This window comes from Microbacterium sp. W4I4, from assembly GCF_030816235.1.
GTDB lineage: Bacteria > Actinomycetota > Actinomycetes > Actinomycetales > Microbacteriaceae > Microbacterium.
On sequence record NZ_JAUSXT010000001.1, the window covers coordinates 2164763 to 2219022 of the forward strand.

The 54260-nt window shown below is 67.5% G+C and carries 64 protein-coding genes and 1 pseudogene (2 of these 65 running past the window's edge); 29 read left to right on the forward strand and 36 right to left on the reverse strand.

Translation table 11 applies throughout. The annotated features are described in order from the left end of the window. Positions 1–288 carry the 3' end of a HAMP domain-containing sensor histidine kinase gene (locus QF046_RS10145; protein WP_307369321.1) on the forward strand. It extends 852 nt beyond the left edge of the window, so 288 of the gene's 1140 nt are visible here — the last part of the coding sequence; its start codon lies off the left edge, out of view; it ends in the stop codon at positions 286–288. An 87-nt stretch (positions 289–375) separates the two neighbouring features. Here the strand turns inward: QF046_RS10145 and QF046_RS10150 are convergent, their stop codons facing one another. The 5 genes from QF046_RS10150 to QF046_RS10170 are packed head-to-tail and all read right to left on the reverse strand — an operon-like array spanning position 376 to position 5012. Next, a complete protein-coding gene (locus QF046_RS10150) occupies positions 376–1065 on the reverse strand; it encodes an N-acetylmannosamine-6-phosphate 2-epimerase (protein ID WP_307369322.1) in 690 nt (229 codons plus the stop codon). Beyond that, positions 1062–1958 carry an alpha/beta hydrolase gene (locus QF046_RS10155; RefSeq protein WP_307369325.1) on the reverse strand — a complete coding sequence of 299 codons (897 nt, stop codon included), beginning with the start codon at positions 1956–1958 and terminating at the stop codon, positions 1062–1064. Before QF046_RS10155 ends, QF046_RS10150 begins: the two co-directional genes overlap by 4 nt. After that, positions 1955–2779: a carbohydrate ABC transporter permease gene (locus QF046_RS10160; RefSeq protein WP_307369326.1), complete on the reverse strand. Its 825-nt coding sequence runs from the start codon at positions 2777–2779 to the stop codon at positions 1955–1957. The genes QF046_RS10155 and QF046_RS10160 overlap by 4 nt, the downstream gene beginning before the upstream one ends. After that, entirely contained in the window at positions 2776–3714 is a 939-nt protein-coding gene (locus QF046_RS10165) for a carbohydrate ABC transporter permease (protein ID WP_307369328.1), read from the reverse strand. Before QF046_RS10165 ends, QF046_RS10160 begins: the two co-directional genes overlap by 4 nt. Beyond that, positions 3711–5012, reverse strand: a complete 1302-nt coding sequence (locus tag QF046_RS10170) for an extracellular solute-binding protein (protein WP_307369330.1) — start codon at positions 5010–5012, stop codon at positions 3711–3713. The genes QF046_RS10165 and QF046_RS10170 overlap by 4 nt, the downstream gene beginning before the upstream one ends. A 218-nt stretch (positions 5013–5230) precedes the next feature. Here QF046_RS10170 and QF046_RS10175 point away from each other — a divergent pair, with 218 nt between their 5' ends. Next, positions 5231–5935, forward strand: a complete 705-nt coding sequence (locus QF046_RS10175) for a GntR family transcriptional regulator (protein ID WP_307369332.1) — start codon at positions 5231–5233, stop codon at positions 5933–5935. Between the two features lie 339 nt (positions 5936–6274). On the opposite strand, the gene QF046_RS10180 is transcribed toward QF046_RS10175, so the two are convergent. Next, positions 6275–7825, reverse strand: a complete 1551-nt coding sequence (locus QF046_RS10180) for an SDR family NAD(P)-dependent oxidoreductase (RefSeq protein WP_307369335.1) — start codon at positions 7823–7825, stop codon at positions 6275–6277. A 116-nt stretch (positions 7826–7941) separates the two neighbouring features. On the opposite strand from QF046_RS10180, the gene QF046_RS10185 reads away from it, so the two are divergent. The 4 genes from QF046_RS10185 to QF046_RS10200 are packed head-to-tail and all read left to right on the forward strand — an operon-like array spanning position 7942 to position 9962. Beyond that, the gene (locus tag QF046_RS10185; RefSeq protein WP_307369337.1) at positions 7942–9021 is read left to right on the forward strand and encodes a M4 family metallopeptidase; all 1080 of its coding nucleotides are present in this window, start codon (positions 7942–7944) and stop codon (positions 9019–9021) included. Beyond that, positions 8996–9358 (forward strand): protealysin inhibitor emfourin, encoded by a 363-nt coding sequence (locus QF046_RS10190; RefSeq protein WP_307369339.1) that lies wholly within the window; start codon positions 8996–8998, stop codon positions 9356–9358. The genes QF046_RS10185 and QF046_RS10190 overlap by 26 nt, the downstream gene beginning before the upstream one ends. Positions 9359–9406: 48 nt before the next feature. Beyond that, entirely contained in the window at positions 9407–9619 is a 213-nt protein-coding gene (locus QF046_RS10195; RefSeq protein ID WP_307369341.1) for a hypothetical protein, read from the forward strand. Positions 9620–9635: 16 nt separating this feature from the next. Further along, positions 9636–9962, forward strand: coding sequence for a hypothetical protein (locus QF046_RS10200; protein ID WP_307369343.1), 327 nt, complete (start codon positions 9636–9638; stop codon positions 9960–9962). Positions 9963–9992: 30 nt separating this feature from the next. Here the strand turns inward: QF046_RS10200 and QF046_RS10205 are convergent, their stop codons facing one another. After that, positions 9993–10496 carry a hypothetical protein gene (locus QF046_RS10205; protein ID WP_307369344.1) on the reverse strand — a complete coding sequence of 168 codons (504 nt, stop codon included), beginning with the start codon at positions 10494–10496 and terminating at the stop codon, positions 9993–9995. 72 nt (positions 10497–10568) lie between these two features. On the opposite strand from QF046_RS10205, the gene QF046_RS10210 reads away from it, so the two are divergent. The 3 genes from QF046_RS10210 (at position 10569) to QF046_RS10220 (ending at position 12656) form a co-directional block, all read left to right on the forward strand. Then, complete coding sequence (locus QF046_RS10210; protein ID WP_307369346.1) at positions 10569–11330, forward strand: ribonuclease H; 762 nt, start codon at positions 10569–10571, stop codon at positions 11328–11330. Positions 11331–11419: 89 nt separating this feature from the next. Beyond that, entirely contained in the window at positions 11420–12340 is a 921-nt protein-coding gene (locus QF046_RS10215) for an SGNH/GDSL hydrolase family protein (RefSeq protein ID WP_307369348.1), read from the forward strand. 16 nt (positions 12341–12356) lie between these two features. Then, a complete protein-coding gene (locus tag QF046_RS10220; protein ID WP_307369350.1) occupies positions 12357–12656 on the forward strand; it encodes a DUF503 domain-containing protein in 300 nt (99 codons plus the stop codon). Positions 12657–12680: 24 nt separating this feature from the next. Here the strand turns inward: QF046_RS10220 and QF046_RS10225 are convergent, their stop codons facing one another. The 3 genes from QF046_RS10225 to QF046_RS10235 are packed head-to-tail and all read right to left on the reverse strand — an operon-like array spanning position 12681 to position 15108. Continuing rightward, positions 12681–13715, reverse strand: coding sequence for a mechanosensitive ion channel family protein (locus tag QF046_RS10225; RefSeq protein WP_307369352.1), 1035 nt, complete (start codon positions 13713–13715; stop codon positions 12681–12683). 27 nt (positions 13716–13742) lie between these two features. Continuing rightward, entirely contained in the window at positions 13743–14723 is a 981-nt protein-coding gene (locus QF046_RS10230) for an SRPBCC family protein (protein ID WP_307369354.1), read from the reverse strand. A 1-nt stretch (position 14724) separates the two neighbouring features. Beyond that, positions 14725–15108, reverse strand: a complete 384-nt coding sequence (locus QF046_RS10235) for a helix-turn-helix transcriptional regulator (protein ID WP_307369356.1) — start codon at positions 15106–15108, stop codon at positions 14725–14727. Between the two features lie 193 nt (positions 15109–15301). Between QF046_RS10235 and QF046_RS10240 the strand changes: the two genes are divergently transcribed. From QF046_RS10240 to QF046_RS10255, 4 genes are read left to right on the forward strand one after another with little or no spacing between them, the layout of a single operon-like run. After that, complete coding sequence (locus QF046_RS10240; RefSeq protein ID WP_307369358.1) at positions 15302–15727, forward strand: nuclear transport factor 2 family protein; 426 nt, start codon at positions 15302–15304, stop codon at positions 15725–15727. Positions 15728–15737: 10 nt separating this feature from the next. Further along, a complete protein-coding gene (locus tag QF046_RS10245; RefSeq protein ID WP_307369360.1) occupies positions 15738–16559 on the forward strand; it encodes a helix-turn-helix transcriptional regulator in 822 nt (273 codons plus the stop codon). A 5-nt stretch (positions 16560–16564) separates the two neighbouring features. Then, on the forward strand, positions 16565–16924 hold the full coding sequence (locus QF046_RS10250) for a hypothetical protein (RefSeq protein ID WP_307369362.1): 360 nt from the start codon (positions 16565–16567) through the stop codon (positions 16922–16924). Beyond that, entirely contained in the window at positions 16921–17127 is a 207-nt protein-coding gene (locus QF046_RS10255) for a hypothetical protein (protein WP_307369364.1), read from the forward strand. The genes QF046_RS10250 and QF046_RS10255 overlap by 4 nt, the downstream gene beginning before the upstream one ends. A gap of 99 nt (positions 17128–17226) precedes the next feature. Here QF046_RS10255 and QF046_RS10260 read toward each other — a convergent pair whose 3' ends face one another. From QF046_RS10260 to QF046_RS10270, 3 genes are all read right to left on the reverse strand, one after another. Then, a complete protein-coding gene (locus tag QF046_RS10260; RefSeq protein ID WP_307369365.1) occupies positions 17227–18918 on the reverse strand; it encodes an AarF/ABC1/UbiB kinase family protein in 1692 nt (563 codons plus the stop codon). Positions 18919–18938: 20 nt separating this feature from the next. Continuing rightward, positions 18939–19508 carry a PadR family transcriptional regulator gene (locus QF046_RS10265; RefSeq protein WP_307369367.1) on the reverse strand — a complete coding sequence of 190 codons (570 nt, stop codon included), beginning with the start codon at positions 19506–19508 and terminating at the stop codon, positions 18939–18941. A gap of 262 nt (positions 19509–19770) precedes the next feature. Beyond that, positions 19771–20520, reverse strand: a complete 750-nt coding sequence (locus tag QF046_RS10270; RefSeq protein WP_307369369.1) for an IclR family transcriptional regulator — start codon at positions 20518–20520, stop codon at positions 19771–19773. Between the two features lie 84 nt (positions 20521–20604). Here QF046_RS10270 and QF046_RS10275 point away from each other — a divergent pair, with 84 nt between their 5' ends. Then, positions 20605–22806, forward strand: coding sequence for a malate synthase G (locus tag QF046_RS10275; RefSeq protein ID WP_307369371.1), 2202 nt, complete (start codon positions 20605–20607; stop codon positions 22804–22806). 128 nt (positions 22807–22934) lie between these two features. Here the strand turns inward: QF046_RS10275 and QF046_RS10280 are convergent, their stop codons facing one another. Beyond that, positions 22935–24407: an aldehyde dehydrogenase (NADP(+)) gene (locus QF046_RS10280; RefSeq protein ID WP_307369372.1), complete on the reverse strand. Its 1473-nt coding sequence runs from the start codon at positions 24405–24407 to the stop codon at positions 22935–22937. Between the two features lie 86 nt (positions 24408–24493). Between QF046_RS10280 and QF046_RS10285 the strand changes: the two genes are divergently transcribed. From QF046_RS10285 to QF046_RS10305, 5 genes are all read left to right on the forward strand, one after another. Then, a complete protein-coding gene (locus tag QF046_RS10285) occupies positions 24494–25270 on the forward strand; it encodes an IclR family transcriptional regulator (RefSeq protein ID WP_307369374.1) in 777 nt (258 codons plus the stop codon). A 172-nt stretch (positions 25271–25442) separates the two neighbouring features. Then, positions 25443–26528 (forward strand): Zn-dependent alcohol dehydrogenase, encoded by a 1086-nt coding sequence (locus QF046_RS10290; protein WP_307372811.1) that lies wholly within the window; start codon positions 25443–25445, stop codon positions 26526–26528. 76 nt (positions 26529–26604) lie between these two features. Beyond that, positions 26605–26994, forward strand: coding sequence for an MFS transporter (locus tag QF046_RS10295; RefSeq protein WP_307369376.1), 390 nt, complete (start codon positions 26605–26607; stop codon positions 26992–26994). Further along, complete coding sequence (locus QF046_RS10300) at positions 26946–27929, forward strand: MFS transporter (RefSeq protein WP_307369378.1); 984 nt, start codon at positions 26946–26948, stop codon at positions 27927–27929. The genes QF046_RS10295 and QF046_RS10300 overlap by 49 nt, the downstream gene beginning before the upstream one ends. After that, positions 27922–28722 (forward strand): HpcH/HpaI aldolase/citrate lyase family protein, encoded by an 801-nt coding sequence (locus QF046_RS10305; protein WP_307369380.1) that lies wholly within the window; start codon positions 27922–27924, stop codon positions 28720–28722. The genes QF046_RS10300 and QF046_RS10305 overlap by 8 nt, the downstream gene beginning before the upstream one ends. 171 nt (positions 28723–28893) lie before the next feature. Here the strand turns inward: QF046_RS10305 and QF046_RS10310 are convergent, their stop codons facing one another. From QF046_RS10310 to QF046_RS10385, 16 genes and pseudogenes are all read right to left on the reverse strand, one after another. Next, entirely contained in the window at positions 28894–29463 is a 570-nt protein-coding gene (locus QF046_RS10310; protein ID WP_307369382.1) for a sugar O-acetyltransferase, read from the reverse strand. 27 nt (positions 29464–29490) lie between these two features. Next, positions 29491–30357, reverse strand: coding sequence for a 3-methyl-2-oxobutanoate hydroxymethyltransferase (panB, locus tag QF046_RS10315; RefSeq protein WP_307369384.1), 867 nt, complete (start codon positions 30355–30357; stop codon positions 29491–29493). After that, the gene (gene panD / locus QF046_RS10320) at positions 30354–30779 is read right to left on the reverse strand and encodes an aspartate 1-decarboxylase (RefSeq protein WP_307369386.1); all 426 of its coding nucleotides are present in this window, start codon (positions 30777–30779) and stop codon (positions 30354–30356) included. The genes panB and panD overlap by 4 nt, the downstream gene beginning before the upstream one ends. Continuing rightward, a complete protein-coding gene (gene panC, locus QF046_RS10325) occupies positions 30779–31660 on the reverse strand; it encodes a pantoate--beta-alanine ligase (protein WP_307369387.1) in 882 nt (293 codons plus the stop codon). Before panC ends, panD begins: the two co-directional genes overlap by 1 nt. Then, complete coding sequence (locus QF046_RS10330) at positions 31657–32406, reverse strand: DUF2520 domain-containing protein (RefSeq protein ID WP_307372813.1); 750 nt, start codon at positions 32404–32406, stop codon at positions 31657–31659. Before QF046_RS10330 ends, panC begins: the two co-directional genes overlap by 4 nt. A gap of 112 nt (positions 32407–32518) precedes the next feature. After that, entirely contained in the window at positions 32519–33481 is a 963-nt protein-coding gene (locus QF046_RS10335) for a PfkB family carbohydrate kinase (RefSeq protein ID WP_307369389.1), read from the reverse strand. A 73-nt stretch (positions 33482–33554) separates the two neighbouring features. Continuing rightward, a complete protein-coding gene (locus QF046_RS10340) occupies positions 33555–34325 on the reverse strand; it encodes a Fic family protein (RefSeq protein ID WP_307369391.1) in 771 nt (256 codons plus the stop codon). 138 nt (positions 34326–34463) lie between these two features. Further along, positions 34464–35675 carry an MFS transporter gene (locus QF046_RS10345; protein ID WP_307369393.1) on the reverse strand — a complete coding sequence of 404 codons (1212 nt, stop codon included), beginning with the start codon at positions 35673–35675 and terminating at the stop codon, positions 34464–34466. 117 nt (positions 35676–35792) lie between these two features. Continuing rightward, positions 35793–36131 (reverse strand): DUF86 domain-containing protein, encoded by a 339-nt coding sequence (locus QF046_RS10350; protein ID WP_307369395.1) that lies wholly within the window; start codon positions 36129–36131, stop codon positions 35793–35795. After that, positions 36128–36589 (reverse strand): nucleotidyltransferase domain-containing protein, encoded by a 462-nt coding sequence (locus QF046_RS10355; protein ID WP_307369397.1) that lies wholly within the window; start codon positions 36587–36589, stop codon positions 36128–36130. The genes QF046_RS10350 and QF046_RS10355 overlap by 4 nt, the downstream gene beginning before the upstream one ends. Positions 36590–36643: 54 nt before the next feature. Beyond that, a complete protein-coding gene (locus tag QF046_RS10360; RefSeq protein ID WP_307369400.1) occupies positions 36644–37933 on the reverse strand; it encodes a hypothetical protein in 1290 nt (429 codons plus the stop codon). A gap of 111 nt (positions 37934–38044) precedes the next feature. Next, the gene (locus QF046_RS10365) at positions 38045–38764 is read right to left on the reverse strand and encodes an ATP-binding protein (protein ID WP_307372815.1); all 720 of its coding nucleotides are present in this window, start codon (positions 38762–38764) and stop codon (positions 38045–38047) included. A gap of 156 nt (positions 38765–38920) precedes the next feature. After that, positions 38921–39301 (reverse strand): annotated as a pseudogene (locus QF046_RS10370) (AAA family ATPase); the annotation flags it as partial. 150 nt (positions 39302–39451) lie between these two features. Beyond that, positions 39452–40633, reverse strand: coding sequence for an FAD-dependent oxidoreductase (locus tag QF046_RS10375; protein ID WP_307369403.1), 1182 nt, complete (start codon positions 40631–40633; stop codon positions 39452–39454). Positions 40634–40734: 101 nt separating this feature from the next. After that, positions 40735–41817: a type I restriction endonuclease gene (locus tag QF046_RS10380; RefSeq protein WP_307369405.1), complete on the reverse strand. Its 1083-nt coding sequence runs from the start codon at positions 41815–41817 to the stop codon at positions 40735–40737. A gap of 131 nt (positions 41818–41948) precedes the next feature. Further along, the gene (locus QF046_RS10385; RefSeq protein ID WP_307369407.1) at positions 41949–42269 is read right to left on the reverse strand and encodes a hypothetical protein; all 321 of its coding nucleotides are present in this window, start codon (positions 42267–42269) and stop codon (positions 41949–41951) included. A gap of 125 nt (positions 42270–42394) precedes the next feature. Here QF046_RS10385 and QF046_RS10390 point away from each other — a divergent pair, with 125 nt between their 5' ends. Next, complete coding sequence (locus QF046_RS10390) at positions 42395–42799, forward strand: (deoxy)nucleoside triphosphate pyrophosphohydrolase (RefSeq protein WP_307369409.1); 405 nt, start codon at positions 42395–42397, stop codon at positions 42797–42799. On the opposite strand, the gene QF046_RS10395 is transcribed toward QF046_RS10390, so the two are convergent. Further along, positions 42796–43884 (reverse strand): hypothetical protein, encoded by a 1089-nt coding sequence (locus QF046_RS10395; protein WP_307369411.1) that lies wholly within the window; start codon positions 43882–43884, stop codon positions 42796–42798. The two genes, QF046_RS10390 and QF046_RS10395, sit on opposite strands and share 4 nt — an antisense overlap. A 74-nt stretch (positions 43885–43958) precedes the next feature. Between QF046_RS10395 and QF046_RS10400 the strand changes: the two genes are divergently transcribed. Continuing rightward, on the forward strand, positions 43959–44309 hold the full coding sequence (locus QF046_RS10400; RefSeq protein WP_307369414.1) for a nucleotide pyrophosphohydrolase: 351 nt from the start codon (positions 43959–43961) through the stop codon (positions 44307–44309). Then, positions 44306–46030 (forward strand): DNA/RNA helicase domain-containing protein, encoded by a 1725-nt coding sequence (locus tag QF046_RS10405; RefSeq protein ID WP_307369416.1) that lies wholly within the window; start codon positions 44306–44308, stop codon positions 46028–46030. The genes QF046_RS10400 and QF046_RS10405 overlap by 4 nt, the downstream gene beginning before the upstream one ends. Before the next feature lie 54 nt (positions 46031–46084). Here the strand turns inward: QF046_RS10405 and ribA are convergent, their stop codons facing one another. The 4 genes from ribA to QF046_RS10425 all read right to left on the reverse strand — a co-directional run bounded on the left by ribA (position 46085) and on the right by QF046_RS10425 (position 48704). Further along, positions 46085–46690, reverse strand: a complete 606-nt coding sequence (gene ribA / locus QF046_RS10410) for a GTP cyclohydrolase II RibA (protein WP_307369419.1) — start codon at positions 46688–46690, stop codon at positions 46085–46087. 3 nt (positions 46691–46693) lie between these two features. After that, positions 46694–47215 (reverse strand): DUF4231 domain-containing protein, encoded by a 522-nt coding sequence (locus tag QF046_RS10415; protein ID WP_307369420.1) that lies wholly within the window; start codon positions 47213–47215, stop codon positions 46694–46696. Positions 47216–47400: 185 nt separating this feature from the next. Continuing rightward, a complete protein-coding gene (locus QF046_RS10420; RefSeq protein ID WP_307369422.1) occupies positions 47401–48156 on the reverse strand; it encodes a uracil-DNA glycosylase in 756 nt (251 codons plus the stop codon). A 65-nt stretch (positions 48157–48221) separates the two neighbouring features. Continuing rightward, entirely contained in the window at positions 48222–48704 is a 483-nt protein-coding gene (locus tag QF046_RS10425; protein ID WP_307369424.1) for a hypothetical protein, read from the reverse strand. 521 nt (positions 48705–49225) lie between these two features. Between QF046_RS10425 and QF046_RS10430 the strand changes: the two genes are divergently transcribed. From QF046_RS10430 to QF046_RS10460, 7 genes are all read left to right on the forward strand, one after another. Then, positions 49226–49603 (forward strand): hypothetical protein, encoded by a 378-nt coding sequence (locus tag QF046_RS10430; protein WP_307369427.1) that lies wholly within the window; start codon positions 49226–49228, stop codon positions 49601–49603. Between the two features lie 139 nt (positions 49604–49742). Continuing rightward, a complete protein-coding gene (locus QF046_RS10435; protein ID WP_307369430.1) occupies positions 49743–50006 on the forward strand; it encodes a type II toxin-antitoxin system Phd/YefM family antitoxin in 264 nt (87 codons plus the stop codon). After that, on the forward strand, positions 50003–50383 hold the full coding sequence (locus QF046_RS10440; RefSeq protein ID WP_307369432.1) for a type II toxin-antitoxin system VapC family toxin: 381 nt from the start codon (positions 50003–50005) through the stop codon (positions 50381–50383). Before QF046_RS10435 ends, QF046_RS10440 begins: the two co-directional genes overlap by 4 nt. A gap of 148 nt (positions 50384–50531) precedes the next feature. After that, entirely contained in the window at positions 50532–51752 is a 1221-nt protein-coding gene (gene fdhA, locus QF046_RS10445) for a formaldehyde dehydrogenase, glutathione-independent (protein ID WP_307369433.1), read from the forward strand. Positions 51753–51755: 3 nt separating this feature from the next. Continuing rightward, positions 51756–52157: a heme-binding protein gene (locus tag QF046_RS10450; RefSeq protein ID WP_307369435.1), complete on the forward strand. Its 402-nt coding sequence runs from the start codon at positions 51756–51758 to the stop codon at positions 52155–52157. Positions 52158–52185: 28 nt separating this feature from the next. Then, positions 52186–52611, forward strand: coding sequence for a LuxR C-terminal-related transcriptional regulator (locus QF046_RS10455; protein WP_307369437.1), 426 nt, complete (start codon positions 52186–52188; stop codon positions 52609–52611). Between the two features lie 63 nt (positions 52612–52674). Next, on the forward strand, positions 52675–54051 hold the full coding sequence (locus QF046_RS10460) for a plasmid pRiA4b ORF-3 family protein (RefSeq protein WP_307369439.1): 1377 nt from the start codon (positions 52675–52677) through the stop codon (positions 54049–54051). A gap of 84 nt (positions 54052–54135) precedes the next feature. Here the strand turns inward: QF046_RS10460 and QF046_RS10465 are convergent, their stop codons facing one another. Then, positions 54136–54260: the final stretch of a hypothetical protein gene (locus QF046_RS10465; protein WP_307369441.1), read on the reverse strand. Its footprint extends 799 nt past the window's final position; the window shows 125 of its 924 coding nt (coding positions 800–924); the start codon falls outside the window, past its right edge; the stop codon is at positions 54136–54138.

The following is a 54260-nucleotide window of genomic DNA, read 5'->3' on the forward strand; positions in this document are numbered from 1 at the left end:
GTCTCGGCGATGCCGACCGGGGTCGTGCTCGCGATCGCGAACACCGGCCCGGCCGTGGAACCCGAACTGCTCGCGACGCTGACCGAGCCGTTCCAGCGCGGCGCGGGCCGCACCAGGCGCGCGGACACACGCCCCGTGGATGTCACCGGGCCGGTCGAGACCCGCGGGCTCGGACTGGGTCTGGCGATCGTGCAGAGCATCGTGCGCGCTCACGGCGCGACCCTTCAGCTCACGGCGCGGCCCGGCGGCGGGCTGCTCGTGGAGGCGTGGTTCCCGCGGGCGGGCTGAGGTTCGGTGCGAGCCCCGTTCTGAAGGACGTTCGCAGTTCTGAAGGATGCTGTCTTTGCGGCCGTCCTTCAGAACTGCATCCGTCCTTCAGATGCGATGCGACAGTGCGTCGGCGAACCACGATGTGATCGTCGTCGGATGCGTGATCGCGGTGCCGACGCAGACCGCGAACGCGCCGGCTGCTCTGGCCGCGGCAACCACCGACGGGGTGTGGATGCGGCCCTCGGCGATCACGGGCAGCGTGCAGGCGGCCACCATCTGTGCGATCACCTCGATGTCCGCACCCGTCGTCTTCGGCCGCTCCCCGGTGTAGCCGGACAGCGTCGTGCCGAGGATGTCCGCTCCGGCCGCCTCCGCCTGCACGCCGTCCGCAGCGGACCCGCAGTCGGCCATGACGAGCACATCCGGATGCTGCCCCTTCAACTGCGCGATCGTCTCCGCGAGCGTCCTGCCATCCGGACGCGGTCGACGGGTTCCGTCCAGCGCGACGATGTCGGCACCGGCCGCAGCCACCGCGAGGGCATGCTCCAGGGTCGGCGTGATGAACACGTCGGCATCGCCGTCCTTCCACAGGCCGATCACCGGCACGGTCAGGTCGGAGGCCGCCCGGATGTCGGCGATCCCCTGCAGTCGGATCGCGGCGGCGCCGCCCAGGACAGCGGCGCGGGCGATACGCGCCATCGTCTCGGCGTCCCTCATCGGCTCGTCCGGATAGGCCTGGCACGACACCACCAGGCCTCCTTCGATGCTCCTCAGCACTCCGGCAGACTCCGTCACAGCTCCCCCTCACTCCAGCGTCGAAGCCACTCGCGGCGAGCGCGGTGCGACTCTCGCGAGACACGCGCGTCCTCCACAGCGCAGTCGAATCCGTGGAACCCGCCCGACCACACGTGCAGCTCCGCGCTGACGCCGTCGGCCCAGAGCTTCGCGGCGAAATCGACCGTGGAGTCGCGGAAGACCTCGGCGGATCCGACGTCGAGATAGACGGGCGGGACCCCGCCGACGTCCGTCCGATCGCCCGGGACAGGAGTCGCGGTACCTTCGGTCGCCCGCTTCCAGGCGGTGGCGTTCGAGATGGTGCTCCACGACGGATCGTGATCGAACTGCGCTGCGGATGCCGTGCTCCTGGCATCCAGCATCGGGCACACCAGCATGAGCGCGTCCAGCCGCACCCCGCGATCCCTGCACTCGAAGGCCACCGCGGCAGCCAGCCCACCTCCTGCGCTCTGGCCGACGAGCACGATCGGCAGACCACCGTGCGCCGCGAGCTCGACGGCTGCCACGCCCGCAGAGACCATCGTGTCGAATCGAGCCTCCGGAACGAGCGGGTAGTCCACCGTCCAGACCTCGAGATCGAGATCGTCGCTGTGGCGCAGCAGTACGTCGACTCCATCGAAGCGGTTCCCCGCCATCAGACCACCGCCGTGCAGGAAGACCGCCCGCAGCATCGGCTCCCCACCGGACGGCCGGAACGAGGTGATCTCATCGGTCACCGAGGTCGAGTCGAGCTCGAAGACCACGGCGAGCGCCTCTGCCGTGGTCCCACGGTCGGCTGCGACACCACGGTAGCGCTGGATATCGGTATCCGTCTCGACATCCGTGGGCACGGACGCCGCAAGCTGCTGCAGCCCTTCGCGCAGCGGTGCGGCCACTCCGGGTCCGGGCATCATCCCTTCACCGCACCCATCGTCATCCCAGCCACGTAATGACGTTGCATGACCAGGGCGAACACGACGATCGGGATGCAGATGACCAGGCTCAGCGCCGCCATCGACCCGTACTTCACGCCGGCATCGGTGATGAACGACGCGACTCCGGTGCTGAGCACCGGGTTGCTGGAGCGGGTGAGTGATTGGGCGATGAGGAACTCGTTCCAGCTGAGCACCGCGGTCAGCACTGCGGCCGTGGCCATGCTGCTGGTCGCCATCGGCAGTGTCAGGTGGAGGAATCTCCTGGGCATGCTCGCCCCGTCGATCGCTCCGGCCTCATCGATCTCGGCAGGCAGACCGCGGAAGGCGATCAGCATCAGCCAGGTCGCGAACGGGATCGTGATGGAGAGGTGTCCGAGCACGACGGCGAGAGGCGTGTCGAAGAGACCCCAGTCGCGCATCATCACGAAGAACGGGATCACCATGGCGATGCGCGGGTAGAACCGGAAGAACAGCAGCACGAACACGACCCCTCCGATCACCCAGGGGCTCAGTCCCAGACGCGCCAGCGCGTATCCGCTGAGCGTGCCCAGGAGCACCGAGACGATCGTGGTGATCGTGACGACGATCAGCGAGTTGCGCAGCATGATGCCGGTCTTCGGATCGGCGAAGATCTCGTCGAAGTTCGCCAGCGTCGGATGCTCGGGCAGGAAGGACGCCGAGAAGAAGTCCGCGGGGCTCTTGAAGCTCGCCGAGATCAGCTCGAAGAACGGCAGGATCCAGACCAGCACGACCACCATGATGAGCAGGCCCATCAGGGCCGCAGTGATGCGCTTTCTCATGACGTCGCCTCCCGGGATGCCTTGTCCAGCCGGAACATCATCACGATGATGACGGTGACGATGATCATGAACAGCCAGGAGCCGGCGGCGGATGCGCTGATCTCGAAGTTGCGCAGACCCAACGCGTACAGGTAATACGTGAGCGTGTAGCTGGAGTACCCCGGACCACCCTGGGTGAGTGTGTAGACCGTGTCGAGCTGAAGCAGCGAGTCGAGCGCACGGAAGGTCACGACCAGCGCGAACGCACCTGTCAGCATCGGAAGCTCCACCGAGCGGAAGGTGCGCCAGCGGCCGGCACCGTCGACGGAAGCCGCCTCGACCAGTTCCTGCGGGATCGACAGCATGGCCGAGCTGATGACGAGCATCACGAACGGCGTCCACTGCCAGGTGTCCACGATGATGATGGCGACAACCGACCAGAAGGGATCCGCGAGCCATTCCGGACCCGTGATCCCGATGGCGCTGAGCGTCGTGTTGACGGAGCCGCTGCGGGAGTTGAACATGAGGCGCCAGATGTTGGCGGCGGCGACGGGGGCGATCACCATCGGAAGCATCAGGACGGCGCGCGCGGTGCGATGCAGAGCGCGTCCCTTGCGCAGTAGCGCCGCCAGGCCAGTTCCGAGAAGAAGCTGCAGCGCCACGCCACACACCGTGATGACCAGGCTGGTGCGAGCGGCTCCCCAGAACACCGGGTCGGAGAGCACCTGCGCGTAGTTCGCCCAGCCGACGAACCCGCCCGGATCGGTCGACTCGGTCAGCGACCACTCGCGGAACGACAGCACACTCGCGTTCAAGAGGGGATACAGCTGCAGCGCGATCACAGCGAGTAGCGCGGGGGCCAAGCACGCCCAGAGGAAGAACCGGTCCGGTCGCGTGGTCAGCGGGGAGGCCGCGCGGCGACGCGGCCTCCCCGTGACGATCAGCGAAGTGGTCACTTCTCGACGAACCCGTTCGCCTCAGCCGTGCTGATCAGCGCCTCGGGCACCTTCAGGCCGGACCAGCCCTGCTCGATGGCCGCGACCGCGTCGGCAGCCGTGCCGCTGCCGGACACGAACTCGCTCATCGGGCGGTTGAACGGATCGAACGACTTCAGCGTGAGCGGAAGCGGAAGCGCCTTGGCCAGGTTGCCCGCCTGGACGGGCAGGTCGTTGGCGTGCTTCTTCAGCAGCTCTGCATCCGAGTAGGTCGAGGCGAAGGGCGAGCCGATGCCGTAGGTGAACATCCACTCGGTGGAGTGCTCCGGAGTCAAGAACTCATCGATCCACGACCACGCGAGGTCCTGGTTCTTGGAGAGCTTCGAGATCGACAGCGACCAGGTGGACAGCGCCGGGGTACCGGGGCCGGGGAACGGCACCTGCGCCCAGTGATCGCCCAGCGTGGACCGCGATTCGTCGTTCAGGGCACCGCGCACGAAGCTCGGCCACACGATGAGCATCGCGGCCTTGCCGGCGAGGAAGTTCTCGTTGGCCTCGTCGATGCTCAGCGAGGCGGCGTTCGGCGTTCCGAGTGCGGCGATGTCGCCCACGGTCTGCATGGCCTTGGTCGCCGGCTCGTCGTCCAGGCCCCACTGGCCGTCCTTCGTCACGTAGTAGCTGTCGTAGGCGCCCTGGAAGATCGACGGGATCTGATCGGCGGCGCCGAACGCGAAGGAGATCGGCACCACACCGGAAGGCAGCGTGTCCTTCAAGCCTGTCGCGATGGACACCAGATCGTCCCAGTCGGCGAAGGTCGTATCCGCGGGCAGGTAGTCGGTGTTCACGAAGACGCCATAGGCATCGGAGGCGTAGGTCAGGCCGACCTGATCACCGGATGCATAGGGGCTGGGCCCGTCGTTCAGGAGCTCCGGGATGTACTGATCGCGGTTCTTCCACTTGTCGATCTGCGAGGTCAGCGGCTGCAGGTGGTTGTAGATCTCGACGTCCCACGCGCTCGTCGACATCACATCGAAGCCGCCGGTTCCGGTGATGAGGTCGGTGGCGTTCTGTTGGCCCAGAGTCGCGAACGGGAAGGCCTCGACTGCGACCTCGGCATCGTGAGACTTCTCGAAGGCCGGCGCGAACTTCTCGGCGGCGACGTTGTACGTGCCGGAGTCCATGTAGGTCACGACAAGCTTGGAGGCGCCGGCGGCATCCCCGGATCCTGTGGAGCAGGCGGCCAAGGCGAGGGCCGTGGTCCCGGCGGCGAGCACACCGGCGATCCGGCGCACTCGCCGCGAACGGAGTGAGGTCTTCATCGATTCTCCTTAAAACGGTAACCCTAGGGATGCATGGCAAATATAGGTGTAGCGACAAGCTAGCAATGATGGGCGGTCCCGTCAATAGCCCCAGGAACAAGGCAATCTCTGTCGACCCTGTTACGCCGTGCATAGCGACGCGCGCCAGATATCGCTTGCACCAGGAGCGTGGCAACCCTGTACTTGAAGCCACTTCCCTTGTTATTCTCGGAGCGATCATGGTTGCCAAGTATCAGCAGATTCTGCACACTCTCTCGAGCCGCATCGACGCGATGAGTCCCGGCGACGCGCTGCCCAGCGAGGAAGAGCTCTCCAAGGAGTTCCGCGTCTCGCCGATGACGACCAGGCGCGCCCTGACGATCCTGCTGGATGCAAAGCGCATCGTCGGAATCCGAGGGAAGGGCACCTTCGTCGCCCGGCGCCCGATGGCGCGGACGATGACGTTGATGTCCTTCAGCGAGGCGATGCGCTCACACGGACGCGCACCGCATTCGCGGGTGCTCGGCATGTCGATGAGTCCGGCGGATGCCGAGTCCGCTGAGGCGCTGCAGATCGATGTGGGGACGCACGTCTACAGCATCCACCGTCTGCGGTTCGGCGACGACGTCCCCATCGGCGTCGACGTGACGGTGCTGCCTGCGTCGCGGTTCCCCGGGCTGCTCGGCCATGACTTGACCGGCTCGCTGTACGCGGTCCTGCGCGAGCAGTACGACACGGCGATCGAGCGCGCCACCTCCCGCATCAGCGCGGTGATCCCGGACTCGGCGACCGCCGAGCTGCTGGAGGTGGAGGCCGGCACCCCTTGCCTGGCCGTCCAGGCGACGGCCAAGGACGAGAACGGCACGATTGCGGAGTCGACCCACTCGCTGTACCGGGGCGACCTGTACGAACTCACCGTCGAACACCGTCGCGACAGCGCGTAGCGACCACGCGCCTTGCCGCTCGCGCGCCCGCCCTCCCTCGCATGCTCGCACCCTCGGGAGGAGATCGCACGGATGGGAGGACGAGACCCCCAGCATCCTCCTCCCATCCGCGAGAAGTCCTCCCGTGGGGGTGGCCGCCGCAGCCGATCCTCAGCCAGCCCGGTCAGTGGGCGTCTGCGAATCTCAAGGTGTTCGCGCACTGAGCTTCGCCGCGGCATGAGGCTCAGCCCCGGCTCACGTGGCGGCTCAGACGACGGATGTCGGCTCAGAACGCGATTCTGAGCCGACATCCGGTCGTTTCTGCCGACATCTGTCGGCAAGCACACCGACGCGCCGCGCTCACCAGGGGTTCGGCTTGTAGTCCTTCAGGAACACGCCGTACAGGTCGACGCCCTCCTCGCCCTGCACGATCGGGTCGTACACGCGCGCGGCGCCGTCGACCAGGTCGAGCGGGGCGTGGAAGCCCTCCTCGGCCAGGCGCACCTTCGTGTGGTGCGGGCGCTCGTCGGTGATCCAGCCGGTGTCGACGGCGGTCATCAGGATGCCGTCGGTCTCGAGCATCTCTCCGGCGCTGGTGCGCGTGAGCATGTTCAGCGCGGCCTTGGCCATGTTGGTGTGCGGATGCCCCGGGCCCTTGTACCTACGGGAGAACTGTCCCTCCATCGCCGACACGTTGACGATGTACTTGCGGCGGGCGGTCGAGGCGGCCATCGCGGCCCGAAGCCGGCTGATCAGCAGGAACGGCGCCGTGGTGTTCGCCAGCTGCACCTCGAGCATCTCCAGCGGGTCGACCTGATCGACCGACTGCACCCAGCTGTTCACCGTGTTCACATCGGGCACGAGACCGCCGGCGTCGATCGCGGTGCCGTCGGCGTGCTTCTCCAGCGACGACGAGCCAGGCGCCATCGCGAGCCGCGACAGATCGTCGGCGGTCAGCGCCTGCCCGCCGCGCTCGGCGACGGTGCCGGCGACGGCCGCGAGGGAGAGCAGCGGATGCGCGTCCACCGACGCCTGCAGGGCCTGCGGGTGCGGGTCGGCGGTGTGGCCGAAGGTCTCCATCTCGGGCAGCGGACCGTCGGGAAGAGGCTGCAGCTCGGCATCCGCCAGCAGCGAGTACGCACCAGGCGAGCGCCGCACGGTCTGCGCGGCGTTGTTGATGAGGATGTCCAGCGGCCCCTGGGCCGCGACCGAGTCAGCCAGGCCGATCACCTGCGCCGGGTCGCGCAGGTCGATGCCGACGACCCGCAGTCGGTGCAGCCAGTCGGCCGCGTCGGGCAGCGACGAGAAGCGCCGCACCGCGTCGCGCGGGAAGCGCGTGGTGATCGTGAGGTGCGCGCCGTCCCGCAGCAGCCGCAGGGCGATGTGCATGCCGATCTTGGCGCGGCCACCGGTGAGCAGGGCGCGCTTGCCGGTCAGGTCGGCGTGCGCGTTGCGCTTGCCGTGGCTGGAGCGCGCGCAGTCCGGGCAGAGCTGGTGGTAGAACGCGTCGACAAGCGTGTACGGCTGCTTGCAGATATAGCAGTTGCGGGGCTTGAGGAGCTCGCCGGCGATGGGCGCGTCCACGACGCTGGTCGCCAGGTCGTTGCCGCGGGTCTCGTCGTCGATGCGGTCGGGCGCGCCGGTCGCGGTGCGCGCGACGACGGCCTTGTCGGCGTCGGCGATGGCATCGCGGATCTCCTTGCGACGTGCCCGCTTGACCGCCTTGAACATGTTGGAGGTGCCGCGGCGGACGGCGAGGTAGTCCGGATGCTCCTGATCGACCTGGTCGAGTTCGGCGAGCACCTTCAGGGTGATGGCGAGCTCGGTGGGATCGATGCCGGAGGGGGCGCCGGCTCCTTCAGGGGTCCCTGAGCCGGTCGAAGGGGCGGCCGGGGCGGAAGGGTCGGTCATTGGGCCGATTCTACGCGGCGAAGCTGGGCAGGGCCCGGCGCCCGGGACGGCGGTAGCGGGCGGAACCGGGCGGAACCGCCGGTGACGTTGTCCGACGCCCGGCGTAGGGTCGGGACATGAGCACCACAGCTGTTGCAGAGACGTTCACCCATCAGGGAATCGTGCCGGGCTATCTGCTGGCGCGGCTGGCCGGTTCGAGCCAGTTCACCCGGGCCGCCGAGGCCGCCAGGCAGACGCTGATCAAGGGCCGCCCGGAATTCCGTGCCGCGCTCGAGCTCTCGGTGGATAAGAACGGCGACCTCATCGCCGATGTGCAGGCCGCGCCCACGCGCACCATCTACGACGCGCACAACACCGAGCAGCTGCCAGGCACCGAGGTGCGCGGCGAAGACGATCCCGCCGTCGCGGATGCCGCGGTGAACCAGGCCTACGACGGTCTCGGCGACACATTCCGGATGCTGCTGGAGGCGTTCGAGCGCGATTCGCTCGACGGCAAGGGTGCGCCGTTGACCGCGACCGTGCACTATGGCGAGAAGTACGACAACGCGTTCTGGAACGGCTCGCAGATGGTGTTCGGCGACGGCGACGGCGAGGTGTTCACGGGCTTCACCAGCTCGGTCACCGTCATCGGCCACGAACTCGGACACGGGGTGATCCAGACCACCGCCGCGCTGGAGTATCAGGGGCAGTCCGGGGCGCTGAACGAGTCGCTCGCCGACGTGTTCGGATCCCTGACCGAGCAGTTCGCGCTGGGACAGACCGCGGATCAGGCGAGCTGGCTGATCGGCGCAGGCATCTTCACCCCGGCCGTGCAGGGCAGGGCGCTGCGCGACATGCTGAACCCGGGCACCGCCTACGACGATGACGAGCTGGGTAAGGATCCGCAGCCCGCCGACATGGCGCACTACGTGGACACGACTGAGGACAACGGCGGTGTGCACATCAACTCCGGCATCCCCAACCGCGCCTTCGCCCTGGCGGCGACGACCATCGGCGGTCACGCCTGGGAGGGGGCAGGGCTGGCCTGGTACCGCGCCCTCACCGGCGGGCTGTCGTCAACCGCCGGATTCACAGAGTTCGCCGAGCAGACCATCACCGCGGCCACCGAGATCGGGGCTACCGTGGAGATGGCGGTCCGCGATGCCTGGATCGCCGTCGGAGTGATCAAGGATGCTTCAGTACGAACCCCCCGGTGACGGATCGGATGCCGTCTCCGACAGCACAGACGATGCGGATCACGGTCGCATCGTCGTAGCGGTGGTGCGCACCGGCGGCTTCGCCGGTCTGCGTCGGCGCTGGCGGGTGGAGCCCGATCCCGAACAGGCGCCGCAGTGGGTCGCGCTGGTCGAGCGCTGCCCGTGGGACGAGCAGTCGGATGCCGGGACGGATGTCGGCGCGGATCGCTACGTGTGGAGCATCCATGCCGTGCTGCGCGAACAGCAGCACGAACGCGTCGTACCCGACCACGAACTGCAGGGCGCGTGGCGCGAACTGGTGGATGCCGTCCGCGACGCCGACCGCAGCGAGAGCTGACAGGATCTTCCCGGCCCACGACGGCGCCGGGCGCGCGACAATGGAGTCATGGGACTGTTCTCGCAGAAGCAGCAGGAGCCGAGCACCTGGGCGGCGTTGCCCGGTGAGCCACTCGACGAGGCCAAGAACGCGCGCCTCGAAGACGTGCCGACCGCCGACCTGCTCGACATCGGCCTGGGCGCGAAGTACTCGACGATGGTGTTCCCCGTCGCACCGCCTGCGCCCGAGGCCGTGGACACCTCCGAGAACGACGGCGAGTAGCAAGTACACTCTCGGCATGCCGACTCCCGCTGAGGCCACTCGCCTGCTCCAGCTCGCCCGTGACTCCCGGACACGCGGCGACCTGCTGCTGCACCTGCAGTTCGACGTCGCCCAGCTGTCCGGCGAGGCGTCGTCGTGGGGATCCGCCGAGAACCGCATGCAGCGCGACGATTTCGTCGGCTACTTCCTCAGCCAGGTCGAGAATCTCGGCTGGCGGCTCGAGCACACCGGATACGCGTTCGTCGAGAGCGGTGCGACGACATCCGCCCGCTTCTTCGGCACGGGCGAGGGCGTCGTCAACCACGGCGGCATCGAGGCGTTCTTCACCTTCCGCGCCGTCTGACTCGGCCCTCGTCACCGGCGGCCGCGGGCGTCAGGATGCGGCGCTGCGCGCCGCGGCGACCAGGGGTGCGACGCCGTAGCGACCCACGTCCACGCTGAGCTTCACGCCGTCGGTCGACTGCACGATCACCCGTGATCGCCCGGCGACCGACACCATGCGACCGGAGGCGATGTCGCGGTACGCGATGCGCTTCTCCTGACCGAGCACGGTGCGGAAGTGCACGGCATCCGCCCCCACTTCCAGGTACCAGTTGCGATAGGCGATCAGGATGGCGAGGCCGACGACGAAGAGCACCGCCGAGGCGATCCGGGCCGGCAGCAGCTGTGCGGTGTACGGCGAGGCGAACGCCGCGAGGCCCAGGATGAACCCCGCCGTGAGCAGCACCGCGCCGACGAGGACGACCAGCAGCGGCATCCGCTGTCGACGCTGCACGGCCTTGACCGGCGTGACGCGTCGGAAGAACCGCGCGATGAACACGAGGATCACCGCGATCACGATGAGGAAGATCACGACCTTCACGACGAACCCGGACACCCCTTGAAGGTACCAACTGTCGGGCGGTGTCGGCTGCGCGGCGGTGTCGTGCCGACGCCGTACGGTTGGAGGATGACGATCATCGCCGCCGCAGACGGCTCCGCTCTCGGCAACCCCGGGCCGAACGGCTGGGCCTGGTACATCGACGACGACAACTGGGCGGCAGGCGGCTCCCCGCACGGCACGAACAACCAGGGCGAGCTGCAGGCGGTTCTCGAGCTGCTGCTCGCGACGGCCGGCACCGACGAGAAGGTGCTCATCCACTGCGACAGCCGGTACGTGATCGACTCGGTGACCAAGTGGATGCCGGGATGGAAGCGTCGCGGCTGGCGCAAGTCCGACGGCGGCCCCGTCCTGAACCGCGACCTTCTCGAGGGCATCGACGAGGCGATCCGCGGCCGCGACGTGGAGTTCTCCTGGGTGAAGGGGCACGCCGGGCATCCGCTCAACGAGGCGGCCGATGAGCGCGCGAATGCGGCCGCGAAGGCGTACCAGCAGAAGCAGGAGCCCCGGCGCGGACCGGGGTTCGCCTCGGCATCCGACGGCGGTGCGGCGCTCGCCGGTGCCATGGTTCTGGAAGCTGATTCCGGCGCTCAGGAGAGGCGGGTTGCCGAGCCGGTCGAAGCGCCCATGCCCGCGTCGTCGCCGCCGCTGTGGGCCGAGGCATCCGACCTGCTCGACGGGCTGTCCGACCCTTCGGACTCAGCGGCTCACGCCGCATCGGCTCCGGTCGAGGTGCAGCTGTCCCTCTCCGCCGCCGAGCATGCCCGCCTGCGCGACCGCGCCGACGCCCAGGGGATCACGCTCGAAGAGGCGCTGCGCCGCCTCATCTGAGAAGGCCGAGCTTCGGCATCCGATATGCCGGCGATATGTACGTGTTCTCCGGTATGGTCACCCACCCGGCGCGGGTCTACGGTGTGCGGATGAGCGCCATATCCACCCGATTCGGCCGCGCTCCGCACCTCGCGACCGACACTGTCCTTCGCGCGGGCCCCACCGGGTCCGCAACGGCACAAGCCGCACCTTCGCCCGCGCAGCGGGCGCTCATCCTGGTCCTCGCCGTCGTGGTCGCACTGGTCCTGGCGGTGAGCGCGGCCTCCCCCGCATCCGCCGCGGGAAAGGGCGGCAAGGGAGGCGGTGGAGGCGGATCGAACACCGCTGTCACCTACTCCGCGCTCGGTGACTCCTATGCCGCCGGCCAGGGCGCGGGCAGCTATCTCAACACCAGCTGCTACGTGAGCTCGAAGGGGTATCCGGCACTGATCGACGCCGACCGCAAGATCACCCTCAACGCCGAGCCCGCATGCTCCGGCGACTCGAGCCTGGACGTCGTCGGCCGGCAGGCGCCGCTCGTCCCCGCCACCACGACCCGCGTCACCCTCACCGTCGGCGGCAACGACGTCGGCTTCGAGAACGTCATGCAGAACTGCTTCGTGCTGATCAGCGCGAGCAGCTGCAGCACGGCGATCGCCGTCGGGGATGCCATGGTCGCCGACGGCACGATCACAGGGCGCATCACCGCGGCCGTGAATGCGATCCGGGCCAAGGCGCCGAACGCCAGAGTCATCGTCACCGGCTACCCGCGGCTGTTCGCTCCCACCGTCACTCGCGCCTACGCGCAGCAGGTGAACGTCAGCACGACCGCGCTGAACAGTGCGATCCGCACCGGGGCGGACTCGGCCGGCGCTGTGTACGTCGACGTCGAGGCGGCGTTCGCCGGCCATGGCATCGGCAGCTCGAGCCCGTGGATCAACGACTGGAACTGGCTGAGCTTCTCGGCCGGGTTCCATCCGAACGCCAGCGGCTACGCGGCATACGCCGCGCAGGTCAAGACGGTCTGGTGAGTGCCAGACTGGCGGCATGTGGATCGGATGGATCGAGTTCGACATCCTGCTCGGCGACGTGCACTCGCTCAAGGAGAAGCGCAGCATCATCAGGCCGATCATCGCCGATCTCAGCCGGCGCACCGAGGCCGCCGCTGCCGAGGTCGGCGCGCAGGATCTGCATCGTCGCACGATGATCGGCGTCTCGATCGTGGCGACGCACGCCGGGCACGTCGGCGAGGTTCTGGATCAGGCGGAGCGGATGCTGGCGGAGCAGCATCCCGAGATCACCCTGCTCTCCAGCCGGCGCGGCCTGCACTCCAGCGGCGACGACTGACGGCGGCGCGCGAGGCCGCGCCGGTCAGCTCTCCACGGTCAGCCGGGTGCGGGGCAGGGCCTCGGGATGCTCCTGCTGCAGCCAGGTCATCATCTTCTCGCGCACCTCGCAGCGGATGGTCCACTGGTCGTCGGAGTCCTTGGCCGACATCACGAAGCGCACGGTCACGAACCCGCCCTCCGACCCGGTGACGGCCACGCTCGAGCTGCGACGATCCCAGGCGGGCGAGGCGTCGATGATCTGCTGGAAGCGCTCGCGCACGGCATCCATCGGCACCCGCCAGTCCAGGTCCATCAGCACGATGCCCATGATCTTGTCGGAGCGCCGGGTCCAGGTCTCGATCGGGGTCGTCGTGAAATAGCTGCACGGCAGCACCAGGCGCCGCTCGTCCCAGATGTTGACGGTGACGTAGGAGAGGTTGATCTCGCCGATCCGGCCCCACTCGCCCTCGATCACGACGACGTCGCCGACCCGGATCGCATCGGTGAACGCGATCTGGATGCCCGCGATGAGGTTGCCGAGGATGGACTGCGCGGCCAGGCCCGCGACGATGCTGACGATCCCGGCGGAGGCGAGGATGCTGGTGCCGACCGCGCGCATCTCGGGGAAGCTGAACAGCGCGCAGCCGACCGCGATCACGCCGATGATCACCAGCACCAGGCGGTGGATGACGAGCATCTGCGTGCGCCTTCGCCGACCCTCCGCCCCGACCAGTGCCGTCTCGTCGTCGGCCATCATCCTCTCGAAGCCGAACGAGACGAGTGCGGCGAGCAGCCAGGCGCCGACGGCGATCGTGACGATGAGGAACAGTCGGGAGACGCCCGGCCACCAGGCTTCCGAGCCCGGGCCGGTGAGGGCGCAGGCGATCCACACGGCCACGACCAGCGCGGTGGCCCAGAGCGCTCGGTGCACCCGGCGGGCGAGGTCGCGCACCCAGGGCACGCGACGTGCGACCAGTGCCGCCAGCAGTCGCACGGCCAGCACCGCCGCCGCGGCGATCACCACCGCGATGGCGACGAGGGTGACGGTTCCGATCCAGGAGTCCCAGGTGAAGTCCATGGCCCTCACCCTACGTTCGGCGCCCGATCAGACGGTGAGCACCGCCTGCTCCAGCCGCTGGAACGAGGCCTCCATGCCGTCGGCCATGCCGGTGGCGAGGATCATGTCGCGGGTCTCCCGGTCGGGGTACTCGATCAGCACCGTGACGAGGGTGGCGCCGTCCTCCTCGTAGAGGTTGAGGTCGTTGAGCGTCTCCGGCGACTGCATCCCCTGCATCCGCTCGGTCTGCACCGCGCGGCGCGGAGCGTCGACGAGCAGCGTCTCGCCCTCGAAGCCGAACGGCTCGCCCTCCGTGTCGCCGACCGGTGCCCAGGAGGTGCGGTAGCTCTCGCCCGGTTCGTTGCCGACGATGCACTCCGTCATCTCCCAGCCGTCGGGTCCGAGCATCCACTGCTTGATGAGCTCGGGTTCGGTGTGAGCGCGCCAGACGAGCTCGCGCGGCCCGTCGACGAGACGCGTGATGCGCACGTGGGTGTCGTCGAGCAACTCGACCTGCGTGCCCTTGCCCTGGGCGTACTCGCGCAGATCCTGCAGCACGGCATCCAACTGCGACATCGCCATGCGGGTCCCCTCGACGGCGCCCATGGCGACGACCTGCTCCAGCGCCTCCAGCGAGGCGAAGTGGCTGGTGTTCCGCATCCGCGTGCCGTGTTCGGTCGGCTCGAACGTGAATTCCATGCGCATGGCGGGGAGGTCGGTGTTCGGTTCGCCCTGCTCGTCGCTGAAGCCGTCGATCACCTCGAAGCGCCGCGGCTGCTCGATCGAGAGGAACTCCCAGTATCCGGATGCCGCCTCACCGCGCGGGCCGTGCATCGTGTAGGTCGCTCGTCCGCCGACCTCGTGGTTCCACGAGGTGAACGCGGCGGGCCAGCCCGGAGGGCCCCAGAAGCGCTCGAGCTGACGCGGGTCGCTGTAGACGCTCCAGACGCGCTCGATCGGGGCGGCGAGATCTGCGATGACTGTCATCGTCAGGTTCTCGGTGTCGGTGATGATGTCGTTGACGGGCATGTCAGTCTCCTTGGACAGGTTCGTGGGGTTCTTCGGTCTGGCGGGATGCCGGCGGCTGAGCCAGCAGGTCGTCGAGCCGGGCGATGCGTGCTCGCCACAGCTCTTCGTACCGGGCGAGAAGCGCCCGCGCACGGGCGATCATCTCGGGATTCGCGCGGACGAGCCGCTCGCGTCCCTCGGCGCGCTTGATGACGAGTCGTGCCTCTTCGAGGACGGCGACGTGCTTCTGAACCGCGGCGAACGACATCTCGTAGTCGCGGGCCAGCTCGGACACCGACTGCTCGCGCTCGATCGTCCGGCGCAGGATGTCACGCCGGGTCGCCGTCGCCAGTGCGTGGAACACACGGTCGATCTCCGCTTCGCTGAGTTCATTTTGTACAACCATTTGGTTGTACGTTATGCGATGCGGATGCCGATGTCAAGAGGTTGTTCGGTCTCCCTCAGCGGCGACGCTCCGAGCCTTCGCGTCGCGCCCGGGACGAGGAGCGGTGGGCGGTGAGGGGTGAGCGGTGAGGGGTGAGCGACCCAGGGTGCACCGCACCCTTCCACGAGATGTCGGCCGAGCGCAGGCTGGAGGCATGACGAACACGACGGCAACCACACCTGCGGACACCGCGCCTCCGAGCACCGCGCCCGAGATCACCGCCGCCGACGTCACCGCCTGGGTCGAGCGCTATCTCGCCGCCTGGACCTCGAATGACGCCGAGGACATCGCCGCTCTCTTCACCGAGGACGGCGAATATCACGAGGCACCCTACGAGACCGACTGGATCGGCCGCGACGAGATCGTCGACGGCTGGCAGGGCCGCTGGGCCTGGCAGCAGGGCGGCTGGAGGTTCGAGTGGACGCTCGTCTCCCTTGAAGGGCGCACTGCGGTCATCACGGGCATCGGCCACTATCGGAAGCTCGGCGACTTCGACAACCACTGGACGATCACCTTCAGCACGCGGGAGCAGGCCGCGGCCTTCGAGATGATCAACAACGAGCGCGACGAGGAGGGCTAGCGTGGTCGGCATGACCAGCCCGCTCGGTGACTTCCTCAAGGCCCAGCGCGCCCGGGTCTCTCCCGTCGATGTCGGACTGCCGAACGTCGAGGGCCGCCGCGTGGCCGGCCTCCGCCGCGAGGAAGTCGCCGTGCTCGCGGGTGTGAGCGTGGACTACTACACCCGGCTCGAGCAGGGCCGCGAACGCACTCCGTCCGCCCAGGTCGTCGACTCGATCTGCAGAGCTCTGCGCCTGAGTCCGGATGCCCGCAACCACGCGTACCGGCTCGCCCGGCTGGCGCCGAGCATCCAGCCACCCGCCGGCACCGTGTCGGACGACCTCCTTCAGCTGATGGACGCATTTCCCGAAGCCGCCGCCTACGTGGTCGACCCGGCATTCCACGTCATCGCCGCGAACGCGACGGCGACCGCGCTGCTCGGCCCGACACAGATCGACGCCGGCGGTCTGGAGTACATCTTCCTGGACCCCGATGCCCGCTCGTACTTCGTGCAATGGGATGTGGTCGCGCGCGCATCCGTCAGTGCCCTTCGGCTCGCCGCGGGCTTCGCGTCACCGCACCCCGACGTGCCACCGCTGATCGACCGACTGCTTCGCGGGAGCGCCTCGTTCGCCTCGCTCTGGGCCGACCACACGGTCGCCAGACTGAACATCACCTATAAGATCATCGACCACCCCGATGTGGGCCGGCTCGAACTGACCTACCAGACACTCGATGTTCGGGATGCTCCCGGACAGCAACTCACCGTGGCCACCGCACCCGCGGGATCCGCGAGTGCCGACAAGCTCGCGCTCCTCGGCACCCTCGACGCCACCCGACGCGCAAGGAACTGAGAACCATGACAGAGAACACGACCGCGAACCTCGGCCCCGCCCGCACCGAAGCACTCGCCGTGCGGGCCCTTTACGAAGTGCTCGAGCAGCGATACAACGGAAAGACCTGGTCGCTGCACGAGCTCATGATCGGGTTCAGCAACGACGTCGGCTACATCGGCCGACTCCTGCTGGCGCATGAGGGAACCTGGGGGATCGAGGGCGACACCGAGGCAGAGCTGCGGCACAAGCTCGCCGAGTCGATGTGGTGGCTCTTCGTCCTCGCCGACAAGCTCGACATCGATCTCGACTCGGCTTTCACTGACACCATGGCCACCATCCGAACCGGCCTCGAAGCAACGGTCGCCCGCACCGACCCGCAGTGACTCCGGCGTCGGCCGCCCTCAGGCGTAGTCCGGGCGCCCGCCCAGCGCGCGAGCGCCGCACTGCCCACCACGAGCAGCTCACCGCCGGGCTGCTGCTTGAGCTCGCGCACACGGGCCGCGACATCGTCGCCCTCGGCCAGGACCACGAGTTCGAGACCGGCCTCGCCGCCCTCATCCGAGGGCTCGATCCCCTGCACGGATGAAGGACGTTCGCACTTCTGAAGGATGCTGCACGCCCGGGCATCCTTCAGAAGCGCAGACGACCTTCAATCGGGAGGGCTGGAGGGTGCCAGTCCGCAGACCTAACGCCGCCCGAACACCGCGTGCAGCAACGGCACGACCGACGCGGACATCAGCACGATGCCCAGTGGTGGCGCGGCGGTGAGCAGCAGCGCGCCGCCGATCAGCATCCCGCCGAAGATCACGGCCGACACGGCGCGGAAGGCGACCCGGATGATCCGGTCGAGCCGGTTCTCGAGGCTGGAGACGTCGAACGCCAGCGCGCCGGCGTCCAGTCGGTCGAGAGTGGCGTCGACGCGTGCGGGCAGCCGCCAGAGCGTGCCGATGTTGGTGACGGTCTGCGAGCCGAGGTCCTGCAGCAGGCCGGCGCCCTGGTCGCGGATGAGTCGGTTCGCGTACGGCTCGACCGGTTCCCAGATGTTGAAGGTCTCATCCAGCGAGCTGCACAGACCGGAGGTCAGCGACACGGCGCGGAAGAGCAGCAGCATCCGCTCGGGGAACTGCACCGGCAGCGATCGCATGGTCTCGCCGAACTCGTTGCCGAAGTCGTTCAGTTCGCGCGGGTCGACGTCGCGCAGCTCGTGGAAGCCCATGCCTCCGAAGCGCGCGAAGAGCACGGTCAGCGCCCGCTCCAGTTCGGCGGTGCGCGCCGAGGGCAGCAGCACGCCGATCTCCTGTGCGGCCTTCACGAGCCCGTGGCTGTCGCGCGAGGCGACGGCGATCACGAGGGTGCGCAGGCCGGACCGGATGCTGTCGGGCACCTCGGCCATCATCCCGAAGTCGATGAAGGTGAGGCGCCATGCCGGGCCTGCCCCAGGGGCGGCAGACGCGTCCAGCGGCGTCACGAAGATGTTCCCGGGATGCGGGTCGGCGTGCACGAAGGAGTGCGTGAACACCTGGTCGAGCATGACGTCGGCGAACACTTTCGCGACCTCGGCGGGGTCGATGCCGGCCGCGCGCAGCGCCGCGGTGTCGTTGATCTTGATCGCGGTGACGTCTTCGAGGGTCAGCACGCGGCGGGTGGTGCGCTCCCACACCACCGCGGGCGCGGCCACGCGCGGATCGTCCGCGAAGCAGGCGGCGAACCGCTCGGCGCTGGCGGCCTCGTGCAGGTAGTCGATCTCCTCGTGGCAGGTCTCGGCGAACTCCTCGACGAGCCCGGGAGCATCCACGCGGTCGCGCACCAGGCGCACGCGCTGAGCCCAGCGGGCGACCCGCCGCAGGGCCGAGAGGTCCACCGCCACGATCTCGTCGATCCCGGGGCGCTGCACCTTGACCACGATGTGGTCGAGTCCGGTGTCGGCGGCGTCGGATGCCGACAGAGTGGCGCGATGCGCCTGGCCGAGGGATGCCGCGGCCACCGGCACCGGGTCGAAGGATGCGAAGGCGCGCTCCAACGGCATCCCGAGCTCCGCTTCCGCTGATGCCCGGATCTGCTCGAACGGCACGGCCGGAACTTCGTCCTGCAGGCCCGCCAGCTCGTCGGTGATCTCGGGCGGCAGCACGTCCAGGCGCGAGGAGAGGAACTGCCCGACCTTGATCATCAGTCCGCCGAGCTCGACCGCCAGTTCACGGAAGCGCCGCGCCAGGCGCAGCATCCGCCCGCCCCTGGTGCGCTCGGCGACGGATGCCATGCCCAGGCGCGGCAGCACCAGTTCGTACCACCACACCTGCACGAACGCGCGGGCCGCGAAGCCGAGGATGCGGCGATAGCGGGCGCCTCCGGCTGCGGTGCGCGCGGAAGGCTCCGTCATCGAGGCTCCTTCTGTCGGCATCACCCTTCGGCGAGGATGGCGTACAGCCTACGCCGGGCGTCTTCGAGCACGGCGACGCCCTCCTGCACCTGCTCCGGCGACCCGGTGCGGGCGAGCTGGGCGGTGGCGCTGGCGAGCTCCATGCCCGCCTTCGGCAGGGCGGCGTGCTGGCCCGGCGAGCGGTGTCCGACGGACTCCCAGGGTGCGGTCTTCTCGGCCGCCTCTTCGGATGCCGCGATGCCGGTATCCGTGAGGGAGTAGGTCTTGCGTCCGCCGAGTTCCTCGGCCGTGATCAGGCCTTCGTCGGCGAGCTGCTGCAGCGTCGGGTAGACGGATCCGGCACTGGGCTTCCATGCTCCGCCGGAGCGGTCGGCGATCTCGGTGATGATCTGGTAGCCGTGCATGGGGCGCTCGGCGAGCAGGGCGATGACCGCCGCACGCACGTCGCCGCGGGCCATGCGCGAGCCGCCGGTGCGCTGCTCGAAGCCGTTGCGCAGCTGCTCCATGGCATCCCAGACTCCGGCGAGCGGATTGCCTGATCCGTTGCTCGCTCCGAAGTTGAATCCGCCCGAGGGGAATGATCCGTTCATGATGAACCTCCTGGTAGCTGAACGATTGCTAGCTGAACGATGGTTAACGATATGTCGCTAGGTGTCGTTCGGCAAGGGGTTCGGGGCGGCGTGGGGCAAGTTCACGGGTTCGATCGGGCACCCCTGGGCTCCGTGCGCTGCTTCAGGTCGCAATTGATACCGCTTAGCCGGGTCCACCACCGTTCAGGTCGCAATTCGTGCCGCTTCAGACGGTTCATACCGGCATCGATTGCGACCTGAACGAGAGGAGTGCACGGGTACGTCAGCCCCCGGCGCCGGCCAACTCCGCGGCGGCATCCGTCAGCGCGGCGACCACCTCCGGCACCCGGGCATCCGTGATGCGCGCGGCAGGACCCGAGACCGACAGCGCGGCGGGCTGACCGAGGCCTGGCACTGCGACGGCGATGCAGCGCACGCCGACCTCCTGCTCGCTGTCGTCGGCCGCGAAGCCGCGGGCCCGCGAGCGCCGCAGGTCGGCGATGAAGGCATCCGCGTCGGTCAGCGTCTGCGGGGTGAACCGGGGCAGGCCGGTGCGGGCGATCAGCGCACGGACGTGCGGTTCGGGCATGGTCGACAGCATCGCCTTGCCCACGCCGGTGGAGTGCGGCAGCACGCGACGGCCGATCTCGGTGAACATCCGCATCCGCTGCCGGGACGCCACCTGGCCGGCGTACAGGACGAGATCGCCGTCGAGCACGGCGAGGTTCGCGGTCTCGTGGAACGCGTCCTCGAGTCGGGCGAGCAACGGGGCTGCGGCATCAGCCAGGTGCGGCACGGCCTGACGTCCCAGCCCGATGAGCCCCGCGCCGAGTGCGTAGCGGCGGTCCTCCAGCTGACGCACGTAGCCGAGCCGGTGCAGGGTGCCGAGCAGGCGATGCGCGGTCGGGACGGCGAGGTCGGTGTCGGATGCCAGGGATGCCAGCGCCCCCTCGCCACCGGATGCGGCGAGCGCCTCCAGCAGCGCGAACGCGCGCGCGACGGACTGGACGTTTCCCGCAGACGTGTCGGCCATGAGTTCCACGATACGGAGTCGATGCTCCGATTTCGAGCGGCTTCTCTACCGTGGTGAGTGCACCGACCATCGAAGGAGCCGCAGATGACCCCTCCCACCCCGTACCTCGATCGCGCCGGCCTGCAGGTCGCGACACCGATCGCCGACTTCGCCGAGGAATCTCTGACGGATGCCGGCATCGATGCCGACGCGTTCTGGAGCGGCGTCGCCGATCTCGTCCACGACCTCGGCCCCCGCAACGCCGACCTGCTGCGCGTCCGCGATGAGCTGCAGGCGCGCATCGATGAGCACCACCGCGCGAACCCGGGTCGTCCGGACTCGAAGGCATACCGCGAGTTCCTCACCGAGATCGGGTACCTCGCCGACGAGCCCGAATGGGTCCCTGAGCCTGTCGAAGGGCGGATCACCACCGAGAACGTCGATCCCGAGATCGCCACGACCGCCGGCCCGCAGCTGGTGGTGCCTCTGCTGAACGCGCGCTTCGCGCTGAACGCCGCGAACGCCCGCTGGGGCTCGCTGTACGACGCGCTGTACGGAACGGATGCCATCCCCCACACCGCGACGCTCGCACCCACCCGCGGGTACAACGCCGCCCGCGGCGCCGAGGTCATCGCCCGCGGCCGGGCGCTGCTCGACGAGATCGCTCCTCTCACCTCCAGTTCAGAAGCGGAGGCCTCGCACACGGATGCCACCGCCTACCGCGTCGACGCCGAGGGCCTCGTCGTGGAGACCGCCGACGGCATCCGTCGCCTCGCCGATCCCGAGACGTTCGCCGGGCACACCGGCGACGCCGCCGCCCCGACCGCGGTCCTGCTGCGCCACCACGGGCTGCACGCCGAGATCGTCATCGATCGCGAGGGCGCGATCGGGCGGACGGATGCCGCCGGCGTGCAGGACATCGTCCTGGAGTCGGCGATCACGACCATCATCGACCTGGAGGACTCCGTCGCCGCGGTCGACGCCGACGACAAGGCGCTCGGCTACCGCAACTGGCGCGGCCTGATGGACGGCACCCTGACCGAGGAGGTCAGCAAGGGCGGGCAGACGTTCACCCGCAGCCTGGCCGAGGACCGCACGTACACCGGCCGCGACGGCTCAGACCTCACCCTTCCGGGTCGTTCGGTGCTGTTCGTGCGCAATGTCGGTCATCTGATGCGCACGGATGCCGTGCTCGACCGCGACGGCGAGGAGATCTACGAGGGCATCCTGGATGCCATCATGACCGCGCTCGGCTCGCTGCCGGAGCTGACCGGCGCGAACCGCGGCGCCAACAGCCGCACGGGATCGATGTACATCGTGAAGCCGAAGATGCACGGACCTTCCGAGGTCGCCTTCACGGCCGAGCTCTTCGGCCGCGTCGAGCAGCTGCTCGGGCTGCCCGAGCGCACGATCAAGGTCGGGATCATGGACGAGGAGCGGCGCACGTCGGCGAATCTCGCGGCGGCGATCGCCGCGGCATCCGACCGGGTGGTCTTCATCAACACCGGGTTCCTCGACCGCACCGGCGACGAGATCCACACCTCGATGCACGCCGGCCCCTTCCTGCCGAAGGCGGGCATCAAGGCGCAGCCGTTCATGCAGACCTACGAGGACCGCAACGTCGCGATCGGGCTGGCCGCAGGCCTGGACGGACGCGCGCAGATCGGCAAGGGCATGTGGGCGATGCCGGATCTGATGCACGACATGCTCGACCAGAAGATCTTTCATGTGCGCTCCGGCGCATCCACCGCCTGGGTGCCGTCGCCGACCGCCGCGACCCTGCACGCCCTGCACTACCACCAGCTCGATCCGTTCACCGTGCGCCCCTCGCTGCCGGCATACGATCCGGCGTCGGTGGACGTGCTGCTGCAGCCGCCGCTGGCCGGGCCGGGCGAGCTCACGGAAGAGGTCGTCGCTACCGAGCTCGACAACAACGTGCAGTCGATCCTCGGCTACGTGGTGCGGTGGATCGATCAGGGCATCGGATGCTCGAAGGTGCCCGACATCCACGGCATCGCCCTCATGGAGGACCGTGCGACGCTGCGCATCTCGAGCCAGCTGCTGGCGAACTGGCTGCTGCACGGCGTGATCACCGAGGCTCAGGTGGATGCCGCGCTGGCCCGACTCGCGCCGGTGGTCGACGAGCAGAATGCCGGGGATGCCGCGTATGAGCCGCTGACGCCGGACGGCGTCGCCTACACGGCCGCCCGCCGGCTCATCCTGGAGGGCGCGAGCCAGCCCAGCGGCTACACCGAGCCCCTCCTGCACGCGCTGCGCCGCGAGAAGAAGGCGCAGCAGGCGGACTAACCCCGCGCGCCCACCTCGCATCCACCACCGCCGGGCCACCAAGCAACGCGCGAGCCACCAGGCAACATCGCGTCGATTGCCTGGTGGCTCGACGCTTGCCTGGTGGCTCGCGGGTGTGGAGAGGGAACTCAGCCGTCGACGGACTGCGGCACGCCCAGCGGGTTGTCGTCGCGCAGCGGTGCGGGCAGCAGCGCGGCGGGGAAGTTCTGGAACGCGACCGGGCGCAGGAACCGGGTGATGGATGCCGTGCCCACCGCGGTCGTGCTGGGTGCCGTGGTCGCCGGGTACGGGCCGCCGTGCTGCTGGGCTCCCGTGACGGAGACGCCGGTGGGCCACTGGTTCCACAGCACCCGGCCGGCGCGGTCGGCGAGCGCAGGCACCAGGGTGCGCGCGAGCGCGAGGTCGGCATCCGTCTCGTCCGCGACGAGAGTGGCGGTCAGCTGCCCCTCCAGTCCGCGCGCGACGCGCTCCAGGTCGGCGGCATCCTCATAGGTGACGACCAGGCCGGCCGGACCGAAGACCTCGGTCACGATCCCCTCGGGGTCATCGAGCAGCGCGTCGACGCTGGTCAGCAGCAGGGTGAGCTCGGGTTCGGCGGAGCGGCTGGCGGCACCGTCGCGCAGCACGGTCACCGCATCGTGGGAGGCGAGCTCCTCGAGCCCGGACACGAAGCCGCTCTGGATACGGTCGTTCAGCATGGGCGCTCCGGCGGGAACGTCAGCGCCGCGCAGCGCGTCGATGATGTCGGATCCGGTGGGCACGAGCAGCACACCCGGCTTGGTGCACAGCTGGCCCTGACTGCCGGTGACCGAGGCGATGTAGCCCTCGGCGATCTCGGTGGCGCGGTGGGCGGCGGCATCCGGGGCGACGAACGCGGGGTTCACGCTGCCGAGCTCGCCGTAGAAGGGGATCGGCTCGGGGCGCGCGTTGGCGATGTCGAACAGGGCGCGACCGCCGGGGATCGACCCGGTGAACGAGGCGACCTTGATGGCCGGGTTCTTCAGCGCCTCGACGCCGTTCTGGGTGCCGTGGATGACGAGGAGCAGGTCGGCGGGTGCTCCGGCATCCACTGCCGCCCGAGCGATCACGGCCGCGGTCGCATCGGACAGGCGCGGGTGGCCCGAGTGCGCCTTGACGAGCACGGCGTTGCCGGCGGCGAGCGCCGCCGCGGTGTCGCCGCCGGCGACCGAGAACGCGAACGGGAAGTTGCTGGCCGCGAAGACCAGCGCAGGGCCGATCGGGATGAGCATGCGGCGCAGGTCGGGGCGCGGAGCGCCCATGGGCCATTCGGCGTCGGGACGGTCGATGCGGGCGTCGAGGTAGGCGCCGTTCTCGACGACGTCCGCGAACAGGCGCAGCTGGAAGGTGGTGCGCTTCAGCTCGCCCGCCAGGCGAGGCTGGGCGAGCGCGGTCTCCTGCTGCGCGATCTCGATGAGCTCACCGCCGGCGGCGTCGAGCGCGTCGGCGATCGCGCGCATCACGGCGGCCCGCTCGGCGGGACCGGTGGCGGCCCAGGCGGCGGATGCCGCGGCGACCCGGCTCACTGCCTCGGCGGCCGGAATGCTCGCGGTCGGGGTGCTGGGGGTCAAGGTCTCGGGCATTGCTCCTCCTGTCGACGGCGGCGCCTTCGCGCGCGCGTCATTGGCTCGTACCCCATTCAACACGCGTCGGCGGTTAGACTCTCCCCATGGGTTCCGATGAGCGGAGCACTCCGCGCTCCATGATCGGTCGGGTGACGGCTGTCCTCGGCACGTTCACCGCCGAGGAGCCGATGCTCGGCGTGAACGACATCGCCCGCCGCACGGGCCTGGCGAAGTCGGTGACCTCGCGCATCCTGGCCGAGCTCGTCGCGGCCGACTTCCTCGAGCGCACCGACCGCGGGCTGCGCGTCGGCATCCGCCTGTTCGAGCTGGGCGAGCTGGCACAGCGGTCGAAGGAGCTGCGGCAGCTGGCACTGGCGGCGATGGCCGATCTGCGGCAGGCGACCGGGATGACGGTGCAGCTGAGCGTGCTCAAGGGCGCCGACCAGATCTACGTCGAGATCCTGCGCGGCCGCGACCCCGACATGGTCATCCGATCCCGCGTCGGCGGCCGCGTTCCCGCGTACGCCACGGCGGGCGGCAAGGCCGTGCTGGCGCACGCGTCGGACGACCTCGTCGACCTCGCCATCCCCGTGGTCTTCCAGGCACTGGGCCCGGGGACCGTCCCCGATGAGGTGTCGCTGCGACGCCAGCTCGAGGCCGTCCGGACCGACGGCTATGCGCATGAGATCGAGGAGTCCAACCCGGGCGTCGAGTGCATCGCCTGCCCCATCGTGCGCGCCGATGGCACTCCGATCGCGGCGATCTCGGCATCCGGTCCGGCAGGGCGCATCGACATGGTCCGGATCGCACCGGCAGTGCGCATGGCCGCGCTGGGGTTGAACCGCCGCATCCGCGCGAACCCCGCCTTCAGCACGCTCTGACCCCCTGCCCAGGAGTTCCGATCAGTGGAACCGATTTCTTCTTCGCGGCATCCGGCGTCTTACGGTTCCCAGATGTCATCCGACATCCGCTTCGCGCTCCCCGGGTAATCCGCCCGTCCGGCAGCGCCCGGACGCGGATTCACCGATCAACGAGGAGACGCCCGTGAAGGCGATGGTGATGCACGAGCCCGGCGCTGCGCTGGTGCTCGAGGATCTCGAACTCGACCAGCCCGGCCCCGGCGAGGTGCGCGTGCGCATCGAGGCAGCCGGCGTCTGCCACAGCGACGCCCACTACCTGTCGGGCGGGCTCCCCGCCCGCACCCCGATCGTGCTCGGCCACGAGGGCGCGGGCATCGTGGAGCAGGTCGGTGACGGCGTGACCTCCTTCAGCCCGGGCGACAAGGTCGTGCTCATGTGGCGTCCGCGCTGCGGCGAGTGCGAGTTCTGCCTGTCGGGCACGCCCGCGCAGTGCGCACTCGGCAAGGTGCACGGCCAGACCAACGGTCTGCTGCGCGGCGGCACCCGCCTCAGCCGCGACGGCGTCGAGTACCACCACCTGATGGGCGCATCGTGCTTCGCCGAGCAGGTCGTCGTCTCGCAGGAGTCGCTCATCGCGATCGACGCCGACATCCCCTCCGAGATCGCCGCGATCGCCGGCTGCGCCGTGATCACCGGCATGGGCACCGTGCTGAACCGGATGCCGGATCTGACGGGCAAGTCCATCGCGATCATCGGCGCCGGCGGCGTGGGCCTGTCGGCCGTCATCGCCGCCCAGCTCGTGGGCGCCGCGCAGATCATCGTCTCCGACGTGGTCGCATCGCGACTGGAGAAGGCCGTCGAGCTCGGCGCCACCCACACCATCGACTCCAGCGCCGAGGACTTCACCGCGCGCGTGCTCGAGATCACCGGCGGCGGCGCGCACTACGTGCTCGAGGCCATCGGCCGCCCCGCAACCGTGCGCGCCGGGTTCGAGGCGCTGCGCTCCAGCGGGACCCTGGTGATCGTCGGGTTGGGCGCGGCGGGCGAAGAACTCTCGATCCCGATCAACCCGCTCGTGCAGGGCGACCGCCGCGTCGTCGGCGCGCTCTACGGATCCTCGAACACTCCTGTGCAGCTGCCCGAGATCCTGCGCCTGTATCAGGCGGGGCGCCTGCCACTGGAACGGCTGCTCGACCGCACGTTCCGTCTCGACGAGGCCAACGAGGCGTTCGATCACCTGCTCACCGGCGCGGTGGGTCGCTCGATCCTCGTTCCCTGAACTCCCTCGTTCCCTGAACTCCCTTCCACCCTCACCCGACTCCGTCAATACGACATACGCGATCAAAGGAGAGCGCATGACCAGCACCATCGACGAGAACGCCTCGTCACCCACCATCGAGGTCTCCGCGAAGGACCGGCGCCGCGCCCTGTGGGGCAGCGCGGTCGGCTCGACCATCGAGTGGTACGACTACTTCCTGTACGGCACGATGGCCACCGCCGTCTTCAACCTGCACTTCTTCCCCAGTGAGGACAAGGTCGTCAGCTCGCTGCTGGCATTCGCCTCGTTCGCCCTGGCGTTCGTGGTGCGCCCCATCGGCGGCGTGATCTTCAGCCACGTCGGCGACCGGATCGGCCGCAAGAAGACCCTGGTGATCACCCTCAGCCTGATGGGCGTCGCGCCGCGATGCTCATGGGCGTGCTGCCCGACTACGCCGCGATCGGCGTCGGCGCTCCGATCCTGCTGACGCTGCTGCGTCTGGTGCAGGGTCTCGCCCTGGGCGGCGAGTGGGGCGGCGGTCTGCTGCTGGCCGTCGAGTACGCGCCGAAGAACCGTCGCGGCTTCTACGGTGCGGTGCCGCAACTCGGCGCCCTGCTGGGTCTCGCGCTCGGAAACATCGTCACCATCGGCGCCCGCGCGGTCTTCCCCGAAGAGGCGTTCACGTCCTTCGGATGGCGCATCCCGTTCCTGCTCTCCGGCGTGCTGCTGGTCGTGGGCCTGTGGATCCGCGCCCGCATCGACGAGACCCCGTCGTTCCGCAAGGTGCGTGCCGAGGGCACCACCCAGAAGCTCCCCATCGCCACGGTGCTCAAGCACCACTGGCGCGAGGTCCTGATCTCCACCGGCGCCAAGTTCGTCGAGACGAGCACGTTCTTCATCTTCGCCACGTTCTCGCTCTCGTACGCGGCGAGCTTCGGATACGACTTCGGCGCGGTGCTCGCGTTCGTGCTGGTCGGTGCCATCATCGGCATCGGCGGGATGCTGTTCTACGGAGCGCTCTCCGACCGGATCGGCCGCAAGAAGGTGTTCCTGGGCGGCTCGATCGCCGTGGCGATCTTCATCTTCCCGTACATGGCGATGCTCTCCAGCGGAAACCTGTGGGTGGCCGGCGCGGCGATCGTCATCTCGTTCGCGGTCATCTGGCCGAGCTACGGCTCACTGATCGGCACCGTGCTGGCCGAGAACTTCGCCCCCGAGATCCGCTACACCGGAGCCTCGCTGGGCTACCAGGTGGGTGCGGCGATCGTCGGCGGGCCCGCACCGCTGATCGCAACGGCTCTGCTGGCCGCGTTCATGGGCAGCTGGATCCCGGTGGCGCTGTTCGTGGTGTTCTGCGCGATCATCGGGTTCATCTCGGTCGCCTTCGTGAAGGTGCGCCACAACGAGGAGCTCGATGTCTGAGCTGTCTCCCGCTGAGCCGTTCACGGCCGAGCAGACCTTGGCACCCCGGGTGGGCGCCTGGGTCACGCTCGACGCGATCGTCGCGACCGAGCAGATCGCCCGCGCGGGCTTCGACTACGTGTGCGTGGACGGGCAGCACGGTCTGCTCGGCTACGACGCGCAGGTGCGCGCGCTGATCGCGATCGCGGCCGGCGGTGCGATGCCGTTCGCACGGGTGTCGACGAACAGCGCCGCCGAGATCGGCCGGGTGCTGGATGCCGGTGCCCGTGGCGTGATCGTGCCGCTGATCGACACCGCCGATGAGGCGCGCGCGGCGGCCGAGGCTGCCCGCTATCCCACATCCGGCGGCGTCCGCTCGTACGGTCCGATGCGTCTGGGCCCGCACTTCGGTGCGACTCCGGAGCAGACGGATGCCGCGGTCACGGTGCTCGCGATGATCGAGACGGCGTCGGCTCTGGTGGAGCTGGATGCCATCCTCGACGTCGACGGGATCGACGGCGTCTATGTGGGCCCGTACGACCTGTCGCTCGCGCTGGGCGCGCGGGTGCCGTTCGAGGATGCGATCCTGCCGCGGCTGGATGCCGAGCTGGAGCGCATCGCGGCCGCTGCCGCCGCACGCGGCAAGATCGCGGGCGTGCACTGCGCCGACGGCGCGCAGGCCGCGCGGCGTGCGGAGCAGGGGTTCACGTTCCTCACGGCGGCGACGGATGTGTCGTCGCTGCGGGCGGACATGGCGCTGCAGCTGGCGGATGCCCACGGCGCGAAGGTCGCGAGCGGCGCCCGCGCGTACTGATCACCTCCACCTCCACCGCCGGGCCACCACGCAACCCGCGAGCCACCAAGCAGCAACGCGACGATTGCGTGGTGGCTCGGCGGTTGCGTGGTGGCCCGGGGTCAGTCTCGCTGCCTCGAGCTGCGCTAGGGCATGGCAGCGGCCGCGCGCCACAGCATCCGCGCGTCGGCGTCAGTCCGGAACGGAACGCACCACGCGCGCGGGCGAGCCCACCACGATCGCCCCGGCGGGGACGTCCTTCGTCACGACGGATGCCGCACCCAGCACGGCATCATCGCCGACGGTCACGCCGGGGAGGATCGTGACGTTTGCCCCGACCCAGACGTTGCGGCCGAGGAGCACGGGCGCCGGGTGCATGTCGGCCCGGCGGCTGGGCGCGAGGTCGTGGTTGAGGGTCGCGATGACGGCGTTGTGGCCGATCAGGCAGTCGTCGCCGATCGTGATGCCGCCCTGGTCCTGGAAGCGGCATCCGGAGTTGATGAAGACCCGCTCGCCGATGCGGATGTTCTTGCCGAAGTCGGAGGCGAACGGCGGGAACACCGTGACCGTCTCGGCCACGGGTCGGCCGATCAGCTCGGCGAGGAGTTCGCGCACACGCGCCGGCTCGTGGTAACCGCCGTTGAGCTCCGCGGTGATGCGCAGGGCCTCCTGGCTGGTGGCGTGCATCACGGTATGCAGCGGTGACGCTCCGGTGATGGTCTCGCCCGAATCCAGGGCGTCCAGCAGATCCTGCAGCTCCATGCTCGCCAGGCTACTTGCTCACACGGCTCAGCGCCCTTCGAGCAGGCCGTGCAGACGCTCGGCCTCGTCGGCGGGCATCGCGTAGGTGTGCTCGACTGCGGGGTACGCGCCCGAGCGCACCTCGCGGGCGTATTCGCCCACGCCGGCGATGGCCGCGCTTCGCAGGTCGGCGTAGCGCTTGACGAACTTGGCGGCGGGGCCCCCGTAGATCCCGAGCAGGTCATGCAGCACGAGCACCTGACCATCGGCATCCGCCCCCGCGCCGATCCCGATCACCGGGATCCGCAGAAGCGGCATCAGCGCGGCGGTCACCTCGGCGGGCACGGCCTCGATCACCAGCAGCGCGCAGCCGGCATCCTGCAGGGCGAGAGCATCGTCGATCACGGCGAGCGCGGCCTCGGCCGTGCGCCCCTGCGCGCGGTAGCCGCCGAGCGCCGTCGCGTTCTGCGGGGTGAGCCCGACGTGGCCGACCACGGGGATGCCTGCCGCCACGATGGCTCGCGCCCGCTCGACGGTGCTGCCGCCGCGCTCGATCTTGACCAGGTCGCAGCCCGCCTCCTTCACGAAGCGCTGCGCGGTGGCCACGGCCAGCTCGTCGGATGCCTCGTACGAGCCGAACGGCAGGTCGCCGACCAGCAGCGGCGCCGTCAGCCCGCGGCGCACGGCCCGGGTGAGCATGAGCATCTCGTCGATCGTCACCGGCACGGTGGACGTGTAGCCGAGCACGGTCATCGCGGCCGAGTCGCCGACGAGCACCAGGTCGACTCCGGCCTCCTCGACGATCTGCGCGCTGGGGTGGTCGTAGGCGGTGACCATGACGATCGGGTCGCCGGCGTCCTTCTTCGCCGCCAGGTCGCCGAGCGTCAGCGGCCGCGGCGCGGCGTGCACGCTCACTTCGTCTCCCTGCGGTCGCTCAGCACGTCGCATCCGCGCGCCCCGGCGAGCAGGCGGTCCACGGCGTCGTCGACCTGGATGATCGCGTTGTCGTGGCCGACGTGCACGACCACCGGCCGGTACTCGGCGAGGTCCTTCCTGGAGTACTCGCCGTAGGAGATGACGATGACCGTGTCGCCGGCGTGCACCAGCCGCGCCGCGGCGCCGTTGACCTGGATCATGCCCGTACCGCGCTCACCGGCGATCGTATAGGTCTCGAAGCGCGAGCCGTTGTTCACGTCGACGACGGTCACCTGCTCGTGCTCGAGGATGTCCGAAGCGTCGAGCAGGTCGGCGTCGATGGTGATCGAGCCGACGTAGTTCAGGTCGCTGCCCGTGATGGTCGCACGGTGGATCTTCGACTTCAGCATGGTGCGTCGCATCAGGATTCCCTCTCTGGGCGGTGCGTCAGGACGTGGCGGTGTTTCAGGACGTGGTTGTCGATGAGCCGGGCGGCGCCGACGCGGGCGGCCACGGCAAGCAGCGCATCGCCGTCGACGTGCTCGATCGGCCGCAGATCGTCGTTGGAGCGCAGCTCGAGGTACTCGGGACGGATGCCGGCATCGGCCAGCACCCGCTGCGCGGCGGCGACGATCACTGCAGCGTCGCGCTCCCCTGCCAGGTGGACGGCGGCGGCCGCATCGAGTGCGCGGTTCAATGTGGTGGCCTGCTGTCTGGCATCCGGGTCGAGGTAGATGTTGCGCGAGCTCATCGCGAGCCCGTCGGGTTCGCGCACGATCGGGCAGGCCACGATCCGAACGGGCAGGTCGAGGTCGCGCACGACGCGGCGGATGACCATCACCTGCTGGGCGTCCTTCTGACCGAAGTAGGCGACGTCGGGGGCGACGATGCCGAACAGCTTGGTGACGACGGTCGCGACGCCGTCGAAGTGGAACGCTCCGCGGGCGGCGCCGTCGAGCACCTCGGTGATGCCGGTGACGTGGATGCCGGTGGCGAAGCCGTCGGGGTAGATCTCGTCGACCGCGGGCGCGAACAGGATGTCGGCGCCGGACTGTTCGGCGAGGGCGGCATCGCGCGACTCGTCTCGAGGATAGGCGTCGAGGTCTTCGGTAGGGCCGAACTGGGTCGGGTTGACGAACAGCGACACGACCACGAGATCGTTCTGCGCGCGGGCTTCGCGGATCAGCGAGAGGTGCCCTTCGTGGAAGGCGCCCATGGTCGGGACGAGACCGATGCTGCCGCCGGCGGTGCGTGCGGCGTGCACTTCAGAGCGGACCTCGGCGACGGTGCGGATGATCCTCATGCCGAGGCCCTCCGAGGTTCCGCGAGGGCTGCGGTGCTGTCGCAGAGCTGGTCGAAGAGGTCGGTCAGCTCGGGGGTTCCCGCCGTCACGGCGTCCCGCTGACGCCGGACCGTCAGCGCGTCGCCGCGGGCGATCGGTCCGGTGAGCGCGGCCGGCGCCCCGGTGCGCACCCAGTTCTGGACGGTGCGGGTGACGAGCGGGGCGAGCAGGTCGCGGGTGTCGTCTGGGCGGATGCCGGCGGCGACCGCCACGCGCTCCGCGGCGTCGAGCACGGCCAGCAGCAGGTTCGATGCGATCGATGCGGAGGCGTGGTAGCCGGCGCGGTGCGCATCGTCGATGCGGAACGGCCGGGCGCCGAGTGCGTGTGCGAGCCGTTCCGCGACGGCGACGGCTTCCGGCGTGCGCCCGGCGACGGCCGCACCGATGCCGTGGAACACGTCGGGGTCCTCCGCCCCGGTGAACGTCTGCAGCGGGTGGATGCTGAAGTCGACGTCATCCAGCGGGGTGGCGCCGGAGACGTGGCCGAGGAAGGTGGCGTGCTGCCGGGCTGCGAGCGCGGCGGCCGCGATCTCGGCATCCGGCACGCAGAGCAGGGCGATCTCGGATGCCGGGATGCGGTCTTCACGATCGAGCGGCCCCTGCACGTCGAACCCGGCCTGTCGCAGCGCTCGCGCGAGCACGCCGCCGAGACGGCCCGCACCGATGACGGCGACGGTCGTGGGGAGGATGTTCGAGGGGGCGCTCATCACGGGATGAGTATCCGCCCGAGTTCACTTCTCCGCAAAATCTGAGATCAATCCGCACGGTTATGGGGTGGCCTGATCACCCATACAGCTCAAGAATTGTTAAGCACGATTGTCATTCTGATTTCTCGACGGTGCGCAGAAACTCGTCGACCTCGTCGGCGGTGGGCGCGGTGGTGGGCCCGCGGCGGGTGACCTTGATGGCGGCGGAGGCGTTGGCCCGGCGGCAGGCATCCGCCCAGGGTGCGCCGTCGGCGATGCCGGCCAGCAGCGCGCCGGTGTGGGTGTCGCCGGCGCCGTTGGTGTCGACCGGGGTCTGCGGGAAGCCGGGGAGGTAGGTGGTCTCTCCGTCAGCGTGCACCGCGCAGCCTTCGGCCCCGTCGCGGACGATGGCGACCGCTCCGGCGCGCAGCAGGGGGATGAGCGCTTCGGTCTGGGCGGAGATCTCGCGGTCGGATGCCGGCACCGCCACGGCGCGGGCGGCGAGCAGGTCGGTCGATTCTTCGGCGTTGCCGGTCCAGATGTCGGTGCGGGCCAGCATCCGATCCCGCACGTCGGAGGGGAGGTCGGCGAAGGCCGCACCCGGGTCGAGCACGACCACGGCCGCGTCGGGGAGGGTGTCGAGCCAGGCCAGCAGCGGGTCGCGGGTCTGCGCGACGGCGAGCGAGTAGCCGGTCACGCAGACGAGGTCGCCGGGCTGCACGTCGGCGGTCGCAAGGCCCGCCTCGGTGATGTCGCGTTCGGCGCCGAGGGTCGTGACGAAGGTGCGCTCGGCGGTCGGCTCGACCAGCACGACGCACACGCCCGTGTCGTGGGTGGTCACGGGGGCTGCGGATGCGGTGATGCCGTCGGCCGCGAGCGCGGCGCGGATGAGGTCGCCGTGCGGGCCGGTGCCGATCGCTCCGGCGTGCACGCTCTGCGCTCCGAAGCGCGCGGCGGCGAGCAGCACGGTCACTGCTCCGCCGGCGTACTGGGTGTCGGAGGCGGCCATGACGTTCTGGCCGCGGGCAGGAAGGTCGGGGACCTCGACGATCAGGTCGACCAGTGCCTGGCCGGTGTGGATGACGCGTGGGCGCATGCGGTCAGCCTACTGAGCACGGGCAGGGAAGACGGGATGCCGATACTCAGTAGCGGATACCCGACTGATGACCTCAGAAGAGCGTCTCGTCGGCAGATGCGCCCGGTTTGTCGTCGGATGCCAGGATCACCATGAAGCGGGCGTTTATGAACAGGCGATCACGCCCCATCTTGAGATCCATCAACGATTCGTGCGTTACCAGGGCATTGAGCCAACCTGTCGCCGTAGGTCGAGAGACGCCGCAGCGATGCATCACGTCAGATATCCGGGCGTACGGGTTCTCAAACAGAATGTCGAGAAGGTCGGAGTTGCTGCCGGCTGTCGTGTGTTCTCTGATCTCCTGGCGGATCTCATCCTGGAGGCGCTGAATGCGGTCGATCTTGAGCAGTGTCAGGTTCGCCGTGTCCTCGATGCCACGGAGCATGAACTGGACCCATTCCTCCCATGCCCCGTGTCGTGTGACATCGAGAAGCAGCCTGTAGTAGTCATCTTTGTTCTGGATGATGAAGCGGGACAGATAGAGAATCGGAGCGTTGAGCAGTCCGGCGTCCACGAGCTGCAGCACGTTGAGAATGCGGCCGGTACGCCCGTTGCCATCCTCGAAGGGGTGAATGGCCTCGAATTGGTAATGAGCGATCGCCATGGTGATGAGTGGATCGATTCCGTCATCCGAGTGGATGAATTCCGCCCAGTTCCCCAGCTTCTCCAGAATGCGCTGCTCGCCGCTGGGCGGCGTGTAGATCGCCTCGCGCGTTCGCTGGTCACCGATGTACGTCCCGGGCAGTTTCCGCACGCCCATCTCGCGTTGGTGGATGTTCGTGCAGATCTGAATCGCGGTGTTCACCGAGATCGAGCGTCGCTTGATCGCCTCCAGGCCTGCGAACAGCGCGGCACGTCTCCAAAACGTGTAAAAGAATGGCCGATATTTTTACACGTTCCCAGAATGTGCCAATCCGATTGACATGTCGATCCGGGCGGCAGCCTACTGAGCGACGGCCTTGCTCCGCCCCTGCAGCGCCCACGCGCACAGCACCGCGACGACGCCGGCGATCGGCACGACGAGCAGTCCCACGCGCAGTCCGGCGTTCTCGGCGACGAGGCCGACGATGGGCGGCGAGAGCAGGAAGCCCAGGCGCAGCAGCCAGGAGACGATCGTCAGTCCGGAGCCGTGCCTGAGGCCGGGCAGGTCGTCGGCGGCGTTCATCGCCGCGGGGATGAGGGTGGCCGCACCGTAGCCGGCGGCGGCGAAGCCGAGGATGGTGCCGGGGATGGACGGGTACGCGAGCGCGAGCCCCATGCCGATCGCGGCGATGAGTCCGCCGGCGATGGCGACGGTGCGCTGACCGAATCGGTCGGTGAGCGGGTCGCCGGCCAGGCGTCCGATGAAGTGCGCGCCGACGAGGGCGATGTAGCCGAAGGCGGCGAGTGCGGCGGGCGTCTCGAGCGAGGTGGCCAGATACAGCGTGGCCCACGACATCCCGGCATCCTCGATCAGCGCTCCCGCGATCGAGATCAGCACGAGGACGATGATGATGATCACGGTCCGGATGCCGATGCGCTGCAGGGCGCCGCCGATCTCGGCGCCGTCCGCGACCGCATCCTCGTCGGTCTCGCGGTCCAGGCCCGGCAGGCACAGACGCAGGGCGAGGAAGGAGATGGTGCTGAAGAGCACGGCGGAGATGATCAGGTGGATGCCGACGGGCAGGCCGATCGCGATGGCGCCGGCGGCCATGGATCCGCCGAGCACGGCGCCCAGCGACCAGGTCGCGTGGCAGGAGTTGATGATCGAGCGGCCGTAGCCGCGCTGCACGCGCAGGGCGTGGGCGTTCTGGGCGACGTCGGTGATGGAGTCCGCGGCCCCGCCGATGAGCAGACCGAGCGCGAAGAGGAGGACCGAGGGCGCGAAGCCGGCGATGAGGATGCCGATGGCGGTGACGAGCGTCGCACCGACGGCGACCTTCGCGGAGCCGAACCGGCGGACGAACGTGGCGGCGGCCAGCCCGGCGATGATCGCCCCGGCCGGGAAGGCGGCGATCGCGAGACCGTAGGCGGCGGCGTCGAGGTTCAGCGAGGCCTTGATCTCGGGGTAGCGCGGCAGGATGTTGGCGAGCAGCGCCCCATTGGTGAGGAACAGCAGGGCGACACCGATGCGGGCGCGACGCAAGGAGGGTGCCAACGTGGCCGAAGAGGTCATAGGACCGATCGTACGAGAGCGGCGGACGCGCGGATGCCGTGTGGCACCCGCCCTGGTCTATGTGGTGCGGTCGCGCCTACGCCCGGTCGTGCAGCGTGATCAGGTAGCCGGGCCCGCTCAGAGCGTCTTCTCTGCCATGACCAGGTCGAGAAGCTTCGGGAAGCTGACCGTGACAGTTCGCCAGAGCACGTCGGAGTCGATGCGGTCGTAGTGATGCACGGTGAAATCACGCGTGCGCGCGGCGGCCCGCCAGGTGGCATCCGAGAAGCGGCCGGCGTCCGCGGTGATGAGCTTCTTCGCAAGGTCGCCGGTGCGATTCACGAGTGCTTCGAACGCCAGAGGCACCGCCGCATCGTCCCGATAGGAATCGACTCCTCTGGCCGCGAGATCAGCGGCCGTGCGCAGAGTGGCCTCGAGATCATCGAGCCAGCGGCCGATTCGCTCGTCCGTTCTCACAACGGCAGCGCACCGTCGAGGATGTCCCTATCCCGATCCGTATCGAGCCCGTTCGCCGCGACCGCCGTCACCGGCACGCCGAGGATCAGTTCGAGATCGAGCTCGAACTGCGCGATGTCGAACAGCGTCGACTCATCACCGGCATCCACCAGCAGGTCCACGTCGCTCCCGAGAGTCTCTTCGCCGCGTGCGACCGAGCCGAAGACGCGCACGTCGGAGAGGTGAGCCGCAGACGCAAGCCGGTCGATGACAGGTTTGAGCTCACGCAGACGCGCGAGCCCCACAGCTTTCCCCTTCTGCGCAACGGTGAGTTCCCGGTACCGCCGGTACGGGACGAGTGCAGCGTCCGGTCGGCGATGCGCCCCGACCACCACGACCTCGACGTCGTCGTTCGCGCGGAAATCCGCCAGAAGTCGGGAGAGGCCTGCGCGCGCCTCGGCAATCGGCATCACATCCATGACCGACCTCCTTGTACAGAAAAGTGTACAACCCTGTGCAGGAACAGACCGAGGTCACGATCCCGTGAGCATAACTCGAGCGACAGCGCGCATCGCGCTGCTGATCTCTCCGAACGCATGGGGCACGGAGAGCACGCTGAAGCCCTCGACGACAGACTCGACCGCGAGCGCGATGCGGCGGGCGCGGGTCGACTCATCATCCGGCTCGTGCCACGCGTACTCGTCGCCGTACTCGTCCTCACGGCGACGCTTTCGGGCCGTCGCTGCGAGTTCGACAAGTCCGGCGAGATCATCGAACGTCTGAGCGGAGCCGTCGGCGATGGCGAGCACGGCGGCCGCCGTCTCGATGTGGAAGGTCGAACGGTTGTCATAGCGGTCGCGGTCATCGCCCGTCAGCACAGGCATCAGCACCTTCACGATCTCTCGCGCAGGATCGCCGACGAGCTTGCGTGCTGCGGCGGTGGTCACCACTCGTCCACGCAGGCGACGGATCAGCTTCGCGCGGCGGGCGACGCTCACGAGAAGGTCGCCGGGCACGGCGTCCGCCGTCACTTCCTGTTCCCAGCCGAGATCGGATGCCAGGTCGGCGGCGAACTCGAGCGGCAGCCATCCGGTCTCGGGATCCTGCTCCGCACCGTCTGGACCGATCGCGGCGAGCACGTGAAGAAGCGGCTGCGCGGCCTCGCGGAGGCCTTCGCCGTCGGGGTGCTTCGCCTCATCGAACAGACCGATCTCGTCGAGGTGCGCACGAAGCGCGATGCGACGTACGGGAGACAGCGCGGCGAGAAGCGAATCGATGAGCGGCGTCGACCCCCACCCGTGGTGGCGACGATCGAGTACGGAGGAGTTGAAGTGCGGCAGCACGACACCGTACTTGCGGGCGAGTTCGTGGTTGACGGCATCAGGGAGGAACGGAGGCGGCGACACCTGCCACGCGGCGGCCGATCGATCCTGCGACGTCGTGTGCTCGGCCTTGTGGACCGCCACCTTCTGGTCTCCGACCTGGGGACGGAACGCGCCCCTCTGCTCGAGCTCGACTTCGACCTCGTCCGGGAGACCAGGGAGACCCGGCAATCGCATCCGCTCCCTCGACACGGGGTGGTACGTCGCTCTCGGGCCCAGGAATCGATCCCAGTCGTTGTAGTCCCAGCTCGGCGGAGGCTCCAGATCATCCAGGTCGCGCGCGTCGGCATCCATCCCGATGCTCAGCAGGTAGGCATGCGCCAGCCATTCGCGCGGAGCGTCGCTGGGCAGCTCGATCAGTCGTGCGAGCTCAGGGCGCCCCGGGACGGAGACCTCGACTCTGTTCGCGGACGGTACGGAGATGTGTGTGCGGTAGTTCATGCGGCACACGTTAGGTCGCCGGTCCGACGCCACTCCCCCCGGGCTTCATGAATTGTGGACGACTCCGGTATCCGTCCGCCTGTGGAGGGCGATGGAACCGACGCGCCGCAGTCAGGCGGCCAGCGCTCCGATCGGCACGACGTGGATGCCGTCGGGCCGCGTGTACGCGTACTGGCCACCAGTGATGATGACCTTCGCCTCCGGCGGTGGCGTCCGTGCGGTATCGAGGTTCTCGACGAATCGGGTGAGCGACGCAGCAGCATCCTCTTCGCGGGCCGCGGCGAGCTTGATCTCGACCGCGATCCATCGCCCGTCGGGGAACTCGACGATCGCATCGACTTCGCGGCCGGCACTGTCGCGGTAGTGCCGCACGATTCCGCCAACGGGCTCGGAGTACACCCGCAGATCTCGCACGACGAGTGACTCGAAAAGCTGACCGAAGTACTCGAGATCGGAGAGAAGGCGGTCTGCATCGGCGCCGACCGCAGCGGCCGCGAGAGACGGGTCGATGAAGTGACGTCGAGGCGCCTTGCGCAGCCGGTCACGAGATCGCAGGTGAGGGCCCCAACTCGGCTGATCCTCGATGACGAAAACGCGCGACAATGCTCCGAGGTAGCCCTGCACCGTGGCATCACCCATTCGTTCGTCGCCGGTCGATGAATCGCGGGCGAGAGCAGATACAGACACTTCGGTGGCGGTGCTGCGGCCGAGCGCTCGCATCACGCGCAGGACAGCATCCGGATCGCGACGAGGCTCCCCCTCCAAGCGAGGCAGATCGATGCGCGCCGTGTCGTCGACGTACGATCGCAACCGCGTGAGCACCTGCCGCATCGGGAGCTGCTGAAGACCTGGCCAGCCACCACGTACGACAACTTCAGCAAGGTCGGGAACGGTCAAGCTCGATGCCCCTGACGTGGCATCATCCGGAGTCTTCAACACCGCGCTGAGACTCACATCGCGCGAAGAATGGCCCGATTCCGCCAACGACATCGTCCGCATCCTGTACCGAATGATGCGGCCGGCGCCAGAGTGCCGTGTCACGTCGTCGGCAGGCACTGCAGATCCGGCGAGGATGAACGAAGCGTCATCCTCGCCGTCGACTGCGGTGCGCACGGCATTCCAGACACCGGGCGCCAGCTGCCACTCATCGACGAATCTCGGCCGCTCACCCGCCAACAGCCGAGACGGATCGAGCTCTGCGAGGCGTACGGCGCCGGGCTCGATGTCCAACTGGACGCTGCTGCTCGCGTGATGGCGCCCGGTAGCCGACTTGCCGCAGGCCCGGGGCCCTTCCAGCAGGACAGCCCCCGGATACCGCAAGATCTCCTCGAGCTCGGCATCGAGAACGCGCGGAAGATAACTGGACATGGGGCGATCGTACGCGCCGAATAGGAGAAAGTCGAGATTTCAGATAGGAGAAAGCGGAGAATCCAGATAGGAGAAAGCGGAGCATGCACATAAGAAAAAGTGGAGTCGCCTGCCCACTCGCCGAACCTCCGGCGCGCCACCGAAGTCCTCCTACAGCTTCTCCGGCAACGCCCCCAGCCCGACGAACCGCCCGGTGACGTGCGTCAGCCGCGGGTGGTCGCGCAGCATCCGCAGCGGGAATGGCAGCGGAGCGTCCGGTGCGCGCTCCGCGATCAGTGGTCCCTGCAGGCGGCGCTGGACGAACTGGGTGATCCAGGTGGGCCAGTTGCGGCGTCGTTGCACGCGGCGCAGGTCGGCGGTCGTTGGGGTGCCGTCGCGCAGGACAGGGCCGAGGATGCGGGCGGTGGCGACGGCATCCTGAATCGCGAGGTTGATGCCGACTCCGCCCGCGGGCGACATGGCGTGCGCGGAGTCGCCGATGCACAGCATCCCGTCGGTGAACCAGCGGCGCAGTCGTTCGAGGCGCACGCGCAGCAGATGCACGTCAGAGGCGGTGACCGCGCTGATGGCGTCGGCCATGCGCGGCGAGATCCGCGCGATCCGGTCTTTCATCGCGGCGAGGTCGGCATCGGTGCCGCGCCAGGCGCCCGCGGGGATCACGTGGGCGATCTGGAAGAAGTCGCCGCGGTCGATCGTGATGATCAGTCCGGAGCCGGCCTGGATGAACGGGTAGCGCTCGCCCGCGGTCTTGGCGATGCGGAACCAGAGCACGTCCATCGCCGAGGCGACGCCAGTGGGGACGAACCCTGCCTCGGCGCGGATGTCGGAGTCGCGGCCGGACGCGTCGACGACCAGGCGTGCGCGGACGGTGAAATCGCCGCCGGGTCCGGTTCCGGTGATTCCGACGATGCGGTCGCCGTCGCGGATCAGCCCGTCGACGCGGGTGGAGCGCAGCAGCGTGAACTCCGGATGCTGCGCCGCGGTGTCTGCGATGAGGTCGAGGAAGTCCCACTGCGGCATGAAAGTCATGACCTTGCGGCGGGTGGGCAGGCGGGTGAAGTCCGCGAGCGTGAGTTCAGTGCCGTACCAGCTGAAGGTGACGCGGGGCATGTCGTCGTGCGGCCGGGTGAGGAATTCGTCGAGCAGGCCGAGCTCAGCGAGCAGGTCCTGCGTGGAGGGGTGGATGGTGTCGCCCCGGAAGTCACGCAGGAAGTCGGCGTGCTTCTCGAGGACCGCGACCCGGATGCCGTGCCGCAGAAGCGCGAGCGCGAGGACGAGGCCGGCGGGGCCTCCGCCGACGATCGCGCAGTCCGTGGTGAGCTCGGTGGTCATGGGTTAACGATCCTCCACCCGGAGTGCGGATGGGGATGAAGTCGAGACGTTACTCGTAGCCGGCGTCGTGTCCACGCAGAAATCTGGTCGTCACAAGCGCGTCATAGGTATCGGCGAACGGACTCCCGCAGCTCTTCTGCGTATGCATAGATTTCGTCAAGATCGGCAATGGGATGCCGTGTCTCAACCTTCTCCTCATCGAGCAGCCCTAGGTACTTCTGCTTGCCGTTGAAGTGCAGGCGTGCGATCGGCTTTCTGTTGTTGTCGTCGAGCAGGACAGCAAAATAGCTCTTGGCGTCTCGTTGTGTAATACGTTGCGGCTTGACCTCGCCACAGGCGATCGCCTTGACGATCTGGTAACCCTCGAGCTCCTCAAGCGTTGTCTCGATTTCGGTGTCTCGATCAAGATCCGCTTCCACTACCTCAGAGCTCGGCGTGGGACGAATGTCTGAAACATGGCCAACGCCGCCCACCCCAAGGGCAACCTTGAGCCTGTCATTCACACGCTCGGTGAGAAACTGCTGCGCAGCCTTGCCCACTAGACCGGTGAACTGCTGGCGAACACGCTGCGTGAACATGCCTTCGTAGACACGAGCCGTAAAGAACCTGATCCACTCGTCCGTCGGCTCGCGGAACTGGGCCGCGATCTCGCGCTTGAGTGCTCCGATGTACTTCAGTTCTTCAGCAGCATTGATGATCGACTCGAGATCGAAGCTGTCCTTGCTGAGTTTCTGAATTTCTGCGATCAGAGTCTCATCGATGTCGAGGAGATCAAGGACCAGGAACGGCTTAGCGTCCATGCGATTGGGCGCATCGAGATCGGTGTAGAAATGCCACTGGACACCATTGGTCAGAACCGCAATGCGCGCGTTCGTGACCGCGAAGTACCGGAAAAGCTGCGAGGCGTGCTCGATCTTGAGGGCGCCCATTGATGGCTTGCATTCGATGAGAATCTGGACCTCACCATCCCGCATGATGGCGTAATCGACCTTTTCGCCCTTCTTGACGCCCACATCAGCGGTGAACTCCGGGACCACCTCCAGCGGATCGAAGACGTCGTAGCCCAAGATGGTCGAGATGAACGGCATAATGAATGCGTTCTTCGTTGCCTCTTCCGTCCCAATCGCTTCAGCCTGATTCCTTACTTTCACTGCAAGCGATTCAAGGCGCTCTGAAAACTCCACCCGTTGCTCCCATCTAGCCGGAATGAGTTACAGCTCTCCCCTCGAGAGCTTGATCCCGACCATAGCGGAACCTCAAGAGTTGAGGACGCTGTCCAGAGCGAACTACACGGTCAGGTGGCTACGTTGTGTAGTCAGCTCTGCTCGGCTTCATCTTCGTCAGCTTCAGCAGACGCCAGTGACGCCAAGATCAGTACGCCAAGGCCGAGGATGGACGCGCCGGCAAGTAGCCAAGCAATAAAGCCTCCGAACCCCGATAGTCCTTCAATCTGGGTCCCGACGACGACAAACACAAGCCCAAACATCGATGCCTCAAACGTCCCGAGCATGATCTTCCTGAACCACCCTCGCCGCCGGAGCGCCATCCGCATTGAGCGCCTCTCGACCACCAGCGTCACCATCACGAGTGGCAGCACAGTTGCGAGCACCTGACAGGTAGCCAAAGTCATCCCCATGGCGCGATGCTAACTGCTCCCACCCATCACACGTGCATGCGCACCGACAACCACGGAGTCGGGAGCGCACCGCCCCTCGCCCTTCCGGGGTGGCCCCACTACGCTCAATCCTGGAGATGAGACAGATGACCAAACAGATCGCCGTCGTGGGCGCGGTGATTGTTCACGAGAACAAGGTCCTTGCGGCCCAGCGGGCCGCCGGAATGTCCTTACCTCTCACTTGGGAGTTTCCCGGGGGCAAGGTCGAAGCTGGAGAGTCACTCCGGGAGGCGCTGCGTCGTGAGGTAGAAGAGGAGCTGTCGTGCATCGTCGAAGTTGGCGATGAACTACTCACGACCACCCATGCGTATGACTTTGGCGACGTCACGCTCACGACTTTCTGGTGCGAGCTTCGCTCCGGTACGCCCACGCTGACCGAGCATTCAAGGTTAGTTTGGGCCGCGCCAGCAGATCTAGAGTCACTCGACTGGGCTCCCGCCGATGTCCCCGCGGTAATGGCAATCATGGCATCGGGGCTGACTCAGAGCTAAGGATGCAACAACTCGAACGACTCGCCGTCACGCGCGGCAAGCACGATCCCAAGGTCACCACAAAGTCTTGACAGGTCCGATTCGGCTCGACCCGGAAGCAGAATCATGGGTGTTGTCGCGCCGTCGAGTTCGCGTGCGTTATTGACGTAGTCCAAGACCTGCCCAATTGCCATGCGGACGTAATCGCGTCCTGACGACTTCTTCGCTTCGACGATCCATCCCTCTGCCTCAACGAACATGTCGGGCTCGATAATCGTGCCCGCCACCGGGAGCCTAAGGCGGCTAGGAGGCGTTCCCCGACCTTCGAGCCAGTGGCCGAAGTCTGCCTGCAGCTGAAATTCAATTCTTGAAACTACTCGATCCCCTGGAGGCCGCTGGGTGCTGTCTGCCACTAATGCAACGTCGGAGGAATCAGGAGGATACCATCGCCCAATCTGAGGCTTGAGCATTCGCAGTTGTCCGCGATTAGGGGCGAGAATCGCTGGGTTAGCGTCAAGCGGCACGAGGTTGAAGACGATCGCGCGCCGAAGGACTCCATCCTCGCCAGGGATCTCGTTGAAAGAGCAGACCGGGTCACCTGTGGTGAACGCCCCTGCGTATGTTGCATACGGAGACACCGCATTGAAAACTCGAATGGTTCGACCTTCGTCGGCGGCTTCGAGGAGCGCCCTATTGCCTCGCGTGAACGTCTGGTCTCCAGTACGACCTTCACCGGTATATGCGAAGCTCCCGTCAGGCTGCAGCCCTTCATAGATGTCGTATCCGTACCTTGCTCCACGCGCAGGATCCGTAAAGATAAATATGTCTTTTGTCTTACTGGACGTTGATATTCCGCCCTGCAATCCACCACCGTACTGATCATGAATCGCGCGGCGACGAACTCTGTCTCCTATTTCGAGCGCCCATTGGAACGAGAACGCCTTGGCGGCAAGGCGCGATCGGATCTCTCCGGCTTGAGCGTCATCAAGAACCCAACGCGTCGCGTCGTCCGAAGGCGTTCCGTAAAGCAGGTGGAGTACGTCACGCACGTCGTTCTGACTTACGCCAAACTCCAGCGCGAGTGTCTCCGGAGTAGTGGGTTCCACGTCGAGAGCGTATCGGTCTTTCGCCGCTGGGTGCATGGCGGTTGAGCCTGCCGTACCCTGCTACCGTCACTCCCATGCCGTCCCCCACCACCCTCGCCGCGCTCCGCGCCTTCGCTGCCGAGCGCGAATGGGACCAGTTCCACTCCCCCGAGAACCTCGCGAAGTCGATCTCGATCGAGGCCGCCGAGCTGCTCGAGTTGTATCAGTGGGGGCAGACCCCTGACCAGGAACGTGTCGAGGAGGAACTCGCCGACGTCCTCACCTACTGCTTCCAGATGGCCACGCGACTCGGCGTCGACATCGACGAGATCGTGCTCAGCAAGCTCGAGAAGACTCGCCTGAAGTATCCGGTCGAACTCTCCAAGGGAAGCGTGACCAAGCGCGCCATGCCGACGAGCACACTGCCGACGAGCCCCGAGCCATGAGCTTCAGCATCCAGCGCATCCCCTTCGACCGCGCCGAGGTCGATGGCTGGGCCCGCGACAACGACCAGCACACGAACTGGCCGGTCGTCTACGTGCTCGACAGCACGGGCCGGCAGCAGAAGCTCTACGTCGGCGAGACCACAAGCACGCAGAAGCGGATGCGCCAGCACCTGGCGAGCTCCAAGAAGCACGAGGGCCTGGAGTCCATCCGCGTCGTCATCAACGAGCGCTACAACACCTCGGTCTGCCGCGACCTCGAATCACACCTGATCCGCTGGTTCCACGGCGACGGTCAGTACAGCATCCTCAACGGCAACGACGGACTGACCGACGCCCGCTACTACGACCGCGAGCAGTACCGCGAGTCGTTCCACGATGTCTTCGAGGCGCTGCGCGCCGAGGGACTGTTCAGCCGCAGCATCCCGCAGATCGAGAACAGCGATCTCTTCAAGCTCTCGCCCTTCAAAGCGCTCACCAACGACCAGGCGATCGCCGTCGAGGACATCGTCGAGGGCCTGCTGGCCGATCTGCAGCATCCGGAGACCCGCTCCACCCTCGTCGTGCAGGGCGACCCGGGCACCGGCAAGACGATCATCGCGATCTTCCTCATGAAGCTGCTCGCCGACATCCGCGACTTCACCGACCACGATGACGTCGAGCCCGACTCGATGTTCGCGGAGTTCTTCACCCCCGAGAACGCGACCCTTCTCACCGACCTGCGGATGGCCCTCGTCATCCCGCAGCAGTCGCTGCGTCAGTCGGTGAAGAACGTGTTCAAGAAGACGCCGAAGCTCGACCCGTCGATGGTGCTGACGCCGTTCCAGGTCGGAGAGTCGGATGCCGAGTTCGACCTGATCCTCGTCGACGAGACCCACCGGCTGAACCAGCGCGCCAACCAGGCATCCGGCGTGCAGAACAAGAAGTTCGGCGTGATCAACGAGCGGCTGTTCGGGGCGGACGATCCCACGCGCACGCAGCTCGACTGGATCAAGGCCCGCAGCCGGCACCAGCTACTGCTCATCGACGGCGCACAGAGCGTGCGCCCGCATGATCTCTCACCCACCGCGCTCGACGCCGAGCTGCGCGCGGCGAAGGATGCGCACCGGCACTTCCCGCTCACCACTCAGATGCGGGTGAAGGCCGGCGCCGACTACGTCGAGTACATCCGGATGCTGCTGCGCGGTGCTTCGGTGGTGCGGCCGAATCTCGGCGACTACGACCTGCGGTTCTTCGACGATCTCGGCGAGATGCGTCGGGCAATCAGAGAGCGGGATGCGGAGGTCGGCCTGTCGCGGTTGGTTGCCGGGTACGCGTGGGACTGGAAGTCGCGTCGCAAACCTGACGCTTACGACATCGAGCTCGACGGCGAGCGGATGCGGTGGAACAGCACCGACAAGGACTGGATCAACTCCACCGGATCCCTGGAGGAGGTCGGCTCGATCCACACCGTGCAGGGCTACGACCTGAACTACGCCGGTGTGATCATCGGGCCGGATCTGCGGGTTTCTTCGTCGGGTGAGATCGTCGCGGACCGCGAGGCGTACCGCGACAAGAAGGGCAAGGAGAACACCGGGCATCTGAAAGACGCGTTCACCGACGCCGATCTGCTCGTGTTCATCCGCAACATCTACGGCGTGCTGCTCACCCGCGGGATGCTGGGGACGTATGTGTATGTGTGCGATGAGGGGTTGCGGGAGAGGCTGCGCGAGCACCTTGGTTGAGAATGACCACAACGTCAGCCTGGGTCGAAGGTGATTCGTCAGACCGGGGAACGTTCAGCCGAGTTTTAGGTGATCAAGCAGGTGTCCCATCTTCGTTCTTTTCGTGCGCAGATAGGGCAAGGAGTTGTGCGTCGCAGGGATCTCAAGTTCAACCCTCGTCACCGCGATCCCATGACTTTCAAGTCCTCCAATCTTTCGAGGGTTGTTTGTCAGGAGTCGGCAGTTCTGCACACCACGGTGGCTCAGAACTTGCGCTACTCGTGCATAGTCTCGCGGGTCCGTTTCGACGCCGAGTCGCACGTACGCGTCGTGAGTGTCCAATTGGTCGCTATCCCCTAGTGCCAGTCCACGAACTTTCGTCAGTAGCCCCGCGCCTCGCCCGTCGCAGAGCATGTAGACGATGAGCCCGCCCTCTACAAATATCTGCTTAAGACTCTCGTGTAGTTGTTCGTGACAATCGCAGTCGGTGCTGCGGAAAATTTCCGCGGTATAGCACGCGCTTTGTACGCGAACGAGTGGATTCGACGCCAAATCCGTTCCCCGCACCTCGATACATAGAATGTTGTCTTCTTCGTGCTTGCCGAACGAATAGACATGGAGACGGCCCTCGCCGTAGTGGCTCTTGAGGAAACATGACGCGTGCTCATATGCTTCGGGCATCGATCATGCTCCTTGACTTATTGATGCGATCTCTCCACGACCAGGGATGAGGCCCTCCCATTCGGCCTGAAGCTTGATCTCTAGTTCGGCCACCCTTCGCCCAAGCCGTGCATCACGGTCCTCGTCCGCATACGGTTTCACGCCGAAGCGATACTTCTTCTCTTCGGCCGAGACCAATCGGTGGTAACGCCGGTACAGCACCCATCGTTCGTGAGGACGTTCCAATTGATTCAACGCTACGAGCACCGTGGTCAGCGCCGCCAGGCCACTCGGAACGATCTTCCCCCAAATCAAATCCTGTTGCGACGCAACGAGGACGACAGGGATCATCCCGGTCGAAAGTGTCATAAGCAGCACGAGCACCCGTGCTCGACACTTGTTTTTATCAGCCTTTCGCGCAATAGATTTAGCTACCTCTCGACACTCATCTATCGGCGTCAACGGACCGGTCACTCTAACCTTGGGCACGTCCCGATCTTGGCACCTTTTACCCTGCACCCAGAACTCACAATCGTCGTCTCGCATCGAAGAGATCCTGACCCACGAAGTGCGCAGACCAGACTCAGCCTCTACCCGAACCGACAGTGAGCCGTATGATCCGTCTGCGATAGATCCGGAACGGCGAGGCTAGCCGTCACGCGTGACCACGGGGCCCGGCTGGTTCCGGGCCGCGAGGACCGACACCGCATCGTCAGGCAAGAATTCTACGGTCACCACCATCGCGGATGAACGTCGACCCGATCGCCATCCGCGGTGAAATACCACCGCGCGACCGTCTGACCCGAGCGATCTCTTTGGCTGAAAGTCTCTCGGCCTCCGGCATCGTCACGGCGCCAGTCACGGCTGGCTCGAGCGAGGGCGGCATGCATCTCGTCGCGTTTGCCGGGTTGATTCATCGCGAGCGGTGATGGGTGCCATGACTCGATAGTCCGGATGCCGATGCCGAGACCCGGACGGCCGAATCTCGACCACCCCCTGCGAGGGAAGTGACCGAGCGTAACGACTGTGTGCAGTTCGGGAAGCATCGCGATGAGTTCACGGAGATCCCCCGCCCCCTCACACAGATCTGCGACCTTGGGCTTGTTGCTGGCAGGGCCGAGGTACCAGGGGACGATGTTCCACAGCAGCGTACGTCCGACCAGGCCAGTGTCCTGCCGAGCGCGCCACAGATTCTCCGCCGTGGCATCGTTGTTGTCCGAGGAGATGAATCCCGAACCCGCCCGCGCGTTCTGCGCATTCGTCATCGGGCCCGGTGCCTCCAGAAGCAGCAGGACTTGCGCCTCGGTGCCGGCATCGGCCGGATCTACCATCGGAATCTCGGCGGGCAGCCCTTGGCTCAGACGCCTGACTATGAGCTGTTTGACCCACCGGGTCAGAGGCGCAGCAGTCGGGGCTGACTGAGTCATCGCGCGCCGTGCTTCGAGTACTGAGCCTTGGCCGAGCGAGCGCGGTGCTGTGGAGATCACGTCTCTGATCGTACGGCTCGCCTTCTCGGCGCCGTCTGCATCACAACCGACTGATGTGCGTGTGCCTACTCCTTCGCCATCCGAACGGTCATGGTCGTTCCAAGGGCAGTGAGTTCGTAAGAAAGCTCACCGTCCTTGTAGGTGAAGGTCTTCGTGTCGTCTCCCGACGCCATGACGGACTTTGCCGTCTTCGTCTTGTCGTTCACAGAGTCCCACGTGAAGTCCGTCGAACCATCCTGCGGAACCTCCACTGTCCCTGACCAATAGAGAGACTTGGTGTCGGGAGCGACCCACTGGATCTCGATGGTGTCGCCTGTGACGGTTGCCGCCTGGTAGCTGTCCTCGGAATTCGAGTTGGTCTGCTTCCACGTGCCCGCAAGATCTACCGGCTTCGGGGCCGAAGCCTCTTCAGTCGCGCCGGATGAGGCGCCCTGCGCATCGCTCTTGGGTGTTGCAGGGTCCGACTCAGCAGAACAGCCGACTGCGCCGCCGCCAAGAAGAGCCAGCAGCGTCACTGCGCCGACAAGTTTGATAGGGACGATCTTCATGTGTGTTCCTCCAGGAGTCGGACTCAGCGGGTGCACTTTGACCGTAGCGGAGACCAGTGCCCACCTATTCCGGCTGCAGGCGCTTCGTCCCTGCGTGCTCCGCAAACTCCAACATCCTTCGCCGCCTCGCCCCCATCTCGCAGCGCCCGGAACAACCGGCCCTCCCGAGGCTCCCCCGACAACCCGAACCGCCGGGCGGGCAGGTAAAAGCTACCCGGCGCAGCATCCGACGCCAATGCCATCAGCGCGGGTGTCGCAGCCTGCGTCGCGGTGTTGCCGAGGCGTCGGGGCAGCCCCGCCTTGGCGCCGGACTCCGCGCCACCGCGGGTCATGCGCCGCAGCCCGGCGAGGTCGGCGTCGGGCGCGACTCGCAGGAGGCACAGCGTCACGTTCAGCCCCCAGCCTTCCAGCGCGCTGCGGCGCGCTCCCGCAATCAGTCTAGGAACGTAGACTGACTGTCTGCATGGCCGGCATGCCGGCGTTTGCCGCAACCTCTTGAAGGCTCTGGACGAGGACAACCGATGACTTTCTACGAAGCAACCGCGGCCCGCGAAGGCAAATGGTGGATGGTGAGCATCCCCGCCGTCGACGGACTCACCCAAGCCCGCCGCCTCAGCGAGGCTGCCGAGATGGCGCGCGAATACATCGCCGTGTCCCAAGATGTTCCACTCGAGCACGTATCCGTGAAGCTCCAGTTCGCCCCGATCGGCGGAATCGACGATGTCGCGGATCGGGTGGCCGCGATCGCCGAAGAGCGAACGCGCGCCGCGGAGCTCGAGAAGGCAGCATCCCGACAGGCGACGGATCTCGCTCGCAGCCTCGCCGCGGCCGACGTCCCCATGCGCGACATCGGCGCTATCCTCGGCATCTCACATCACCAGCTGGTCTCGTCCCGCTGAACCTGCTGTAACCGCGCGCATCAGCTCTCCCACGACGATGTCGCCGGCCCACGGCAGGATGGCGGCATACGCGATTCGCGTGTCACAGCATCCGCCGAATCGATCTAGTACCTCTAGTAGTTCAGCGTATTCTGGAGGTATGGCGAACGTGACCAAGACCGAGCTGAACCAGCAGACCGCCCGGGTGCTGGCGCGAGTCGCCGCGGGTGAAACCCTCACCGTCACCGACCGTGGTCGCCCGATCGCGCAACTGTCCCCACCGGAAGCCGACACCTGGGCTGACCTTGTCGCCAGCGGGCGCGTCACGCTCCCGAAGACATCCGGCGCCCTTCGCATTCCCGCAACCAAGACGTCGAAGACAAGTCAGCAGATCCTCGATGACCTCCGCGCGGACAGCCTGTGATCTACCTCGACACCTCTGCCGCAGCCAAGGCGCTCATCGACGAGGCCGACAGCGAGAGCGTGCGACGCATGTTCGCCGAAGGCACGCAATTCGTCTCATCGAAGCTGCTCGCCGTGGAACTGCATGCCGTCGCCGACCGGCAGTTCATCGCATCGGATGCTGTGCAGGAGCTCCTCGACCGCGTCGCGCTCGTCTCGCTCGACGACGACCTGCTCGATGACGCGATCGCCCTGCACAGCCGCCTGCGCACTCTCGACGCGCTGCACCTGGCCACGGCCGTGCGCCTGAAAGGCACGATCTTCAGCATCCTCACCTTCGACAACGAGCTCGCGGCGGCCGCCTCGCGCAACGGCATCCCCGCCGCTGCGCCGCGCTGATCCCCGGCATTCGCAATCCCACGCGCACATCCATTCGCTGACCTGCCCGATCGGGTAGGTGCAAACGGTTCGCGAGTAGGTATCGGGAACAGCGCCTTCGGGACAGGCTGAAGGGGCGGAGAGCCTCCGCCTGAGAGGAAGGACGAAGATGTCTGGAAACAGAGCTGTCGCCTACGAGGGTCCCGGCGTGGTGAAGGTGATCGATACGGATTACCCCGACTTCGAGCTTCATGACGGCCCCGGCGTGAATCCGGCGAACGTGGGTCGGAAGATTCCGCACGGCGTCATCCTCCGCACCGTCGCGACCAACATCTGCGGGTCGGATCAGCACATGGTGCGCGGTCGCACGACGGCTCCCGCAGGTCTGGTGCTCGGCCATGAGATCACCGGCGAAGTGGTCGAGGCGGGTCCGGATGTGGAGTTCATCAAGGTCGGCGACATCGTCTCGGTGCCCTTCAACATCTCCTGCGGACGCTGTCGGAACTGCAAGGAGGGAAAGACCGGCATCTGCCTGAACGTCAATCCCGACCGACCCGGCAGCGCCTACGGCTACGTCGACATGGGCGGGTGGGTCGGCGGCCAAGCGGAATACGTGCTCGTGCCCTACGCCGACTGGAACCTGCTGAAGTTCCCCGACCGCGATCAGGCCCTGGAGAAGATCCTCGATCTCACCATGCTGTCCGACATCTTCCCGACCGGCTTCCACGGTGCCGTCACCGCCGGGGTGGGCGTGGGCTCGACGGTCTACATCGCGGGCGCGGGCCCGGTGGGTCTCGCGGCAGCGGTCGGCGCACAGCTGCTGGGTGCCGCGGTGGTGATCGTCGGCGATATGAATGAGGACCGCCTCGCACAGGCCCGCAGCTTCGGCTGCGAGACGGTCGACGTCGGCGCCGGCACGGTGCCCGATCAACTCGAACAGCTCCTGGGCGTACCGGAGGTGGATGCCGCGGTCGACGCGGTCGGATTCGAGGCCCGCAGCGAAGGACACGGCGCCAAGGCGAAGGAGGCCCCGGCCACCGTCCTCAACTCGCTCATGGATGTCACCGGCGCGGGCGGCGCCATCGGCATCCCCGGCCTCTACGTCACGGGTGACCCCGGCGCCGTCGACGACGCGGCCAAGGTCGGTTCCCTCTCGATCAGTCTGGGCACCGGCTGGGCGAAGTCGCTGTCCTTCACCACCGGGCAGTGCCCGGTGATGCGCTACAACCGCCAGCTCATGATGGCGATCCTGCACGACAGGGTCCACATCGCCAAGGCCGTCAACGCCAAGGCGATCACCTTGGATGAGGCGCCGCAGGGCTACGCCGAGTTCGACGCCGGCGCCGCCACCAAGTACGTGCTGAACCCCAACGGATACATCAAGGAGTAGATCATGACCAGTGTCAACCTCGAAGATGCACGTCGCGTCATCGCCGCAGCCGAGAAGAAGGCCACGGAGATCGGCCAGCCCATGAACATCGCCGTCGTCGATTCCGGCGGCAATCTCGTCGCCCACGTCCGACAGGACGGCGCCTGGATCGGCAGCGTGAACATCTCGATCAACAAGGCCTGGACCTCCAGAGCCTTCGACATCACGACCAAGGATCTGGGCGACAACTCCCAGCCGACCCAGCAGTTCTTCGGCATCCAGAACACCAACGGCGGGAAGGTCGCGATCTTCGCCGGCGGCATTCCTCTCGTGCGCGACGGCGACGTCGTGGGCGCCGTGGGTGTCAGCGGAGGCTCCGGCGAGCAGGATCACTCGGTCGCCGAAGCAGGAGCGGCAGCACTGTAGGACCTCCGAGAGCTCCTCACCCGGACGGGTGGGGAGCTCTCACCGCGTACGCGTCCAGTGGGACTGCGACGGACTCAACCTTCTGGTCAGCATCCGAGACGACGGGCAAGGCACCCTGACCGTGCACGACGAATCGCTGCGACCGATCGCCGAGCGGGTCACCGCCTTGGACGGCATCCTGAGCGTCGACGCCACACCGGGATGGGGTTCCTCCGTGGATGTCACCCTCCCCCTGAACCCGCGTTCTGACACCAGGCCGCTCGCCGACGGGGCGTCCCTCACCGCACGCGAGTACGACGTGCTGCGTCTGGTCACCGCCGGCGAACGCAATCAGGCCATCGCCCTTCAACTCGGAATCAGTGCCAACACGGTCAAGTTCCACGTGTCGAACCTGCTGCGCAAGCTCGGCGCCAGGACGCGAGCGGAACTCACCGCCCTGGCGCTGTCCCGATAGGCACCGTCCCCGTAGGAACCGTCCGGAGACGCAGTGTCCGCGATCGGCTCTACGATCGTCCCCATGACCCGATTCCGCCTGCGCGTGTCGCTCGTCGGCAGCGAACCCGAGATCTGGCGCGTCTTCGACATCCACCAGAACGTCAGGCTGCGGATGCTGCACATCGCCCTGCAGACGATGATGGGCTGGCGGGAGTCGCATCTGCACGCGTTCACCGACGTCGATCCGCTCTCGCCGCCGTCGGGTCCCGTCCGACGGTGGAAGTCGCCGGACTTCGACGACCAGATGGACGGCACGCTCTCCGAAGACGACTTCCTTGTCGGGGACATCCTCGGCGACGCGGAATCCCTCTGGTACGAGTACGACTTCGGCGACGGATGGGTGCACCGGATCGACGTCGTGGAGCGGATGCCGGATGAAGCCCTCCTGGCGCCCGTCGTGCTGCTCGATGGCGCAGGCCGCGGCCCGTTCGAGGACTCCGGCGGCCCGCACGGGTACGCCGAGAAGCTCACGATCGCGGCCGATCCGCAGCATCCGGAGCACGAAGAGATCACCGCCTGGATCCGCGCCACCGTCGGGCCGTGGGCGCCGACCAGCCCGGGCGCGTTCGACCTCGTCGGCATCCAGGGCGAGCTGAACCTGCTGTTCAACCCCGAGGAATCGGGCATCTCCCCGATGGACATGTCCGGAATCGTCAAGTCCGATCGGCACCGCCGCCCCGGAGACGTCGACGAGGCGTCGCCGATCGCGAGCCTGGCATCCGCCCTCCCGCCGCCGATCCGCGCAGAACTGCGCCAACGCCTGCACGCCTCCGGCATCCTCGAACCGACCGACATCGACGCCGAGACCGCCGCGCGCATCGTCCGCCCGTTCGTCTGGCTGATGGATGCCATCGGCCCCGACGGTCTCGCCCTCACCTCCGCCGGATGGATGCCGCCGGCCACCGTGCTGGCCGGCATGACCGCGCTCGGCTGGGCCGACGACTGGATCGGGAAGGGCAACCGCGAAGACCTGACGCCGCCGATCGCCAACCTGCGCGAGACAGCGCAGCGGATGGGGCTCGTGCGCGTGCAGAAGGGCCGACTGCTGCTGAGCGCGGCCGCCAAGACGGCGCTGAACGATCCGCAGCTGCAGCTGCGTCTCGTGGCGACCGGCCTGTACCGCAAGCTCCGTGACGCCGAGACGGATGCGGCGACTCTCCTTCTGCTGGCGATCGCCGACGGCACCCCGCGCAACGACCGCTGGCAGACCGTCGCCTTCGGACTGGAGATGTGCGGGTGGCAGTCGGCCAGCGGTCGCATGTTCACCCCGCTCGACATCGACCACGCGACCTTTCAGGCGCGGCAGGTGCTCGACCTGATCGGCGGGTCATCCCGAGGCAGCCGGCGGCGAGCCGACGACCCCGACCTGGCGCTGTTCGCACGGGAAGCGCTGCGGTAGCGGAATGTGCCCCGACGGGGTGGCCCCCTCACCCGGCCGCTCCGCGCACATCAGTTGATCTCGCCGCGCTGAACCCGGCCGAAATCACCCCACCCGCTTCCCCACCAGCATCCGCACCACGGTCCCGACGACCGCCAACACGAGCGCGACCACGACGGGCAGCGTCGTCTCGGCGAGTGCGAGCGGGAAGACCTGCCCCGCCGCCTCAG

What these genes read in the sequence shown, in the direction of transcription:
- QF046_RS10155 (WP_307369325.1), bottom strand. Translation starts at nt 1,958, where the DNA reads ATGATGCCCGGACCCGGAGTGGCCGCACCGCTGCGCGAAGGGCTGCAG.
- QF046_RS10160 (WP_307369326.1), bottom strand. Translation starts at nt 2,779, where the DNA reads ATGAGAAAGCGCATCACTGCGGCCCTGATGGGCCTGCTCATCATGGTG.
- QF046_RS10170 (WP_307369330.1), bottom strand. Translation starts at nt 5,012, where the DNA reads ATGAAGACCTCACTCCGTTCGCGGCGAGTGCGCCGGATCGCCGGTGTG.
- QF046_RS10175 (WP_307369332.1), top strand. Translation starts at nt 5,231, where the DNA reads ATGGTTGCCAAGTATCAGCAGATTCTGCACACTCTCTCGAGCCGCATC.
- QF046_RS10180 (WP_307369335.1), bottom strand. Translation starts at nt 7,825, where the DNA reads ATGACCGACCCTTCCGCCCCGGCCGCCCCTTCGACCGGCTCAGGGACC.
- QF046_RS10185 (WP_307369337.1), top strand. Translation starts at nt 7,942, where the DNA reads ATGAGCACCACAGCTGTTGCAGAGACGTTCACCCATCAGGGAATCGTG.
- QF046_RS10190 (WP_307369339.1), top strand. Translation starts at nt 8,996, where the DNA reads ATGCTTCAGTACGAACCCCCCGGTGACGGATCGGATGCCGTCTCCGAC.
- QF046_RS10195 (WP_307369341.1), top strand. Translation starts at nt 9,407, where the DNA reads ATGGGACTGTTCTCGCAGAAGCAGCAGGAGCCGAGCACCTGGGCGGCG.
- QF046_RS10200 (WP_307369343.1), top strand. Translation starts at nt 9,636, where the DNA reads ATGCCGACTCCCGCTGAGGCCACTCGCCTGCTCCAGCTCGCCCGTGAC.
- QF046_RS10210 (WP_307369346.1), top strand. Translation starts at nt 10,569, where the DNA reads ATGACGATCATCGCCGCCGCAGACGGCTCCGCTCTCGGCAACCCCGGG.
- QF046_RS10215 (WP_307369348.1), top strand. Translation starts at nt 11,420, where the DNA reads ATGAGCGCCATATCCACCCGATTCGGCCGCGCTCCGCACCTCGCGACC.
- QF046_RS10220 (WP_307369350.1), top strand. Translation starts at nt 12,357, where the DNA reads ATGTGGATCGGATGGATCGAGTTCGACATCCTGCTCGGCGACGTGCAC.
- QF046_RS10225 (WP_307369352.1), bottom strand. Translation starts at nt 13,715, where the DNA reads ATGGACTTCACCTGGGACTCCTGGATCGGAACCGTCACCCTCGTCGCC.
- QF046_RS10230 (WP_307369354.1), bottom strand. Translation starts at nt 14,723, where the DNA reads ATGCCCGTCAACGACATCATCACCGACACCGAGAACCTGACGATGACA.
- QF046_RS10235 (WP_307369356.1), bottom strand. Translation starts at nt 15,108, where the DNA reads ATGGTTGTACAAAATGAACTCAGCGAAGCGGAGATCGACCGTGTGTTC.
- QF046_RS10240 (WP_307369358.1), top strand. Translation starts at nt 15,302, where the DNA reads ATGACGAACACGACGGCAACCACACCTGCGGACACCGCGCCTCCGAGC.
- QF046_RS10245 (WP_307369360.1), top strand. Translation starts at nt 15,738, where the DNA reads ATGACCAGCCCGCTCGGTGACTTCCTCAAGGCCCAGCGCGCCCGGGTC.
- QF046_RS10250 (WP_307369362.1), top strand. Translation starts at nt 16,565, where the DNA reads ATGACAGAGAACACGACCGCGAACCTCGGCCCCGCCCGCACCGAAGCA.
- QF046_RS10260 (WP_307369365.1), bottom strand. Translation starts at nt 18,918, where the DNA reads ATGACGGAGCCTTCCGCGCGCACCGCAGCCGGAGGCGCCCGCTATCGC.
- QF046_RS10265 (WP_307369367.1), bottom strand. Translation starts at nt 19,508, where the DNA reads ATGAACGGATCATTCCCCTCGGGCGGATTCAACTTCGGAGCGAGCAAC.
- QF046_RS10270 (WP_307369369.1), bottom strand. Translation starts at nt 20,520, where the DNA reads ATGGCCGACACGTCTGCGGGAAACGTCCAGTCCGTCGCGCGCGCGTTC.
- QF046_RS10275 (WP_307369371.1), top strand. Translation starts at nt 20,605, where the DNA reads ATGACCCCTCCCACCCCGTACCTCGATCGCGCCGGCCTGCAGGTCGCG.
- QF046_RS10280 (WP_307369372.1), bottom strand. Translation starts at nt 24,407, where the DNA reads ATGCCCGAGACCTTGACCCCCAGCACCCCGACCGCGAGCATTCCGGCC.
- QF046_RS10285 (WP_307369374.1), top strand. Translation starts at nt 24,494, where the DNA reads ATGGGTTCCGATGAGCGGAGCACTCCGCGCTCCATGATCGGTCGGGTG.
- QF046_RS10290 (WP_307372811.1), top strand. Translation starts at nt 25,443, where the DNA reads ATGGTGATGCACGAGCCCGGCGCTGCGCTGGTGCTCGAGGATCTCGAA.
- QF046_RS10295 (WP_307369376.1), top strand. Translation starts at nt 26,605, where the DNA reads ATGACCAGCACCATCGACGAGAACGCCTCGTCACCCACCATCGAGGTC.
- QF046_RS10305 (WP_307369380.1), top strand. Translation starts at nt 27,922, where the DNA reads ATGTCTGAGCTGTCTCCCGCTGAGCCGTTCACGGCCGAGCAGACCTTG.
- QF046_RS10310 (WP_307369382.1), bottom strand. Translation starts at nt 29,463, where the DNA reads ATGGAGCTGCAGGATCTGCTGGACGCCCTGGATTCGGGCGAGACCATC.
- panD (WP_307369386.1), bottom strand. Translation starts at nt 30,779, where the DNA reads ATGCGACGCACCATGCTGAAGTCGAAGATCCACCGTGCGACCATCACG.
- panC (WP_307369387.1), bottom strand. Translation starts at nt 31,660, where the DNA reads ATGAGGATCATCCGCACCGTCGCCGAGGTCCGCTCTGAAGTGCACGCC.
- QF046_RS10330 (WP_307372813.1), bottom strand. Translation starts at nt 32,406, where the DNA reads ATGAGCGCCCCCTCGAACATCCTCCCCACGACCGTCGCCGTCATCGGT.
- QF046_RS10335 (WP_307369389.1), bottom strand. Translation starts at nt 33,481, where the DNA reads ATGCGCCCACGCGTCATCCACACCGGCCAGGCACTGGTCGACCTGATC.
- QF046_RS10345 (WP_307369393.1), bottom strand. Translation starts at nt 35,675, where the DNA reads ATGACCTCTTCGGCCACGTTGGCACCCTCCTTGCGTCGCGCCCGCATC.
- QF046_RS10355 (WP_307369397.1), bottom strand. Translation starts at nt 36,589, where the DNA reads ATGGATGTGATGCCGATTGCCGAGGCGCGCGCAGGCCTCTCCCGACTT.
- QF046_RS10360 (WP_307369400.1), bottom strand. Translation starts at nt 37,933, where the DNA reads ATGAACTACCGCACACACATCTCCGTACCGTCCGCGAACAGAGTCGAG.
- QF046_RS10365 (WP_307372815.1), bottom strand. Translation starts at nt 38,764, where the DNA reads ATGCGGCAGGTGCTCACGCGGTTGCGATCGTACGTCGACGACACGGCG.
- QF046_RS10375 (WP_307369403.1), bottom strand. Translation starts at nt 40,633, where the DNA reads ATGACCACCGAGCTCACCACGGACTGCGCGATCGTCGGCGGAGGCCCC.
- QF046_RS10385 (WP_307369407.1), bottom strand. Translation starts at nt 42,269, where the DNA reads ATGGGGATGACTTTGGCTACCTGTCAGGTGCTCGCAACTGTGCTGCCA.
- QF046_RS10390 (WP_307369409.1), top strand. Translation starts at nt 42,395, where the DNA reads ATGACCAAACAGATCGCCGTCGTGGGCGCGGTGATTGTTCACGAGAAC.
- QF046_RS10400 (WP_307369414.1), top strand. Translation starts at nt 43,959, where the DNA reads ATGCCGTCCCCCACCACCCTCGCCGCGCTCCGCGCCTTCGCTGCCGAG.
- QF046_RS10405 (WP_307369416.1), top strand. Translation starts at nt 44,306, where the DNA reads ATGAGCTTCAGCATCCAGCGCATCCCCTTCGACCGCGCCGAGGTCGAT.
- ribA (WP_307369419.1), bottom strand. Translation starts at nt 46,690, where the DNA reads ATGCCCGAAGCATATGAGCACGCGTCATGTTTCCTCAAGAGCCACTAC.
- QF046_RS10415 (WP_307369420.1), bottom strand. Translation starts at nt 47,215, where the DNA reads ATGCGAGACGACGATTGTGAGTTCTGGGTGCAGGGTAAAAGGTGCCAA.
- QF046_RS10425 (WP_307369424.1), bottom strand. Translation starts at nt 48,704, where the DNA reads ATGAAGATCGTCCCTATCAAACTTGTCGGCGCAGTGACGCTGCTGGCT.
- QF046_RS10430 (WP_307369427.1), top strand. Translation starts at nt 49,226, where the DNA reads ATGACTTTCTACGAAGCAACCGCGGCCCGCGAAGGCAAATGGTGGATG.
- QF046_RS10435 (WP_307369430.1), top strand. Translation starts at nt 49,743, where the DNA reads ATGGCGAACGTGACCAAGACCGAGCTGAACCAGCAGACCGCCCGGGTG.
- fdhA (WP_307369433.1), top strand. Translation starts at nt 50,532, where the DNA reads ATGTCTGGAAACAGAGCTGTCGCCTACGAGGGTCCCGGCGTGGTGAAG.
- QF046_RS10450 (WP_307369435.1), top strand. Translation starts at nt 51,756, where the DNA reads ATGACCAGTGTCAACCTCGAAGATGCACGTCGCGTCATCGCCGCAGCC.
- QF046_RS10460 (WP_307369439.1), top strand. Translation starts at nt 52,675, where the DNA reads ATGACCCGATTCCGCCTGCGCGTGTCGCTCGTCGGCAGCGAACCCGAG.